The organism is Acinetobacter soli (assembly GCF_018139125.1).
Taxonomy (GTDB): domain Bacteria; phylum Pseudomonadota; class Gammaproteobacteria; order Pseudomonadales; family Moraxellaceae; genus Acinetobacter; species Acinetobacter soli.
In genome coordinates, this window is record NZ_CP073241.1 from 1,038,087 (window position 1) to 1,095,757 (window position 57,671).

Genomic DNA, 57,671 nt, shown 5'->3' on the forward strand with positions numbered 1-57,671 from the left:
ACTTTGATCTTCAGCAGCTTATTTTAAAACGTGCCAAAGTGACGGGTTCAACCATGCGTGCACGCACCGATGAAGAAAAATACACCATCGCCAAAGCCTTAAAGGAAAAAGTCTGGCCATTGATTGAGCAAGGTCAATGCCGACCGATCATTTATAAAACATTTACATTTGATCAAATAGCGCAGGCACATACCGCGATGGAGAAAAGCGAACATATTGGAAAAATCGTGATTTCGATGAGTAAAACTTAAATAGAGTATTGCTTAATTGCTTTCATTTCTCCATTTTAGGCTGCTTTGATTCAGCTTTGTTTAATAGCTTAGAATGGAGAAAGTGAAAGATTATGAACGGTTTTGAGAATAATCTAAGCCAGCATGAATGGCGCCCAGCGCCACAACATGCGCTGCATTTTTTATCCGGTTCAGCTCGCATGCTTGCCATAACATAGGCAAGGTATTTTCTTGTGCTGATTGTAAAGCAGCCTCCCAATAACCGGGCAATTGCAAGGTGCCACCTCCTAAACTCAATTTTGATGGATTAAACAGGTGGATTACACTGGCCAGCCCCAACCCCAATGCAGCTCCTGCTGTTTGAATCATGTCTAAAACTTGGCGATCGTTTGCATGTGCTCTTAAAGCCAGATCTTTTGGTTGCAAGCCAGATGCTTTGACCAGTGCTGCACCACTTGCCAAATCGTCTAATCTTCGAATCTGATCATGCTGTGCAATCGGCAAATAACCCAATTCCCCTGCCCATCCACATGTACCAGTGAGCGGTCGCCCTTGCACCATTAAAGCAGCGCCTATAGCGGTACCCACCATTACAACACCAGCGGTTACGTCTTTCGAAGCGTGCGAAAATTCTTTTATAAGTGCCGCTTTGATATCATTTAGCACAGCTATTGTGTTACACCAAGCCTGTAACGCTTGAGCCGCTTGCCAGCCATTGAATGCTGGCAACACATCAGATAACACTATATCACCCGAAGCACTGACCAACCCAGGAACTGCAAGACCAATACTGCTCGGCGTGAGTTCGTTTTGCGTAATAAAATTATCAAGATGAGCCAAAAGTTGATCTGGTGTAAACCCAATACCAGTACTATAAATTGCCTCGGCATGTTCACAGAGTAATAATAATTTTGTACCGCCCAGATCTATCCCAATAGCACTGCTTCGCATATTTTTCCTAAAAAATATAGTCTCTTGCTCTATTTATAAAATGAAAAGAGTTGAAATACAGTTGAAGTTTGTCTGTTCCTCTTTAATGTTATGTGCTTTGAATGATTTATTTGACTAGAAGTAATCTCGATTATTAAACAAAGAGATATCATTTATGGCAAAAAAGTGACTGAGTGACACCAAATTAATTGTTATACTATAACATCAGATTTAATCATGAACAAAAATGAAGCATTTTTACGTTTTAACCGTTTTCACTTTTTTTGGGCTAACTTTAAGCGCTTGTACATCTATACAACATCCACCAAAATCGGCTAAACAGATTCAATCTATACGTCCAAATGCAATACAATCCTCTGCTCTCGCCAAACCAGCACCTGTCTCTTATATTGTATGGTTAGAACGTAATCCCAATCAGAAGCGTGTTTCTGACTATAAAAACTATTTAATAAGTCAAGGCGTTAATCTGGTTGCACCAGATTTTGAGTTATTCCGATCTGCGCGTGGCTGGCAAGCATGTCAGTACGATCAATACGATGTTCCTGATTCATCTGTATGGAATAATGCTGTACCGACACTCAAGTTACTCGCCTATTTGGTAAATTCCAATATCATTTCAGATATCGAACTGACTTCTGCTTATCGTTCACCAATGCTTAACGCTTGCGTAGGTGGCGCAAAAGAGTCTTCTCATATGCAAAACTCGGCGATAGATTTTCGCATTGGGCCAGAATTTCCATCAGATTCAGATCAGCTGCGCATCGCCAGCAGCAAACGCAAATTATGTAAATTTTGGCAAACTGAAGGTCAGCGCTACAACATGGGCTTAGGCGTTTATAGTTCTGGTCAAATTCATATCGACACCAAGGGCTTTCGAACATGGGGACCAGACCATACTTGGCATAGCTCAATTTGTGGTGAAAAAATTGAATAAATAAGCCATTTAAGCAGCTAAAGTAGCCCAAGAAAGATAAACACATAAAATCTGATTGATTATTTGTTATATTATAACATAACATTATGAGATTAAATCACTACTTTTGGCAATCCATCGCAGTGATATCGGTGTGTTTTCTTTAAAAAGGACATAGCAAATGGTCAGCTCCTTAGCCAATCCGTCACATAAACTCCCAGTTACCGTACTTTCAGGCTTTTTGGGCGCCGGAAAAACCACATTACTGAATCATATTTTAAACAACCGTGAAGGTCGCCGTGTGGCTGTCATTGTCAATGATATGTCAGAAGTCAATATCGACGCTGCGCTGGTCAAAAATGGTGGCGCAGAACTATCTCGAACCGATGAGAAACTGGTCGAAATGAGCAATGGCTGCATCTGCTGCACTTTAAGGGAAGATTTACTGATTGAAGTTAAACGCTTGGCAGAAGAAAATAAGTTTGATCAATTGGTGATTGAATCTACAGGTATTTCAGAGCCTCTCCCTGTGGCTGAAACCTTCACTTTTGCAGATGAAGACGGTATTTCTCTTAACCAGTTTGCACAATTAGATACCATGGTGACTGTAGTCGATGGATTTAATTTTCTTCGAGATTACAGCTCTTATGATCAGTTAAATGATCGTGGGGAATCTTTAGGTGAAGATGACCAGCGTAGCGTAGTCGATTTATTGATCGATCAAATTGAATTTTGTGATGTGATTATCCTTAATAAAATTGATTTAATTAATAGCGAAGAAAAAGAACGTCTGATTGCTATTTTGAACAAGCTTAATCCACGCGCAAAAATCGAAATTTCTGAATTTGGACGCGTATCACTAGATACTGTGTTAAACACTGGATTATTTGATTTCGATCAAGCATCTCAGGCACCGGGTTGGTTAAAAGAACTACGTGGAGAGCATGTTTCAGAAACTGAAGAGTACGGTATTAGCAGTTTTGTTTATCGTGCACGCCGTCCATTTCATCCTGAGCGCTTTTATGCCTTTATTAATTCTGAATGGCCAGGGGTTGTCAGGTCAAAAGGTTTTTTCTGGTTGGCATGTGAGCCAACACTTGCATGCTCATGGTCGCAAGCAGGTGCAATGGCACGCCATGGCGTAGCGGGTAGTTGGTGGGCGGCAACTGAGCCTGAAAACTGGCCTCAAGATGATCAATCGCTGGCGGCAATTGAAAAAAACTGGGATGAAAAAGTGGGTGATGCTCGTCAAGAGATTGTCATGATTGGCATGGAGATGAATGAGCAAGATCTGATCATGCAATTCGATCAGTGCTTACTCACAGACACCGAAATGGCACTTGGTCCACAGCAATGGATCAAATTTTCAAATCCATTTAACTGGCCTTCACTCAATTAACCGATGTATAAACTTTTATGAACTCATCACTTCCAGACGTTTGCGTTTCACAATTACCAAATAATTTGATCGCACTGAAATGGGTTGGTATGGAAGGCATTGACCTTCCCCTTTCTATTCAACAATTTTATTATCCATTAAGTGCCAAAGTTGATATATATGTCAATCTGCCAAAAAGTGATATTAAAGGCATTCATATGTCGCGTCTGTATCGCTTACTCAATGAATTACATGACTTAGATGCTTCGGCCATTCATTCACTTTTGCAAGACATCATTTCTAGCCATCAAGATTGTGGTAGTGATGCTGCAAAGATTGTGCTGAAATTTGATTTGATGCTAAGCAGATCTGCACTGGTCAGCGCAGATCTGAATGGATGGAAAAGCTATCCTGTTTGCATCGAAGCAGAGCTGATCAATCATAAATTTCAGATAAATTATGCAGTTGATGTCTCGTACTCATCGACCTGCCCCTGCTCAGCGGCATTATCGCGCCAATTGATTGCACAGGCATTTGAACTACAATTTAAAGACACGTACACATTGCCAAAATCAGACATAAAGCAATGGCTTGAAGAACATGCAACTTATGCAACGCCTCATAGCCAACGTAGTATTGCGCAGATTAAGATTGAAACAGATGATGCCAAGCAATTGATAAATTTAACTGAATTGATTGATAAAGTTGAGCAAGCCTTAAAGACACCGACTCAAACTGCGGTAAAACGAGCTGATGAACAAGCTTTTGCGCAGTTAAACGGACAAAATTTAATGTTTGTTGAAGATGCAGCCAGACGTTTATCGAGTGAACTTGATAAAACATCATTAAAATGGTCAATTAAAGTGATTCATCAAGAAAGTTTGCACGCACATGATGCAGTCGCAATTTCGATGTCATCTTGACTCGTAATTTTTTAAAGGTAAGTTTACGATCTTTTATAAATTTATCTGCTTTGCTTAGGCTATTTTGATACATAGTATCAAAATAGCTCAATTTAAATAAAATATCGGATGAATCTTTGAGATAGAAATACAATTGATTAGAAAAAGATCATTCTTTCGTGTCTAGGAAATCACTGAAATTGCTTGTTTTTATCTTTTGCCAATACGATCTAAATCGTTAATGGCTTTTTATATCATTTTTGATCAGTCAAAATGATCAAAAAAGTCATTTAGCATTGTCTTGTAATATGAACTACAGCCAGTTCATGACTTTAAAGGCCATTTACTTAAGCCAGATCATGAAAAAAAATTGAAGCATATAACTTCAAAGAGTCATTGAGTTTTCTGACTAAAAAACAATATGTTAGTTAAATTTAAAAAGGATTTTAAATAGATTGAATTTTTACGCTTCATAATAATTTTTATTTTTTTCAATAGTTTATAAATATAAAAAGCTATTTTCTCTTAATAATTCTCCTAATTTTTTAACTTCACTTGAATTGATTATGCATTCTTTGGCAACAAAAAAAGACCTGTGAAATTCAGAATTGAGCACACTTTTTAATCCCTTTTCCACATTTCGAATCTAAAGCTTTCTCATTTTGGATGTTATATTTCGATTCGCTACATCTTAATTACTGTCCATTCAGCGAGATGTTTTAGTCAATTCTGTTTAAATTGTGTGACAAACAAACAGACTCGAATTTTGTCATTTTTTAACATTGCGCATTTCTCGCAAAGTTTACAATATATGCTATGAAATTTGGCATATAGTCTTTGCTCAATTACTAACAAAATTGATAATCAAAAGCAGAAATATATGCCTGAAAGAGCAAATTTTGCATAGATTTTGCAAGTATGGTTTGCACATTGATAAATTGGAGCAAGTTGAATGAGTTCAACCATTTTGGTAATTCATGGACCGAATTTGAACCTCTTAGGAACAAGAGAGCCAGAGGTGTACGGTCATCTGACACTTGATGATATCAATCAGCAACTCAAAACCCAAGCAGAATCTCAAGGTATCGGATTAGAAACTTTTCAAAGTAACTGGGAAGGTGCCATTGTTGATCGTATTCATCAAGCCAGACTTGACGGAATTTCACTGATTATTATTAACCCAGCAGCACTCACACATACATCGGTTGCGCTGCGGGATGCACTGTTAGGTGTAGATATCCCCTTTCTTGAAGTTCATTTATCGAACGTTCATGCTCGAGAAGCTTTCAGACATCATTCCTATTTGTCCGATAAAGCGGTTGGCGTAATTTGCGGTTTGGGAGCCAAAGGTTATGCCTTTGCTCTTGATTTCGCCATCCAGAAAATTCAACCATCTATTTAATCCAACACGATTTAGGAACATTCACCTATGGATATTCGCAAAATTAAGAAACTCATCGATTTGATGATTGAATCTGACTTACAAGCGATTGAGGTTAAAGAAGGTGATCAATCTATCGCTCTTACTCGCCCAACACCAGTAATTGCAGCAGGTGCAATTGCAGCTGCGCCGGCGGCAGCGCCAGCGGCTCCAGCGCCTAAAACCCCTCGTGGTGCGGTAGAGACTTCTCCAATGGTCGGCGTATTTTATGCTGCTCCAAGCCCAGGTGAAGCTCCATTTGTAAAAGTTGGTCAAACGGTTTCTGCTGGTGAAACTTTGGGTATCATCGAAGCAATGAAAATCATGAACCCGATCGAAGCAACTCAAAGTGGCGTGGTTGAAGAAATTTTGGTAAAAAATGGTGATGTAATCCAGTTTGGTCAACCATTATTCCGCTTCCGCGCATAATCTCACGGGGATAGCTATGTTGCAAAAAGTATTAATTGCAAACCGTGGTGAAATCGCGTTACGAATTACCCGGGCTTGCAAATCATTAGGCATTAAGACTGTGGGTATCTATTCAGATGCCGACAAAGACTTGATGCACTTACGTTTTGTTGATGAAGCGGTATGTATTGGACCGGGTGCGAGTAGTGATAGCTATTTAAACATCCCAGCAATTATTACTGCAGCAGAAATTACAGGTGCAGATGCCATCCACCCTGGCTACGGTTTTCTTTCTGAAAATGCAGAGTTTGCAGAAATTGTAGAATCTTCTGGTTTTATTTTCATTGGTCCACGTCCTGAACATATTCGCCTGATGGGTAATAAAGTTTCGGCGATTATTGCCATGAAAAAAGCAGGCGTACCGACCGTACCAGGATGTGATCATGCCGTCACTATTCACAATGCCTTGGCAGAAGCAAAAGAAATCGGTTTTCCGCTGATTGTAAAAGCTGCTTCTGGTGGTGGTGGTCGTGGTATGCGTATTGTTGAGCGTGTAGATACGTTGCTTGAATCTGTTCAGGCTGCTCAGCGTGACGCAGAAATGTGGTTTGGCGACGATACGGTCTATATGGAGCGTTTCTTGCAGAAGCCACGTCATGTGGAAGTTCAGGTTTTGGGCGATGGTAATGGCCATGCAGTTCACCTGTACGATCGTGACTGCTCGCTTCAGCGCCGTCACCAAAAAGTGCTAGAAGAAGCACCTGCTCCTGGTTTACCTGAGCAAGCACGTGCCGATATTTTAGAAGCTTGTGTGAATGCATGTAAACTCATGCAATACCGCGGTGCTGGTACGTTTGAATTCTTGTTTGAAGACGGCGAATTCTTCTTTATCGAAATGAACACACGTGTTCAGGTTGAGCATCCTGTAACTGAAATGGTGACAGGTATCGATATTATTGAACAACAATTACGTATTGCTGCTGGTTTAGGTTTAGAACTGCAACAAGAAGAAATTGAAGTTCATGGCCATGCCATCGAATGTCGTATCAACGCAGAAGATCCAACCACTTTCTTACCTTCTCCAGGCAAGATCGATAGCTTCTACGCACCAGGTGGTGCAGGCATCCGTCTAGATTCGCATATTTATTCGGGCTACAGCATTCCGCCTTACTATGATTCAATGATTGCAAAACTCATTGCACATGGTAAAGATCGCGAAACATCTATGGCTCGTATGCGTCAAGCATTAGACGAGATGATTCTGACAGGTGTAAAAACCAATATTCCATTGCATAAAGACTTGATCTTACAAGATCCCGAGTTTTTAAAACAAGCCATGGATATTCATTATCTTGAAAAGCACTTGTTAAAACAGCTTGAAGCTGAAAAGCCTGCTGCAGCTGCAACACAAGAAAATGCTACAACTGAAAAGGCGTAATCGTCATTTCATAAAAAAACCTCTCATGGATTCATGAGAGGTTTTTTTATTCGTGCTCTTGCTTAAGGTAAGACTCTGCGCAGCGTTGCAAAACATTGCTGACCTTTTTCATTGGCACAGAAGTTAATGGTATCTGCATTTTTCCAGTGTACAAAATACTGCGACACCTCACCTGACTGATCGACTTTTTGACCAGAACAATCAGTTTCGTTGTTGTCGTACTTGATTTGCATAATCAAGCCAGCCAACTGCTCATTTTTATCTGGTGATGGTTGATAATCATAAATACCGTAAGACCACTCTTGACCACTTTTTACAATCACTTCGTTGGCATTTCGAAAGTTATAATATTCAGTACATTTTTTATTATTAGGAATTTCCATTCCCCACAAGCCCATAATTTCAGGACGAGTCACAATTTTAATGGTACTCGGATTTAAATCCATAGTTTGCGGTTGTTCAGAAGCCTCAGGTGCTTTTAAAGGCGCCTCAGCCATGGCCCATGTAGAACAGAAGCACAATAAACCAACAATATAGATATTTTTCATAGATTTATTAACGACTAAATGCATACACTTAAATTAGCATATTTTTAATTGCTTTCATCTAATCATAACCATATATGAACAATTTAAATCGGCATCAACCCGATTATATGCCGGATTCATGCCGATAAAAGATATTACCTAGCGAATATGTGTGCCAACAGTCTCGTAGCTCACATCGTAATCGCGTAAGTTCAAATGCGCTAAACGCTGTCTTAATGTTTTCAACGACCACGGCCATGCAGCAAAATTACGGCCATTGGCATCTAAATAGTAACTTTTACAGCCACCAGCATTAAAAACCGTGGTTTGAAGGTGTTGTTGAACCTGCTCATTGTGGTATTTAAGGACTTGCGGTTTGACGGTCAGTTTACTAATTTTATGTTTTTTGATTTTTTGCAAACCATCTACAATGTAATTAAGTTGCGCCTCTGCCAAGCCAATAAAAGAATCATAGACCAGTACATTCGGACCAAGAACCAAAAATGCATTGGGTACATTTTCAATATTAGTGCCTAAATATGCTTCCGGTGATGTGCTTTTCCACAAATCGTGTAAACACTGACCTTTTTCGTTATAAACACGTCGTCCAATCGGAGGATGTGAAACTTCAAAACCCGTACCCCAAATAATGACATCGACCTCATGTTTTTCACCGTTGGCTGCAATCACGGTATTACCCTCAACTTTGACCAAGCCATGAGGAATCAAATGAGTATTTTCTGCCTGCAATGCTGGATAATAGTTGTTTGCAAACAATAGACGCTTACAACCAATGGTAAAGTCTGGTGTAACTTTTTTACGTAGTTCAGGATCTTTGATTTGCGTTTTAAGTACTTGCTTAAATATTTCGCCCACTGGCTTCAACACAGCAGGATTACGTAAACCGAAATTGATTGCGTTAAGTGACTGCGCCACGGCCTGACGCCACGTGGCCTGAATAATAGGAAAGCGCTCAATCAGTGATTTACTTACATTACCCAATTCCATATCAGGTTTTGGAATAACCCATGGTGCAGTACGCTGAAATACATACAGCTCTTTGGCTAAAGGCTGAATTTGCGGCACAAACTGAATGGCAGAAGCGCCGGTACCAATGACCGCAATCCGTTTTCCAGTTAAATCATAATCATGATTCCACTTTGCAGAATGAAACATTTCACCTTTAAATGTATCTAAACCGTCTAACTTGGGAATTTGTGCTTCGGTAATCGGGCCTGTTGCAAAAATAACTGTACGTGACAAATAGGTTCCTTTTGAAGTTTCCAGTACCCAAAGATTTTGTTCGGTGTTCCAGCTGGCTTTAATGAGCTCAGTTCCAAATTCAATTTTTTGATCAATATGAAAGGTTTGGCTTACTTCTTCCAAGTAACTCAAAATTTCAGGCTGGCGTGCAAATAAATGGCTCCATTTACTACTGGGCGCAAAAGAGTACGAATACAAGGCAGATGGCACATCACAACCACAGCCAGGATAAGTATTTTCTCGCCATGTCCCGCCAACACGAGTGGCTTTCTCTATAATTTTATAATTCTCATAGCCTACATCATCTAAACGTTTTGCAGCAGCAAGGCCTGAAATACCTGCGCCTACAATAAAAGTATCATAAATATGTTGCGGCATTTTTGATGCATTTTCAGCAGTTGTCACTTCTTTTAATTTTGCTGTCATGGTGGTTTACCTTCAAATCAAATTTACTTAAATAAACTGTACGATAGACCTAAAAATTTGGTGTAAAGCACAGGTGACGTCCGTTTCATCAGCCAGAAAAGTTTGGCATCAAGTTGTGGAATGGTATAAAGCTCACCCGCATCCAGACGATTGAGTGTTAAACGTGCTACTGCATCACTGGTGGTCAAGGCAAAATTCATCAGGGCATGATCTGCAAGTTTTGAATAGCGCCCCGGTATACGGCCGTTTTTGATGATGTTGGTGGGTACTAAAGTTGGGCACAATACATTCACCTTTACGTTAAACTTACCAAGCTCTGCGTACAAAGTTTCAGACAACGCACGAACACCAGCTTTGGTGACATTATAGGCTGTCATTTCAGGTGCCGCAGTGTACGATGCCGCAGATGCAACATTAATGATGGCACCATAACCAAGTTGTTTAAACTTAGGCACAAAGTAATGACAACCATGAATGACACCCCATAAATTGATATTGGTCACCCATTGCCAGTCGTCTAAACTGATTTCATCAAACTTTCCACCCAAGCCAACCCCAGCATTGTTGATCACCAATGTTACCGGATGCTGCATGAGATGCTCGGCTTGCTCCGCCAGAGACTTGACCTGTTCTGCTTGACTCACATCACATTGAATCGCAAACGCTTTTGCACCTAATTGCTCGATTAAGCGTACCGTTTCTTCAGCACCAGTCAGATTAATATCTGCACAGACAACTGTAGCTTTGCGTTTTGCAAGCTCCAAAGCAAAACTGCGCCCGATACCACTTCCCGCACCTGTAACCACTGCATAGGCGTTAAAACTTGGTTTTTTATTTTTCCGTCCAAATAGCATCATCGTGATGTGTCCTTTTTTCTGAGCATTGCAATTGCATCGATTTAGCTACGAAGCGCCGGTGTAAAAACTTTCACAAGATACGGCGCAATGGCACCACCTTCTTTGAGTAGTTTTTCTTTGTAATACTCAAGGTATTCACTGGTATCGTGATCATTTGGATGAAAATCGCGACGTAAATAGTCAAAGATTTGCCCCATAGTGCTACCAAAAACACCATCATTTGGACTAAAGATCAGCGCTACACCGCGTTTGGCATCTTTCCAGAATTTGCGTGTCACAAGGTCTTTTGGTTGGCGTAAAACTGGTACAAACAATGTTGAAAACGGAATCAATCCCAAAATAGTTCCAAAGGCTATAAAGAAGCCTGCTGCACGTAATGCATAGTTTCCATTGAGTAATTGATAGACATCATACGCAATATCTTTATGCTCCGACTCTTCAAGCATATGCCACATCCACATCGCACGTGTTTTGGCATCATTTGAATAGTAGAAATTTTTCTCGTGCTTCATCATGTATTCTGCAAGCACGGCGGTAAAATGCTCGATTCCGGCCATCATGGAGAGCTTAAGTGGTTGTGGAAATTTTAAGAAAATATTGTCAAAAAACTTCTCTCCCAAAAAGCGATATAGTTTTACCGGGAAATTAACGGCTTCATGTGCAATCGCGTCATTAAATTCATTATGAAGTTTAGAGTGAATCGCCTCTTGTCCGATCAGTGATGTCACACGCTGTTTCAATAGCGGATCTTTCACGAAATCACGATGATACCGTGCGGTTTCAATGACCAGATCTTCACCATACGTCAAAAACACAGAGAGCGTTGCGAAAAAAGTACTGGCAAATTGATTGTTCATGTAAAACGCAAAATCAATCTCTTTTCCATCAAATCCAACTGCAATATGACGAATTGGAATTGCAGGTTTTTGGGTATAATCTGGTAACTCAAATTTAGGCATGGGCTTGAAAGCTTGGACTGATTTTTTTACTGCGGTCGAGATCATGGCGACACCTTCTTAAAGCATTCAATGGATTAAGCTGAAAGATTGTTCAGACTTTTTACACATCTTCATGCTAATCCGATGTGTTGTTCGGATTCAATTCGGGTCTAGATCATCTGATAAACTTTAATACAGCTTAGGCTATTTATTTATACTCAAACCTTCATCTATTTTAAATTATTAATTTTTAATAAATTTATTTAACATATTGACTAAAAGTACCATTAAATTTGATGCTTTGCGCAACTGACAATCTTCGATTTTTGATGTGCTTACTGGCTGAAGTTTGTTGTGTTTTTTGCTGTTCGGATTTATGTTTTTTAAATTGTTGTATTTGGCCTAACATGATAATTTGAATTATTGTTCGGATTTAAGGAATATCCATTGAGCACTCGAAAGCCACGTCAAACACGAGCAAAAGTCACGGTAGATACGATTATTGAAGCTGGATTTATATCTGTAGCGTTGCATGGTATGAGCGGAACTACAACTCGGCATATTGCAGATATTGCAGGTGTCAGTGTTGGGTCTTTATATGAATACTTTAAAAATAAAGAAGAAATTTACGATGCGATGGCGGCATCATTTGTACAAGAAATTTTAAAAATGATTAAAGATCTTACGCCTGTCATTATGGATATGGAGCTAGAATCTGTCATTGAACTTATTTTTTATAATTTTCGAGATTTGCTCACCCGAAACAATGAACGCTATCTGATTTGTTTACGACATGCCAATGAACTGCGTTATGACAAGTATATTAATCAGATTGAGCGGGAACTGATGAATATTGTCATGAAATACATGATGCATAATCCAAAGTACTTAAAGGTGAATAATCTTGCAGTTACAGCCTATGTCAGTATTAACAGCGGCATTTTTAATATTGCACGGCATTTGATTTTGCCCAATCCTTACATCAGTTTTGACGAGTTGGTAGATGGACTGAAAACCATGATTATGAGCTATATTAATGCCGAGCTTAAGAAAGCTGAACAATAATTAAAGCTCCTCTTTTGATTGATCTAAACTAGAAAATGTACTTAAATTCTTCACCATTAATTCAAGGTTATTACGAATCAGAAAAGCCAGATTAATATCGACCCCTTGCAACATTTGCGCTTCGAGCTGCTGAACCACTTGGTTACATTGGTTTAGTTTGTCTAGTCCACTCGGTGTTACCGTAACTAGAATGCGTCGACCATGAGTTGGATCTGGTGCTTTTTCAATCCAGCCATTTGCGAGTAGATCTTGCAAAATTTTATTGGCCGATTGCGGTTTTATAAATGAACGTTCGGCAAGCTTGGCATTAGATAAATTCGGTTTGGCCGCCAGCACCGAAAGCGCAGTAAATTGCGGCAAGCTAATCTCAAGCGCACTTAGGTGTTCAGTCAAATATTTGCTAATGATACGGTCAACCCGAGCAATCATATAACTTAAGCGTGGCTCTTCTTCTCTTTTTCTATCAACTGAACTTGAACGTAGCATAATTTATCTTCATAAAAAATTAAAAAGTATGAGGCCAATCAGCCCCATACTTTTAAAAGAATGTTACTGAGCGCTTGAGCCATGCGCCAAATGTACAGGGTGTTTGGGCTTTCTGACAAGCATTAGTGCAGATATTGCAGCAATCAGGATAATCGGAATGCTTGAACCAATGACGATGGTCGAGCTCTGACCTAACGAAAGTAGGAAACCTGCAACCAACGGCCCGGCAAAAGAACCTATACGTCCAATTGCAACTGCTGCGCCCACCCCCGTGCCACGCATTTCGGTTGGATAATACATTGCCGCCAGACCATATAAAGCAGACTGCCCACCCACAATAAACAAGCCACAACCCACTGCAGAAAGTGCCAGCAATGCAACTGTTGGTGAAATCGACAGACAACACAAAGCGACCAGAATGCCCGCATAGATAAACTTAATCACACTGCTCATACGCATCTTGTCGAGCAGCATACCCATCAAAATAGAACCAAAAATTCCGCCTACATTGTATCCCATCTGTACATAGTTGGCTTCAAGTTTAGACAATCCTTGTGAACCCATAAGCAGTGGTAACCAGTTCAGCAAGAAATAGAGCACCACCAGCGTACAAAAGAAACTGATCCATAATTGAATGGTCGACATCCGTCTTTCTTTTGCAAACAGCACTTCCCAAAATGGTGTTGTACTTTGCAGGTGTGTTTTTTTCTGCAGATAGCTGTTGGATTCAGGTAAGAACTTCATTAAGAGTGGAATGAGTAATATCGGCGCAATACCACCCACATAAAAAATATGCCGCCACTCTGCATCACCTGCCATAAGCATAGCCACAACAGAGGTCAGTAGCCCTCCAAATGGAATGCCACTGTACATAATACTGACTGCGGTGGCCTTGCGGTTTTCAGCCACAGCTTCTGATGCAACCGTAATCATCATGGGTAATGCACCGCCCATACCTAAACCAGTAAAAAAACGAATCACCAGCAATAAGTTATAGTTGGTGGCAAAAGCTGTCAGTAATGACATGATCCCGAACAGCATAATACTCAAAATTAAAATCTTTTTACGGCCTACAATATCTGCCAAACGACCACCGATAATCGCGCCTGGCAGAGTTCCAATAATTGCAGCACTAAATGCCCAAGCCATTTGGGCATTATCTAACATAAATTCGGCACGCATTCGCGGTGCTGCTACACCCATCGATTGAAGATCAAAGCCTTCAAATATCGCTATAGCAAAGCACAGCAGTAACGTAAGTTTCGCCCTTCCCGATGCCTTCGATACGGTATCCATAGTCTCTTCCTTATTTTGACTAAACATCCTTTACGTTTTTATTGTCAATGTTCAAAGAACATACATAAAATATCAGTTAAGCTTATAAAAAAATCAATATTTTTTTTTATTAAATTTTCTAAAAAATATTTTTAATATTAAAAATCAAAATATTATAAAAAATTTATAAAAATCTTCAAAAAACGCTTGAATGTAAGTTTAACTGATATTAAATTAAATCCAAGACAGCATAATTTGTCATTCAAGGAGAAAACAAATGACATACGATAAACGTTGGGAAACCGTTGATGTACAAGTAGAACATGGAATTGCATGGGTCACACTTAATCGCCCTCACAAAAAAAATGCAATGAGCCCAACACTCAACCGTGAAATGATCGATGTGCTTGAAACACTCGAGCTAGATTCAGAGGCAAAAGTGCTGGTGTTAACTGGTGCCGGTGATTCTTGGACTGCAGGCATGGATTTAAAAGAATATTTCCGTGAAGTAGATGCTCAACCTGAAATTTTCCAAGAACGTATTCGACGTGATTCGTGTCGCTGGCAGTGGCAATTACTTCGTATGTACTCTAAACCAACAATTGCCATGGTTAACGGCTGGTGTTTTGGTGGTGGTTTCTCGCCACTGGTGGCCTGTGATTTAGCCATTGCAGCCGATGAAGCCACTTTCGGACTGTCAGAAATTAACTGGGGCATTCCACCGGGCAACCTCGTCAGCAAAGCGATGGCAGATACGGTTGGTCATCGTGCATCACTGTATTACATTATGACCGGTAAAACTTTTACCGGTAAAGAAGCTGAAGCAATGGGTCTGATTAATAAAAGCGTCCCGCTTGCACAGCTAAAGGCAGAAGTGACAGAACTGGCACAGTGTCTGGTCGAGAAAAACCCTGTCGTTTTACGTACAGCTAAAAATGGCTTTAAGCGCTGTCGTGAGCTGACATGGGATCAGAATGAAGATTATTTATATGCCAAACTGGATCAATGTAATCATCGAGATACTGAGGGCGGCCGCCAAGAGGGTTTAAAACAGTTCTTAGATGAAAAATCGATTAAGCCAGGTTTGCAAAGCTATAAGCGTACAGGTTAAGTTCGCAACATCAATGCTCAAGTAAGGATACACTCGATGCAACATGTACAGTTACTTATTGATGGTCAGTCTGTCGATGCTGCCAATCAAGCCACCTTTGAACGCATTAGCCCAATAGACGGTCATGTTGCAAGTGTTGCTGCTGCTGCAACACTTGAGGATGTGGATCGTGCACTTGAATCGGCTAGCCGTGCATTTCAAATCTGGTCAAAAGTTTCGCCGACTGAACGTCGTTTACGCTTGCTCAAAGCGGCAGATCTGATGGATCAAAATACCGAAAAGTTTATCGAAATTGGTATGCGTGAAACAGGTTCAACAGCCACATGGTATGGCTTTAATGTACATCTGGCAGCCAATATGCTACGTGAAGCCGCCGCGATGACCACTCAAATTGACGGAAGCTTAATTCCGTCTGATGTACCGGGCAATCTGGCAATGGGAATTCGGGTGCCATGTGGTGTTGTAGTCGGGATCGCGCCTTGGAATGCACCTGTTATTTTGCCAACCCGAGCACTTGCAATGCCTTTAGCTTGTGGCAATACGGTAGTACTCAAAGCCTCGGAAGCTTGTCCGGCAACCCATCGCTTGATAGGTGCAATTTTAAATGAAGCTGGTTTGGGTGAAGGTGTGGTTAATGTCATTACACATGCACCTCAAGATGCACCACAAGTCGTTGAGCGTCTGATTGAACACCCTGCAGTTAAACGCATTAATTTCACCGGTTCGACCAAAGTGGGTAAAATTATTGCCGAAACAGCAGCAAAGCATCTTAAACCTGTTTTATTAGAACTTGGTGGTAAGGCGCCTGTGGTGATTTTAAATGATGCCGATCTGGATGAAGCTGTGAATGCGGTTGCATTTGGTGCATTTTTCAATCAAGGCCAGATCTGTATGTCGACAGAACGCGTTTTGGTTCAAGACGGCATTGCAGATCGCTTTATTGAAAAGCTCATTCAAAAAACAGCCTCACTTAAAGCAGGTAATCCAACGCAGCAAGGCAGTATGTTGGGTGTGCTTGAAAGCCGACGCGCAGCAGAGCGAATTCAGCACTTACTTGAAGATGCACAGCAAAAAGGTGCCAACCTTCCGTTGGGTATCCAGATTCAAGATACCCTAATGCATCCGACACTCGTACTGGATATTCAACCCGAAATGTTGTTGTATCGCGAAGAATCATTTGGGCCAGTTTGTACAGTACAACGTTTTGCTAGCATTGAAGACGGTGTTCGCTTGGCAAATGACAGTGAGTTTGGTTTATCTTCGGCTGTATTTAGTCAAAACTTTGGCTTGGCGATGGATGTTGCCAAACAGATTGACTCCGGGATTTGCCACATCAATGGTGCAACCGTACACGATGAAGCACAGATGCCCTTCGGTGGCACTAAATCGAGTGGTTATGGTCGCTTTGGCAGTAAAGCATCCATTGCTGAATTTACCGAGCTTCGCTGGATTACCGTACAAACACAGCCACGCCATTACCCAATTTAACCATTGGGTATGGTTTTAAAAAATAACGATATAAAAATTGCATGATGCAAAAAAGTACAGCGATGTACAACATGGAGTGAACGAAATGCAAATGAATGCCACTCAATCACAAGACAGAGAGCGCTTTGTAAAACTTGGACAACATGCAATTGACTATTTTTATAAAGGTCCGGTTTTACATATTCAACCCAAAGAACAACTCAAGGCTTATCCGCAAAAACTGACCGATCGTTTGATTCATTTTGCTAAAGTTAAGCCCGACCATACCTTTGCCGCTAAACGCAATACACAAGGCGAATGGATCAGGCTCAGTTATGCAGAAACCTTGCAACGTGCTTGGCATATTGCACAAGCTTTGCATCAGCGCAACTTAAGCCAAGAACGACCTTTGGTAATTTTGTCGGGAAATGATCTTGAACACTTAACGCTTTCGATGGGCGCGATGTTGGCAGGTGTACCATTTTCTGCTATTTCGCCAGCCTACTCACTGGTATCTCAAGATTTTGGCAAATTAAAACATGTGTTTGATGTGCTCACCCCAGGCATGGTGTATGCAAATGATGGACAAGCTTTTGCTAAAGCCATTCAAAGCTGTACGCAAGATCATATTGAAATTGTGACCAATAAAGGCATTATAGGCGATCAAGTCTGTACATCGTTTCAGTCTTTATTAGATACCCCTGTGACCGATGTTCAAGAGCATTATGAAACGCTAGATGAGCATCAGATTGCCAAGTTTTTATTTACATCCGGTTCGACCAAGCTTCCAAAGGCTGTTCCGACCACACATTTGATGCTGTGTATCAATCAACAAATGCTACTTCAAACTTTTCCAGAGTTTGAAGACACACCGCCTGTATTGCTGGACTGGCTGTCTTGGCACCATACCTTTGGTGGAAGCCACAATGTTGGGATTGCGCTTTATAACGGCGGAACCATTTACATCGATGACGGTAAGCCCGTTCCGGGAAAATTTGATGAAACGATTCGAAATTTAAAAGAAATTTCACCGACGGTTTATCTAAATGTACCCAAAGGCTGGGAAGAACTCACCGATGCACTGGAAAAAGATGCCGAACTCAGAGATCGCTTCTTTGCCAACGTTAAAATTTTGTTTTTTGCTGGTGCTGCATTATCTGAAGCAGGCTGGAACCGACTCGATAAAATTGCACAGGCACATTGCGGTGAAAAAATCCGCATCATGAGTGGCTTGGGCATGACCGAAACGGCACCATCGTGCGCCTTTACCACAGGCCCGCGGGTAATGGCTGGTTTTATTGGCTACCCTGCTCCGGGCTGCGAAATCAAGCTCGTACCTTATGGCGATAAACTTGAATTTTGCGTGCGTGGCTTACATGTCATGAAAGGCTACTGGCGACTAAAACCCGATCAGCAAAGCACAATTTTTGATGAAGACGGCTTTTTCCATACCGGCGATGCGGTACGTCTGGTCGATCCAAACGACCCTGCACAGGGCCTGATGTACGACGGCCGTATTGCAGAAGATTTTAAACTCAACACGGGCACCTTTGTTAATGTCGGTACTTTACGCAACAAGGCACTCATTCAAGGTAATTTGTTGATTCAAGATGTTTGTATTACCGGTTCAAATCTAAATGCGATTGGCTTCTTGATTTTTCCTAAGCTTGATGCCTGTGCAGATTTTGCTGGTCTGAATATGAAAAATCATAGCGCAACAGATATCTTGCAACACCCTAAAGTACAGCAGTGGTTTCGACAGTTTTTAATTCAGTACAACAAAGATGCCACGGGCAGTTCAAATCGGGTATCAATGTTGTATTTAATGACTGAAGCACCACAGCTCGATGCAGGTGAAGTAACCGATAAAGGCAATTTAAATCAGAGTAACATCTTAAAACGTCGTGCTGCACTGGTCGAAGAACTGTATAACAAACAAACAGATAATCCATTGATTGTACGTATACCCGTTTTAAATCACTCCTAAGTTTATTTCTTGTTCTCAAGCTCATTTCGTATGGGCTTAGGCCTTGATCATGCTAAAAAAAGGTGAAATATGCAGCAAGATACTGATTTTGAATTGTTCCGCGATACTTACAAACGTTTTTTAAACGATCATGTTGCGCCCTATTACGAGCAATGGGAGCACGACGGCCTGATTCCTCGACATATCTGGAACTTACTCGGTGAAAATGGGTTCTTGTGTGTCGATGTTCCAGAAGAATACGGTGGATATGGCGCACCAGTTCACTACTCGCTCATGCTGGTGCAAGAAACTGCACGCGCAGGATTTGGCTCACTTGCGGTTGCCATTGGTGGACAAAATGAACTGGTCTCTCCTTATATCCAAAATATGGGTAATGAGGCGCAAAAGAAATACTGGTTACCCAAAATGGTATCGGGCGAAGTGGTAACAGCAATTGCCATGACCGAAGCCAATGCCGGATCAGACCTTCAAGCTATTCGCACTCAAGCGATTTTAAAAAACGAGCATTACGTCATTGATGGTTCAAAAACCTTTATCTCCAACGGACTACATGCCGATTTAATTGTTCTGGTTGCCAAAACAGACCCACAGGCACGCGCAAAAGGTATTTCTCTGTTTTTGGTCGATGCGCAACTTGAAGGTGTTGAAAAAGGACGTTCGCTTAAAAAAATTGGACTGCATGCACAAGACACTGCCGAACTCTTTTTTGATGGCGTTCATGTACCAGTAACTCAGCGCCTTGGTCAAGAAGGTCAAGGCTTTGCATATCTGATGCAAGAGCTCCCTCGTGAACGTTTAAGTATCGCGATGATGGGTATGGGATCGATTTGGGGCGCGATTGACCTAACCACCAGCTATGTACAAGAGCGTAAGGCATTTGGCCAAACACTGGCACAGCTTCAAAACACGCGCTTTGTGATTGCCAATGCACAAATCAAAGCAAAAGCAGCGCAAGCGTTTATTCATGAATGTGCCCAAATGTACCATCAGGGGGCGCTGACTGTGGGCCATGTTGCTGCATTGAAATGCTTTATTACCGATACCCAGTGCGACGTGATCGATCAACTGCTGCAATTATTTGGGGGATACGGCTATATGCAGGAATATCCGATTTCTCGTTTTTTTGTCGATTCACGTGTGCAAAAAATTTACGGTGGCACCAACGAAATCATGAAGGAAATCGTGGCGCGAGACGTACTCGGAAAATAACCAATTTTTTTAAACCTCATGGTTGGTACGACCAACCCTGTCAAAACAACAAAGATGTTTCAGGAAGAAATATGATGTCAAAATTATGGATGTACTCTGCTGTGATGCTCTCGAGTTCTGTATTTGCTTCAGACTTTATTGATAAAAGTACAGTCGAACTCACCACACGAAATTTCTATTTCGATCGCGATTATCAAGAAGTTTCTAAATATCCCGCTGCAAAAGACTGGACACAAGGCTTTATTTTTAAAGCAAATTCTGGTTATACCGAAGGAACCATTGGTTTTGGGCTCGATGTTCTGGCTACAGCAGGATTTAAGCTCGATGCCAGTGCCAAATATGCGGGTACAGGCAATTTACCTCGCGACACGGTCACCAATGAACCCGCCAGCAGCTACGGCGAAATTGGCCTGACCGGTAAAGCAAAAGTCAGTCAGACCGAATTAAAAGTAGGAACACTCAGACCGATGAATCCCGTGCTGGTGGCCTCTCCTGCACGCCTACTACCGCAAACCTACCGGGGTATTTCACTGGAATCGAAAGATATTAAGAATTTTGAGCTGCAAGGGGCATTTATAGACAAGGTGAATCAGCGCGACTCGACCAATTATGAAAATATCAAGATTTCAGCGGTGAATGGGCGTTTCAAAAGTGCTGAAACAAATGGTCTTTACTACGCAGGTGGCTATTACAATGTAAGTCCGGCTTTACGTTTAGGATTATTTTATCTGGATGTTAATAATTTATACGATCAGATGACAACTGGCTTTTTATACAAATGGGACATAAATCCGCAAACTCGTTTAAGCAGCTATCTACATTACTATCGTAGCCGCGATGAAGGCCAAGCAAAGGCTGGTTTGGTCGACAACGATTTATATCATGCGCATTTTGAGCTTAAACGCCAAAATCATAAATTTATTTTTGGTACCTTTCAGCATTTTGGTGAAACCGCTTTTCCATATTTAACGGGTGGTGAAACAGGACTGCTCATCGATACATGGCCGGGCGAATTTTTGAATCCGAAAGAAAAAGCATACAGCTTTCGTTATGAATATGACTTTAAAGATTATGTGCCGGGTTTACGCTTCATGACACGCTACACCATGGGCCGCAATATTTATGCGCCTAACTTGGGTGGAACGGATTTAAAAGAGCGCGAAACAGATTTCGATATTGGCTACACCGTACAAACTGGCTGGCTTAAAAACCTTTCCCTTCGTGCTCGCTATGCGATCTATGACAACAACATGCTGGCCACAGCCAATATCAAACCAGTGAATGAAACCCGAATTAACATCGATTACACATGGAAATTTAAATAATGACTCAAACAAGGCATTAGCATAATGCTAGCGCCTTGTTTTTTCAGGAACAATAATATGAATAAAAAAATAATAGCGCTCTGCTTTAGTCTTGCTTGTGCACACCAAACACATGCAGCACCCCAATTTGCACCACCACCGCTACATCTTCAACCATTGGCCACATTTAGTGTCGATTTAAACGCACCTGTCTGGGAACTTGGTTCAACCAGTGATGCAGGCAAGCGACGTATTATCCCCATTACAGGAGGCACTTTTGAAGGCAAAACACTCAAAGGCAAAATTTTGAATAATGGTGCAGATTGGCAAATTGTTGATGCGCAAGGTCATGCCATTATTGATACGCGCTATTTACTTCAAACCGATGATGGTGCACTGATTTACCTGCAAACCAAAGGTTATCGATATGGTCCGCCAGACGTTTTAAAACAACTGGCTCAAGGCAAAGAGGTCGACCCGAAAACTTATTATTTTAAAGTCACCATGCAGTTTGAAACCAGTTCGCCTCAATACGCGTGGTTGAACCATACCATTGGCGTGGGAAGTGCCATGCGTCTGGGAAAAGCTGTTGTATATGACGCGTATGCGCTTCAATAAGTCGTGAGGAGTGATTCATGATGCTGCCAGATCTATCTGTTCCTGCACACTTACCCCCCATTCATCATTTACTAGGTGGCCATAGCATTCAATGGAACCCAGATCAACTTGAACTTGAAGTCAGTTATCAGGCACTTGAGAGCTTTACCAACCCGCGAGGCACCATTGAAGGTGGAATGCTTTGCGCCATGCTGGACGATGTCATGGGGCTCTTTGCCTACTATGCCAATCAGCAGCAAGCAGCCACGACTATTAATCTGACCACAGATTTTTTAAGGCCGTGTCTGGTGGGGATTGTGGTGACGAAATGTCGATTTATCAAACAAGGAAAATCCATTTTAAACATCGAAAGTGAAGCGTGGCAAAACCATAAACTTGTGGCGCGTAGTACCGCAAATTTCATGGTCTTGGCACATGCATAAATTTCAGGCATAAGGATATTGCAATGAAAAAACTTCAACATCTTTTTAAACATGCTGCATTGCTCGGCGTCTGCATCAGTGTAGCTGCATGTAATGACAATAACGATCATGATACGGCACAGTCGAGCCAAAGTATTCCACAATTGAGCCCAGCAGTAGGTGCTCAGCTCAAAGGCAGTTGTACAGATCTAAGCGGTTTCAAATTTGATACCACCGTAGTTGAAAGTGCAACTTTACAAAATGCAGGCGCTCTGACTGTTGCAGGAAAAAATATTCCGGCGCATTGTTTGGTCAAAGGTTATATGGAGCAACGTATTAGCCCAATCGATGGTCAAACCTATCAGATTGGCTTTGAAATGCGACTTCCAGTAAGCTGGAACGGGCGTTTTCTATATCAAGGAAATGGCGGTACCGACGGCAACATCGCCACAGCGACCGGACAAGTGGGCAGCGGCGGGATGTTAAGCAATGCTTTAAACGACGGATTCGCAGTAATTTCATCCGATGCCGGACATTCATCTGCACAAAATCCGCTTTTTGGTTTAGATCCGCAAGCTCGTATCAACTATGGCTACGGTGCTATTACAAAGTTAACGCCTATGGCCAAAGATCTGATTAAAACAGCTTACGGTAAATTGCCAGATCGATCTTATGCAGGAGGTACGTCTAACGGCGGTCGACATGCCATGATGGCTGCAACACGCTTAGGCGATCAGTACGATGGCATCTTGGCCAGTACACCTGGATTTCATCTACCACGTGCAGCAGCGGCACAGCTATACACGGCGCAGCAATTGCGTCGTGTTGCTACCGATGAAAATGATTTAAGCACTGCCCTCACCTATGCAGAACGTAACGTACTTGCCAATGCGATTTTAACACGCTGTGATGCACTCGATGGTGTAGCAGATGGTATGGTACAAGACGTTGAAGCCTGCCGAACCGCCTTTGATATTCATAAAGATGTGCCTGTCTGCTCGGGTTCACGTGATGGAAGCTGTTTAAGTAAAGACCAGATCGATGTCGTGGCTAATATTTACCGCGGCCCTGTCAATTCATCTGGCGAAGCATTGTATGCGACCCAGCCTTACGATCCGGGATTACTTGGCAGCAATTGGGCAAGCTGGAAATTTGTTTCTTCTGTGGGTACGGCACGCGACCCAGTAGCGGTAGGCATTATATTTCAGGTACCACCAGATCCAACAATTGTGCAAAATTCACGACAATTTGCCTTTAACTATAATTTTGATACCGATTACCCAAAACTTTCTGCAACCAATTCGACCCATTCAGAAAGCGCGATGTCATTTATGATCCCGCCAGATGAGCTCAATCTGGATAAATTACGCTTGCATGGCGGTAAAATGATTGTGGTGCAAGGCACAGCAGATGGCGTATTTTCGGTAGATGACACACAAAACTGGTACGATAAGCTGATGGCAAAATACAAGAGCAGCAGTTTGGGTGATGCACAAAGTTTTGCTCGTTTTTATCGCGTTCCGGGAATGAATCATTCGCGTGGTGGGCTTGCGACCGACCAGTTTGATGCACTTACTGCTTTGGTGAACTGGGTAGAATATGGTCAAGCACCAGATCAAATTGTCGCTTCTGCACGCGGTGTCGGTAATGCAAGTGGCGAAATCAATAGCGAGTTACCATCGAGCTGGTCGGCCAATCGAACTCGACCACTGTGTCCATATCCAAAAATCGCACGTTATAACAGTACAGGTGACAGTGAAAAAGCCGAGAATTTCACTTGTAAATAAACATAACCGAGATAAAAAAGAGAGCGACTAATCGCTCTCTTTTTGTTTTAGCTGGCATGTTTTAAATGGTCAAGAGGTTTGATTTCATAGGGTAAGCCCACATAGTTTTCAGCGAGTGTGGTCTGACCTGCCGTAGAACCTAAAATATAGCTCAATTCTGCTTGTTTAATTTTATGATCAAACTCGCTTTCGGTTTCAAAGCGATGTAACAAATGGGTCATCCACCATGAAAAACGCTCTGCTTTCCATACACGTTGCAAGCATTTTTCTGAGTATTGATCTATACCTTGCTCAGACCCTTGCGTGTAAAATTCAATGAGCGCACTCGACAAATATGCAATATCAGAAGCTGCAAGATTCAATCCTTTGGCACCCGTTGGTGGAACAATATGTGCGGCATCACCAGCTAAGAATAATTTTCCAAATCGCATCGGTTCTGTGACAAAGCTCCGCAAGGGTGCAATGCTTTTCTCAATTGAAGGGCCTGTAACGAGTTTTTCACGGCTTTCAGAGTCGAGGCGATTCTTAAGCTCCTCCCAAAATTGATCATCCGACCAGTTTTCTACGTGATCGGTTAAAGGAACTTGAATGTAATAACGGCTTCTCGTTTCTGAACGCATACTACACAGTGCAAAACCACGCTCTGATTGAACATAAATTAACTCGTCTGCCACAGGCGGCACATCGGCAAGTACACCTAACCAACCAAATGGGTAGACCTTTTCGAAGGTTTTAATTTTATCTTGAGGCACGCTAGCACGGCACACGCCATGATAACCATCACATCCTGCAATGAAATCACATTCGATTTGATAGTGAGTTCCATTGGATTCAAAAGTCACTTTTGGCGCATTATAAAAATCATGAATTTGAACATCATTCGATTCATAAAATGAGCAAAGACCAGCCTGCTCACGTGCTTGCATTAAATCTTTAGTAACTTCGGTCTGCCCATATACAGTGACTTGTTTGCCTTGAGTCAATGCCGATAAATCGACACGGAATTTTTGGCCATTGGTCAGAATTTCAATGCCCGAATGTGGCAATCCTTTTTCTTTGAGGTTCTGGTCAACTCCAGCTTGCTCGAGTAAATCGACCGATACTTGCTCTAAAATTCCTGCACGAATGCGTGATGCAACGTAATCGGCATTTCGTTGCTCCACAATAACGTGTTCAATTCCAGCTTTATAAAGCAGTTGACCGAGTAGTAATCCTGCTGGGCCAGAACCAATAATTGCAACTTTGGTTTTCATAGTTTGCATAACATCATCCTTGCTATTTTCTATTTTTAAAGTACCGCCTCATTGAAAAGACATCTATACTTAAGGCTCAAAATTATCCGATTAGCATTACAACTGTCCGATGATCGGACAAAACCATTTTGGATTTGAATGTTATGGAACAACATCACCAATACCTTGCGCACCCTCATTCAAGTGAAGAAATACGCACGGAAGATTACATTGCAGGCTTGGCCAAAGGTTTAGCGCTTTTAGAAGCATTTGGAATTGACAGACAACGACTGAACGTGACACAGGTTGCAGAGCGTACTGGCATAAGCAGAACAGCTGCACGGCGTTATTTAAAAACACTTAAATTTTTGGGTTATTTAGATACTGATGAGCACTATTTTTGGCTTACACATCGTGTTTTACGTTTTTCTAGTTCTTATTTAAGCTCGGCACATTTACCCAAAGTGGCACAGTCATTTTTAAATCTTCTGTGTGCTCAAACCAGTCTCACCTTTTCAATTGTGGTGCTCGATGAGCATGAAGTTGTACCTGTTGCGCGTAGTTATTTACCCCAGCAAGATAATCTTCGCGTGAGTCCCTATGGGATGCATTTGGGTAATCGTTTGCCTGCCCACGCCACCTCCACCGGTAAAGTATTACTTTCTGTTCTGGATCGTGAAGTACAAATTGAATGGATTGAAAAATATGGTCTGAAGCGCCTCACGCCTTATACCATTACAGATGAGTACACTTTTTTAGAAACATTAGATGCTGTTCGGCAATCGGACTACTGTTTGTCTACTGAGGAACATGAACTGGGTGTGATTGCGATTGCGGTACCCGTTTTAAACGCACAGGGGCTTACCATTGCAGCACTTAATTGTATGTCACAAACCAATCGGGTGCAGCCACAGTATCTTATCGATCAAGTTTTACCTTTATTACGCAATACTGCGAATGAGCTGCGTAATTTGGTATAATTTTAATCATAGATATTTGTTATCTTATTAAAAAACTTTAAAAGAGTTGAGATTCAATGTTAGATTTTTAATAAGAAAGAAAATATCTAGATATGTAATCAATCAACTTGTAAAAAATAAAGCAACTTATTAGTAAATTATTTTATAAAAATTTTAAGAGAAATATATGGGTACCAATATATCTGGAATGATTTTTAAATGTTCTAGCGACCAAGATGATATTGAAAATTTAGTTCATAAATGGATAAAAGATGAAGATTCATTTTTTGATCAACAATCAACTATACGTATCGAATTTTTAAATAATAATTTAATTCTTATTCATAATCATGAAATTTTTGAGTCTGCAAAAAATAATCCTAAATTATGGGAAAAACTACTACTCAATTTAAAGGAATCGGAGTGGACAGTTTTCTTTAAATGTGTCGATAGCTTTGAATCATTTAGTTATATCATATATCAAAATCGTAAAGAAATACGTAAAGTAATCCAATATCAGGGATCAAATCTTTATCAAACTGGCCAACCTTTGAATTGCGAAAAATCTTGGCTGAATTTCACTATTTTTTATGAGCGAGAAAGTTACACTGATGGTTCTTATAAAACTGAAAGATATGAGATTCCAGATCTAAATGATGAGAGCAATCCAGATATTCAATATCACAAGTACTATTATATTATAGAAAAAAGCTTATCTTTTTATCATCATTACCTTGCTCGTGCACTTTTAGTAGAAGTGCTTCAATATCACTTAGGTTTTGATATTATTGATAGCGACTACAATACATCTCAATCTTTAATTATCAACTGTGAAGATATTCCAAACTTTAAACGAACATTAAAACAAGCTCAAGAAGGATGTATCAAGGCTCAAAATCAATTAGCATCTATGTATCTAAATGGTTTAGATGTTACTCAAAATATGTCTTTAGCGCTTTTTTGGTATGAAAAAACGGCGTCTCAAAATGATCCTGAAGGAGAACTAAATCTAGGTAAACTCTATTTGAACGGCCTAGGGATAGAAAAAAATTATGAGTTAGGATTAACTTGGATTAAAAAATCAGTAAAGCAGAATTATCCAGATGCCTATTTTACTTTGGGAGAGTTGTATGAAAAAGGTCATATTGTTCAAAAAGATATTCAACAAGCTTTAATATTTTATAAAAAGGCTGCAAATCTTAGACATGCAACTTCCGCTTATAGATTAGGCCAAATATTTGAATTAGGTCAAGGAGTTACCCTAGATTTAAAATTAGCTAAAAGGTTTTATCATCAAGCAGCAAGTAACTTTAGCTCAGAGGCCAAAAATCGTTTAGATATTTTAGATCAGTTGGCAAATAAGTAGAAAAATTATTTAGAAAATATATAGCAAGAATAAAAGGGACTCCTGAGAGTCCCTTTTTTTTAAAGATTGAATTATTTTTCAAGAGCATATGCAATCACGTAGTCACCATGATCTGGAGACTGACGTGCACCACCTGCTGAAATCACAACGTATTGTTTTCCAGTTTTCGGTGACACATAACTCATAGGCGTACCTTGGCTACCCACTGGTAAACGCGCTTTCCACAACTCTTTACCTGTTGATGTATCAAATGCACGTAGATAGTAATCTTGCGTTGCAGCAAAGAATACCAAACCACCCTGAGTTGCCATTGGACCACCAATGGTTGGCATACCAATTGGCGCTTTTAGGCCCATTTTAATGCCCATCGGGCCGGTATCTTCAACTGTACCCAATGGTACTTGCCATGCAATTTGACGTGTTTTCATGTCAATCGCTGTCATCGTACCAAATGGTGGTTTCTGACACGGAATGCTCAGTGCAGACCAGAAACGGTTTTTGTTCACTTTGTACGGTGTACCTTTCATCGGCACTGCGCCCATACCCGTGTTAACTTTCTCACCTCCATTGGCTTGAACTGCTAAGTCTTCTGGGGTTTGTTTGATCAACTGAATCCATAGACCTAGACGCATATCATTCACAAACATGTAACGATGCGATGGATCAAATGCGATGGATCCCCAGTTCATTCCACCCAAAGAACCTGGGAAGCTCAATGAAACATCGGTACCCGGAGCGGTATAAAGCCCTTCATAACGCATCGATTTAAAGCTGATACGACACATCAACTGATCAAATGGCGTTGCACCCCACATATCAGACTCAGTTAAAGTCTGGTTTCCGATTTGTGGCATTTCTACAGAACGCGGCTGCGTTTTGCTGTACTGCTCACCCGGAATATCGGCAGTTTTTACTTCTTGCTCAATCACTTTGGTTAACGGTTTACCCGTTACACGATCAAGTACATAAAACTGACCAGATTTTGTACCAATCACAACCGCAGGTTTAGTGCTGCCATCTTTCATTGGGAAGTCTACCAAGCTTGGTTGCATTGGTAAGTCAAAATCCCATAGATCATTGTGAACAGTTTGATACACCCACTTTTCTTTACCAGTCGTTGCATCTAGCGCTAAAACAGACGTATTGTACTTATGATCTAGTGGCTGGCGGTTTGCACCCCATAAATCGACAGATGAACTGCCCATAGGTAAGAATACGGTGTTCATTTGTGGATCATACGACATCGCTGCCCATGAGTTTGCAGAGCTACGCTTGTAAATTTCACCCGGCTTCAACACATAGTTTGGATCTGGATTACGTGGGTCGAACGCCCAGCGCAATTTACCTGTAATGACATCATATGCACGAATGACTCCACCCGGCATATCAGCACCTACGTTATCGGCAATACGGCTACCCACAACAATAGAAGTGCCTGCGATAGTCGGTGCAGAAGTGACTTCAAAGCGTGGTGCTTTGGTGCCATCCCCCAAACCTTCTAACAAATCAACCGTACCATTTACACCAAAATCTTTACAACGCTCACCTGTATCTGCATTCACTGCAATCAGACGACCATCTGGTGTATTGGTGTACACACGACGTGGGCACTGGGTATTGGTTGCGACCGCTGTAACAGGAGTTGCACCAGCCAATGTCGGTTGAGTCAACGCTTTGGTCGAATCAAAGTAAGCGACGCCACGGCAACGCTCCCATGCATCTGCTTTAGAATTCACTTCTGCTTTCCAGAGCTGCTTACCAGAATCTGCGTCTAACGCAAAAATATTGTTGTGCGGTGTACACAAGAATACTTTATTGCCAACTTGCAAAGGTGTCATCTGGTCTTCTGCGCCGTTGCCTGTACCAGTGGTAAAATCACCCGTACGGAAACGCCAAGCTTCTTTCAACTTAGATACGTTGTTACGGTTAATCTGATCTAGCGCAACAAAACGGCTTCCGCCTGCATCATTACCATAATGGTCCCAATCCACCTGTTTTTTTGCAGGATCAACCGGAATCAAAGGTAACTCTTCACCAGATGCTTTTACTGTTGCATGCGGAATAAACATGCCATATAAACCACCGATCATACCAAGCACGGTCAGTGCACCAACGGCATACGCTGGAGCACCAATTGGTGTTTGATATTGGTATTTGCGAATTGAAGGTAAAGTAAATATTACCGCAGCAAATAGACCTGCCGGGAACATCAAACGTGAATGCAATGGCCAAAATTCAAAACCAGCATCAATTAACGCCCAAATAACAGTACCGATGAAGGCCAAAGCATATAACCACACCCCTGTTGCCTTTTTCTTGAAAATAAAAAAAGCTGAGGCAGTAATAATTAAACCAGCAATCAGGAAGTACCATGAACCACCCAGGCTAATCAGTTTTCCACCACCAATGATATAAAATACACCAGTAATGAGTAACGCCAGCCCAAGAATAAAACACCATATTTTAAATATGATGTGAGACTTCGCTTGAGGGTCAGACATACATCTTTCTCCACTTATCATGATTGCCATTCTTTGATGTTTTCAAAGTAAGGCGCTCATGTATAAACACATTCAGCTAAAGTGGGATAAGCCACTTTAGCTGTTCGAATTAAGTTTAAAAACCAGCAACGATATTGACTATATTTTAGACATTTTTATTCTTCATTTTGTGTCATTGCTAGAAATTTAAACGCATAGTTAATCCAGCGACCCATGCATCATCCACTTCCTTTACACCAGCAGGCTGATGAATATATTGAATATTTGGACGAAGCATGACTGCTGGGGACCATTGATAGGTGTAATTCAGTTCGATATTCAGCTCATCGTGCTGAACAGGAATATAGTTCGATGCCAACGCATCGTATTGGTCATAACCACGACTTTCATCAATTGCAATTTGACGATCTCGTGCGCGCTCGTTTACCACATAATTGGCCAAACCAAAACCAATCGAATCATTTGGACGGCTATCGAAAGCACCTTTGTACCAAAGTGCAAGTTGCTGGGTACTTTGAACCGTTGTCGTGGCTTTGTCGTTTAGCACACCGTTAAAGCTGATATACAAACCCCGCTTTGGATCATTGCCTTGTTGCGTAAGTTGCTGCTGTGTATTGATCCAGAAACTGTGCTTACCATCATGTACTTTACTTGGATTGGCAACATCTGTTGCTTCTGCTGTGGAATATAGCGCACCGATTTTATATTCGCCCGGCAGCCCACCAAAGTAAGCAAGTTTAGGTTTCCATGCCAACTCCACCGGAATGGTCGCGCCTTTAACGTTGTTCATATCTAGGTTAAAGCCGTCACTGTTCGACTGTGTTTTGACATTATCTGGATTGACTTCATATACCCCAAGGCCCAATGTCCATTCAGGTGCAAACTGATACTTCACATTTGCCCCCCACAATCCTACAGGCCAGTTATACCAGATCGATCCGATCGACTTACCGAGCTGACCACCACAAAGCAATAGATTTTGAAACTCACATTGCGAGCTGTTGAAATCGTCTGACATGCCCATACGACCAATCTTGACTTGTACCGTATTGTCGTCAAAACCTTTTTTGATCCAAGCCTGCGTCAAACGCCAGATTTTTCCACGCCCATAGATCTCTTGTGAATTGCCGAGTGTCGATGATCGTGGATCTTTGATACGTTCCAAAGTGATTGCGTTTCCATCACGTTTGGTGATCATGATGGCTGCGCTTGTATCTTTCCAACCTGCAATTTTACTCAAGTCAAAATTTGCGCCCAGCGTCAGTTGTCCCGCATTTTCAACAGTTGTATTGTCATTAAAGCCACCAGAGATATTACTTGCCGCCTGGCTCATGATCGAAGCCGTGAATTTGTATCCCTGTTGTTCAAGTTGCTGGCGATTTCCACCCCAATCGCCCAAAAGCCACTGACGATCTTGAGAATAAAATTCATTTGCCGAAGCAAACTGACAACTGAGCAAAGCAGCAGAAATTAAGCCCAATTTAAAAAAATCTTGCATTGAAAATTCCCTTTTTATTCAAGGTGTTTCCAATTTCTGGAAACACCGTATACTACAAACATTATTTCATCATCACCGCTGAACTGAGCTCTGAAGTCGCACCCAAGTGATCAGTCACATTTGCCGTGATCGATGGCATAACAACTTTTGGTGTCCAGTTGGCTTTTGCAACGCCCTGAGCATCTGTAACAACAACTACAGAATCTAGATACTGCTCAGCTTCTTTAGAGGAAGCCGAACGGTTACCAAAGAATTCAACGTTATAACGTTGATTTGGCATACCTTTTACTTCTACCGTAATTTGTTTTTTAGATACAGTGAGCTTCGGCGCCTGAATACCTTGGTTTGGTACAGCGTTACAGTTTTGCTGATTCGGCTGAGTACAGGTTTTTTGCAGCTTTGCAGGCTCAATGACAACACCACCACCACGAGAGCCAACAAAACCTTCATGCTCGAGCGCAGGCACACCAAACACGATTGCGCCTAAACGCTGATTCGGCACACATGAACCACCCGCTTCGCAGCGCTTAATGTCTTTGCCATTATTCCAAATTTGGTTTTTGGTCAATGTGATACGAGCATTGGCATCTTTTTCAGAACGAATCGCCACCCCAATACGGTTACCATGCACTTTGTTACTGTCAAAAATATTGCCATCGCCTGTTAAATTGAATCCCAACGAGTTGTTGGTTAACTCATTGTAGGCGATGTAATTACGCTTACCCCAGTTGATTTGCAAACCGTCTGAGTAGTTCTCAAACTTGTTACCGACCACGGCATTGTCGTTGCCCCACAAAATTTCAATGCCTTGTGATGGTTCAGGATTCGCTTTTGTTGAAGTAAACAAGTTATTGGCAACTAAGTTAAATGCTGCACCGCGAGTTAACTCAAGACCATCGCCGTTATCGATAAACAGATTGTCTAACACCTTATTGTTATTGGTGGTTGTCGATGTCGGGTTGCCTTTACCATCATCCCCTGTGATCATCACACCCGCACCACCGTAGTTATTACTAATGCGGTTATGTTGAATCAAGTTGTTACTTGAGCGATTGACCAAAACACCAATACAAAAGCGATGTACATCTAAGCCTTTTAACGTTACGCCGTTTACATCTTGCAAGACCAAGCCCGGTAAAGTCATGGTACGGACGTTTGTGCCGTATTGCTCTGGGTTTGCTCCTGGGCAAGCTTTAGCACCTTCACCTTTAATATAGTTTGAACCATCAATCGCGATGTATTCACCAGTTTTATCCCACTGAGTCCCAATAATCTTGACTGCTGATTTAATAGATGGAAGTGGCTTGTCGACTTTAATCACATACGGTGCTTTGCCAACCGCTTGAATTAAAATTTGATTTTCTTGAGCCGTATTGGCGTTTGATTGCTCAATTGCCCAACGTAAAGAGCCTTTGTCGTTATCATCCTGATAACGATCAACGATATAAGTTTCCGCAGACGCAAAGCCTGAAGAGATTAAGCCCAAAGCAAATGCTGATAAACGCAAAGAATTCAATTTCATGACAGTTTCCTTGTCAGGATTATGGTGTTTGAGTTGGTTGAACTGTTTTTAAGATTTGTTTAAGCGCAGTGACATCGATTTGACCCGGTGCCGAAGCCTCGCCGATCATACCAAAACTTAAACTTCCGCCCATATTGGCGGTTGAAACACGCGATACCGTACCTAAGCGCCCCATCGACATCGTAAGTAACGGTTTTTTCGACTGTTCACTTACTTTTAGTGTCGCATTCATTAGCGTAAAGACATCCTGCTTCGACTTTGGCATTACCGCAATTTTTAAGATATCTGCGCCCATTTGATCTTGTTTGAGTAAGCGATTTACGATGTCCTGCTCACTTGGGGTTTTATCAAAATCATGGTTAGACATCACCACTAACACATTTTTCTTGTGTGCCAAGCTGGTCAGCTTTTCAACTGCTGCCTGATCTCTAAACATTTCGATATCAAGTAACTGCATAAATGGCTTTTTTAAATAATCGCTGTAAATTTTTGCATACTGTTCATCGGTTACATTGAGTTTGCCACCTTCATTTGAAGTACGAATCGTTGCGAGCAACGGTTTGTCTTTTAAAATCTGGTTCAGTTCTTGACCAAGTGCAATCACTTGTTTGGTGTCGCTTGCAAATTCCAGCAAATCTATACGAAATTCAGCAATATCCGCATCTTTATTCGCTGCAATCACTTTTGCCTGAGCAATCGCTTGCTCTTTGGTTTTTGCCGTAATCGGGACAATAGTCTTGACAGGCAAATCACCAATATTGAGATTTTTAACAACATATGTTGCCTTGTTCATCGCAGCATTTTCAGCCGCATGCGTAAGAGACAGCATAGGTAGGGAGAGACTTAAAGCCGTGCTAATCAGCAACTGCTTAACTAACTTTTTTGAACTGTTCATTTTACGTTCCCTTGTAAAAAAATTGAAGTTGCACATCAAGCATGACATACAACTTTGGTCCCAAAAACCTTAGATATCAAAGAATACCGTTTCATCTTCGCCCTGAATGCGAATATCGAAACGATAAACTGTTTCACCGTCACGCTCTTCACGTTTTGCGATAAGCGTTTGACGACGTGTTACCCACTCAATACTGTTAAGTACTGGATCTTTGGCGTTTGCTTCAACTTCATCCTCAAAATAAACACGAGTATGTAACCCGATGTTGATTCCGCGAGCGAAAAGAATCACTGAAATATGAGGGGCTTGCGTTGTTCCCTTACGTCCCGGTACTGCGCCAGGCTTAATGGTATTGAAGCTCCAAAAACCTGTCTTAAAATCTGCACCCGTACGTCCCCAACCATGAAAATGCGGATCTGCTGCTTTACCTTGAGTATCTGCTTCACTTGGATAGACACCATTAGCATCTGCTTGCCAGATCTCAACCAAAACATCACGTAATGGCAAACCTAATCCGTCAAATACCTGACCTTCCAAGCGAATACGCTCACCTTGTGTTTGATCTTGAACCAGCATATTGCCGTAGTTATGTTCAAACACTTCAATGTTGGCCTGTTTTGGAAGCAAGCCAATATGCACGTAAGGACCACCTGTTTGAGATGGGGTTTCTTTGAGTTCTTGAAAATTCCAACCGTTCATTATTTTCACTCCATCCATTAAGTTAAGTCATTTTCGAAGTAAGTCGCGCGACGACCACGAAGCGTAATGTCAAAACGATAACAACGGCTGTCAGCTTCAATAAAGTTGCTTTTGTCTTCAAGTGCGATCAAAGCGCGACGTTGATCATCTGAAGGCACAGTTTTTAAGATTGGACACGAATCAATTAAAGTGTCACCTTCAAAATAAAACTGTGAAATCAAACGCTGAGCCCAGCCGTCTGCAATCAATGAAAAATGGATATGCGCCGGACGCCATTCATTAATACGGTTACGCCATGGATATGGACCTGGCTTAATGGTTCGAAAAACGTAATATCCATTGCTGTCTGTGAGCATACGTCCACATCCACCAAAGTTCGGATCCATCGCACCTATATATTGGTCATTCGGATGACGATAACGACCCGATGCGTTTGCCTGCCAGACTTCAACCAAGGCATTTTTTACAGGACGACCAAACTGATCACGAACATAACCATGAATAATCACACGTTCACCAATTGGCAAACCGTCTTTGGCATAGTTCAAAATTAAGTCATTGTCTTTTGGACCAAACTGATCTGCACTAAAATGTGGTGCAGTCACTTCCGACAATGTTTCTGCAATCGAGATCAGTGCATTTTTTGGCGAGCGTAATACACTGGTTTTATAACCTGGTGCATAGGCTGGCGGATGATCCTCTGTATTACGTTGAGCGTAAGCGCCCCAGTTAAAATGAGACATATTTTTCTCCCTCTAAATCTGCTGATCCATTATTTTTTGTTCAGTTTTTCTGGTGCGATACCAAGCTCTTCAAACACCTGTTCAGCCATATGCATGGCAGCATTTGATGCTGGTAGGCCCGCATACAGTGAACAATGCAGGATCAATTCTTTGAGCTCGTCTTTGGTCACGCCATTGTTGAAACATGCACGTAAATGCATACGCAACTCATCTTCACGACCTAGCGCCAATAAAACCGCGATTGTCACTAGACTGCGTGTATGGCGAGGTAAGCCCGGACGAGACCACACCTCACCCCAAGCAAATCGACTAATAAAATTCTGAAAGTCCTCATTGAAATCGTTCAGATTCTCAATCGAACGGTTGACGTGTTTTTCGCCGAGGACTGCTGTACGGACTTCAATGCCCTGTTTGTAACGATCATCATCATTCATTAGAGAACTCTCACCTTAAGTTGCATCAGTATGTGCAACGATAGACTTAACAAAAATTGCAATCGCGGCAGCTGCGGCAGGAATGAACAACATGCTTAAAATCATGGTGAACGACCAGTTATTACCCAGCAGAACTGCTCCAATCCATGCACCGAACACGGCCCCAAAACGGCCAATGCCCGACATCCATGCAACACCAGTTGCACGGCACTGCGTTGGATAAAACCGTGCACTTAAAACCGGCATAGACGACTGCGCGCCATTTACCGCAATACCCGCGCACAAGATAAACAGTGCAAGTAAAGTTGGATTTGAAAGACTTTGACCAACAATTACCGCAAAGATACCGGCAGCCAGATAAAAACCCGCAATAATTCGATTCGGATTAAAACGGTCCATCGCCCAGCCAATAAATAGCGCACTGAGCACACCACCAAACTGAAATAATCCACCCAAGAATGCTGCACGCTCTAACGATGCCCCGGTTTCACGCATCAAGGTTGGTAACCAGCTGGTCAACAAATAAATTACGACCAGACCCATGAAGTAAGTTACCCAAAGCAAAACCGTTCCTTTGGCGTATTTGCCAGAAAACAGCATGCCAAAGACACCTTTTTTACTTGAAGCATCTGTCTTTTCTTCAGGGACGTGGAATTCGGTTACACCTTGAACCTTATGTGGTGCAATACGCGTTAAGATCTGACGCACCTTCTCGGTATTTCTTCCTTTTACAATCAGGAAACGATAGGATTCTGGTAAAAACACCATCACCACAAGCATCAAAATCAAGGGGGCCCAACCGCCCAACAAAAACAGGCTGTGCCAACCATAAGCCGGAATTAACCAGCTGCTGATAAAGCCACCCATTGCCATGCCCAAGTTGTAACCACAAAACATACATGTCACGAGCAAAGAACGAATTCGTGCCGGGCAGTATTCTGAAAAAAGTGTGGTCGCGTTTGGCATTGCAGCGCCTAGACCAATCCCGGTTAAAAATCGGAAAATCACCAAACTGTCTAATGTTGTGGAATATGCACAGGCAAGTGTAAAACCACCAAAAATCAACATCGCAACAGATAACACAATCTTGCGACCAAAACGATCGGCTGTCGGGCCTGAAACCAGCGCACCAATAATCATACCGCCTAAGGCTGCACTCATTACAGGACCCAACTGCGATCGATCCACACCCCAATCTTGAGCAAGCGCAGGCGCAATAAATCCCATTGCTGCGGTATCTATACCATCCACAAAGACAATCAAGAAACACACAATCGCAATCAACCACTGATACTTACTTAGTGGCGCATCATTGATTAATGCCTGTGCATCCAGACTTGTGTTTTGTGCAGCGTAATCCTGAGACGCCATATCTGCCTCCTAAGGCCTAAATCCTTTTAAATCAGTTTATTAAACGATTGATCTAATAAACTGGCCAAAAACTTGCGTGAATGCTTCAGGCTGTTCAATATTTGACAGATGTGAAGCGTCCAATGTCTTCAACTGGCTGTTTTGGATATATTGATGTAAAAACTCAGCATCGCTGACCGTAGTGACCGGATCTGCTTCTCCAGCAATGATCAGTGTCGGAATTGAAATCTTTGCAATCGATTCACGCAGATCTGCGCCTGCAAGTGCACGGCAGGCATTGGCATATCCTTGTGCTGGAGTATTGGCTAGACTTCGAATCGTGTTTCGAGCAAGCACACTGGCTTGATGATCAAATTTTTCGCTAAACCAGCGAGTATGTGTGGTACTGACCAAATCACTCAAACCCGTTGCTTCTACGGAAGCAGCGCGTGCATTCCAGCCTTCTGCTGTCCAGATTTTTGCAGCAGAATTGGCAACCGTGATGCTATAAAAACGTTCAGGGCGATGAATACCTAACCAAAGTGCCGTCATACCGCCCATTGAAATACCACAAAAGTGCGCTTGATCAATATTTAAGGCATCCAAAATATCAATGACATCTTCACCCAGATGCTGCAATTCGGTTTGATCAATAACAGCACTTTGGCCGTGTCCACGTGTATCGTAAGTTACAATTTTAAAATCGGCTTTGAGCGCTTCGATTTGTGGCATCCACATGGTATTGTCGGTACCAAGCGAGTTCGAAAATACAATCGCAGGAGCATCTTGTGGCCCCTGAACCTGTACCGCAAGCGGTTGGCCCTGACGATTGTTAATCATAGTGATATGAATATTGCTCACTTTGCCTCTCCTTTTGCTTCTTGCAAAACAGCATCAATCTGATCTTGAATATTGCCGAGGTAAGATTCTGGTTTGAATATTGCCTCAAGCTGCTTTGCATCGAACAATGCAGTGACTTCCGCAGTCTCTGCCATGATGTCTTTTAAATGTTTGTGTTCAGCAACGGCTTTTTTACAAGCTGCTTCCACCACGTGATGTGCATTTAGACGTCCCAGATGCGGTGCCAACGCCATCATGACTGCTTCAGCCATAATCAGGCCTTGCGTACACTCGATATTGGCGCGCATGTTTTCTGCATTGACATCCATACCTTTCAAGACATCTAAAGTACGCTCTAGAGCACCCGCGGTGAGTTGAAAGATTTCCGGTAAGGCAAGCCATTCAGCATGCCAGCTACCCAAGCTACGTTCATGCTCTTGCACCATGCTTTGATACATGCTCGACATTAACGCAGGAACACGATTGGCCGCAGCCAATACCGACGCCGCAGCAACTGGATTACGCTTATGTGGCATGGTTGAAGATCCGCCACGCCCTTGGGCTGTCGGTTCAAATACTTCTGCAACTTCTGTTTGCATCATCAGTGACCAGTCGCGCGCCATCTTGCCTGCGTTGCCCGTAATCAAGCCGAGTACACTTGCAATTTCGACAATACGATCTCTTTCGCCATGCCACGTACATGCGGCATGTGTCAGATTTAAGGTTTTTGCAAATGCTTGTGTAACGGAGGTTCCCTGATTTTGCAAAGATGCCAGCGAGCCAACTGCGCCACCTAATTGTGCAGTCAACACACGTGACTTCATAAGTTGTAAGCGGTCTAAATCGCGCTTAAACGCAGAAGCCCAACGTGCAAGCTTATGTCCCAAGGTGATCGGTAAAGCTTGCTGTAACCATGTGCGCCCCATCATCACCTGATGGCGATATCGTTGCGCTTGTTGTAAAGCAGCCTGATAGCACTGATTTAAAAGCAGTTCTACAATAACAAGTGCATCACGCGATTGCAGTACACATGCTGTGTCTAGAATATCTTGGCTGGTCGCACCCCAATGCACATAACGCGATGCTTCTTCATCGACTTGCTTCACAATTGAAGTCAGTTGTTTGACAAAAGGAATAGCGATATTTCCAGCCAGTCCAGTGGCAATGGCTAAACTTTGAAAATCAATTTTTTCAACCGCATCTTGAGTGGCAAACGTAATGATATCGGCAGCAGACTGGGGAATTACCCCAACTGCTGCTTGCGCTTGCGCCAGTGCAACCTCTGTCTCAATCATATATTTGACCAACGCACGATCACTGAAAATTTCAGTTACGTCTTGTTGATAAAAAAGAGAAGCATATAACTGGCTCATCATGATCTCCGTTTAAGCAACCCGCTCAATAATGAGCGCAATCCCCTGACCCACGCCGATACACATCGAACACAGCGCATACTTACCGCCCGACTGTTCCAGCTGGTTTAAAGCCGTCGTCACCAGACGCGCACCAGATGCACCCAATGGATGACCCAGTGCAATTGCACCGCCATTCGGATTCACCCGTGCATCGTCATCTGCCAGTCCTAAGTCTCGGGTACAGGCCAGTGCCTGTGCAGCAAAGGCTTCGTTCAGCTCAATCACATCCATCTGATCAAGCGTCAGATTGGCCTGTTTGAGTAGCTTTTTGATCGCCGGTGCCGGTGCGAAGCCCATGATGCGCGGCTCGATACCCACCGTGGTGGAGGCAATGATCTTGGCACGTGCTTTAAGCTGGTATTGTGCAATCGCTTCGTCTGATGCAATTAAAACTGCCGCTGCACCGTCGTTGATGCCTGACGCATTGCCCGCTGTCACGCTACCTTCCGGCTTGACCACGCCTTTTAGCTTGGCCAGTCCCTCTAGTGTAGTTGAGGCACGTGGATGCTCATCGGTGTCGATCACCACCGGCTCTCCTTTGCGCTGTGGAATCGTGACAGGCACGATTTCTTTTGCAAAGTAGCCTTTGGCCTGTGCCGTCGCGGTGCGTTGCTGGCTGGTGTAGGCAAACTGGTCTTGGTCTTCACGCTGGATGCCAAACTGCTCGGCCACATTTTCTGCGGTTTGCGGCATGGTATCCACACCATACATGGCTTTAAGCTTCGGATTGATGAAGCGCCATCCCATGGTGGTGTCTTCTATCTTCTGGGTGCGTCCAAACGCCCCTTCTGATTTCCCCATCACATACGGTGCGCGGCTCATGCTTTCGACACCCCCTGCAATGATCAGATGGGCTTCGCCTGCTTTGATCGCACGTGCTGCCATGGCGATTGCATCCAGAGATGAGCCACACAGGCGGTTGACCGTCGTTGCTGGTACTTCGACCGGCAGGCCTGCCAGCAGTGCCGACATACGGCCAACGTTACGGTTGTCTTCTCCTGCCTGATTGGCACAGCCGTAGATCACGTCATCGACCTGTGCCCAGTTTACGCTTGGGTTGCGTTCGATCAGGGCGGCAATCGGGATTGCACCGAGGTCATCCGCACGTACTGGTGCCAATCCGCCTGCATAGCGGCCAAACGGGGTACGGATCGCATCGACGATGTATGCATGTTTCATATTCGGTTATCCTTGGCCCTGTGTCGCATCGATCAGTGTTGCACCGGTCAGGCGTTGTAGTTCTTCAAAGCTTAAGCCTTCGACTTTCTCGATCACTTTCAGTCCTTCTGGCACCACATCGATGATGCACAGGTCGGTGTAGATCCGGTCGACACATTTCTGGCCCGTGGCTGGGTACGTCAGTTCAGCGACAATCTTCGGCTCACCTTTTTTGGTGACATGATCGGTGGTTACAAAGACTTTTTTTGCCCCAACCGCAAGATCCATAGCACCACCGACCGACGGTATGGCATCCGGTGCACCAGTGTGCCAATTCGCCAGGTCTCCATTGGCTGCGATCTGGAATGCGCCTAGTACGCAGATATCCAGATGTCCACCGCGCATCATGGCGAAGGAGTCGCCATGGTGAAAGAAGCAACCGCCTTCAAGCATGGTCACGTATTCTTTGCCTGCGTTGATCAGTTCCGGGTCTTCTTCGCCGGCCGCTGGTGGTGGGCCAAAGGCCAGCAGTCCGTTTTCTGAATGTAGAAATACGTCTTTGTCGGCAGGCAGATAGCTGGCAATCTTGGTCGGCAGGCCAATCCCTAGATTGACATAAGAGCCTTCCGGAATATCTTGGGCAACGCGCTGGGCGATCTGGTCACGGGTCAGTTTGTGATAACTCATCTCGATCTCCTTATGGTGCAGCGCTTGCTGGGATAGATTGGACTGGTACAACGTGTTGAACAAAGATGCCTGGGGTCACCACGTTTTCCGGATCGAGTTCTCCTAGTGCCACCACTTCGCTCACTTGTGCGATGGTCACGTTGGCGGCCATGGCCATGATCGGGCCGAAGTTTCGTGCTGATTTGCGATAGACCAGATTGCCCCAGCGGTCGCCCTTGTAGGCTTTGATCAGGGCAAAGTCGGCCTTGATCGGGTTTTCCAGTACGTAGTCTTTACCATCAAAGTTCAGGGTGGGTTTACCTTCTGCGAGTAAAGTGCCAAAACCGGTTGGGGTGTAGATCGGCCCCAGCCCCATGCCGGCAGCCTGTATGCGGCAGGCCAGATTGCCCTGCGGCACGATTTCGAGTTCAATTTTGCCCGCACGGTATAGCTCGTCAAATACGTAGGAGTCGGCCTGACGTGGGAAGGAACAGATGATCTTTTTGACGGCGCCAGTTTTTAGCAGCTTGGCCAGTCCATAGTCTCCATTGCCGGCATTGTTGCTGACGATGGTCAGGTTCTTGCGACCTAGTTGAATCAGTCCGTCAATCAGCTCGGCGGGTTGGCCGGCTGTTCCAAAACCACCAATCAGGATGGTGGCACCGTCGTGGATCTGGGAGAGCGCTTCCGTTAGGGTCGCTGCACTTTTATCTATCATTAGATAACTCCAATGTGCATCTAGCAAATTTGAAAGGAAGGAAAACAGACATGAAGAAGGAGATGAATGAGAGATACAAATCACTATTCCTTAGTCATTTAGTAGGATTCCCTTGTTTGATCATTTTTTATAATTTTATGGTTGAGCGCTAGAGCAACCCACAAGGTTTTGTTCGATTTATAAAAATTATGTTCGATGTTCGAACAAAACATCGTTTAATTGATCCGTTTTCAGAGTATAGTAAGCATGCAATATGAACTGTATTGTAACGAACATATTTTGAGTGCGTCATGGATAGAAATTCAGTCAGAGAAGAAAATATTCTTCAAAATCCTGCCAATAAAAAAACGATTCGTCATGAAGACTTTGTTGCAGGTATTAGCAAAGGTCTGGCAATACTTGATAGCTTTGGCACAGATCGTCATCGCCTTAATATTACCATGGCAGCCGAACGCACCGGCATGACGCGCGCAGCAGCACGTCGGCATCTACTCACGCTGGAGTATCTTGGTTATCTAGATTCAGATGGTCATTACTTTTATTTAACACCAAAAATTTTAAAATTTTCAGGCTCTTATTTGGGCGGTGCCCAGCTTCCAAAAATTTCGCAACCCCTGCTCAACTTACTGACCACACAAACTTCCTTAATCTACTCCGTGATGGTATTAGATGGATATGAAGCCATTACCATTGCACGTAGCGCAGCGCATCAACAGACAGATCGTGTAAATCCTTACGGATTACATTTGGGCAATCGACTTCCTGCACATGCCACCTCAGCTGGAAAAATTCTGTTGGCCTATCTAGATGATCTCGCACAACAAGAATGGCTAAATCAGTACCCTTTACAGCGTTTAACCAAGTATACCCATACCGATAATGTGATTTTTTTAGATCTGTTATCCGAAATTAAAGAACAGGGTTGGTGTTATTCAAGTGAAGAACATGAACTCGGTGTACATGCACTGGCTGTTCCTATTTATGGGCAGCAATCACGTGTGGTGGCCGCCCTCAATATTGTGTCGCCCACGATGCGAACCACAAAAGAATATCTGATTCAGCATATCTTGCCACTATTGCAAGAAACAGCACGTGAGTTACGCAATATTTTATAATTCATTTTCCATACATCTTGTTCGATGATCGTATCTGATCATTTTATAAAGAAATACTCAGCCTCATCATGGGCTGAGTATAATAACAGTGAAAATGTCGCGCTTAAAATGTATATCAATAGAATCTAATGCCTTCAAGCATCATTTGTTTTTTTAAAAAGCAAAGTCCTCTTCACTCAATGCCATTACAGAGGAAGCGCCTGATTTAATTGAAGCGGCATGGCTTTGTGTTCTGGTCAGCAGCTTATCGAAGAAGAAATTCGCAGTCTTAATTTTAGCCGCATAAAAACGAGTATCCTGTGCTGTGTTTCGTTGTTTTTCATAGGCAACTTGTGCCATTTTTGCCCACAGATAAGCAAATACTACATAACCAGAATAATATAAGTAATCAACACTGGCAGCGCCAATTTCTTCAGGGTTTTGCTTTGCAACCGTTGTAATCTCTTGAGTAAGATTCAACCACTCTCCTTTTAACGCAATGAGCTTTTCAATATATAGACGCAAGGCTGGATCTGCATGATGCTCTGCAATAAATGTATCGATCAAATCAAGCATATTGTTCAGAAGTTTACCCTTAGACTTTAATACTTTACGCGCAAGTAAGTCGATCGACTGGATTTCAGTGGTTCCCTCATAAAGCGTAGAAATTCTGGCATCGCGTACAATTTGCTCCATACCATGTTCTACAATAAATCCATGACCACCAAATATTTGAATACCATGTTTAGCCGACTCATTGCCTGTTTCGGTCAAAAATGCCTTGGCAATTGGAGTTAAAAAGGCCAGCAGTTCATCGGAGCGTTGAATTTGGGCAGGATCGTTTGATTTTTCGATAATATCTGCATGCTGTGCTAAAAAATACACAAGTGCACGGCCGCCTTCTGCAAAAGCTTTTTGCGTCATGAGCATATTACGAACAGCGGGATGGACAATAATCGGATCGGCATTTTTTTCGGGATAATGTGCACCTGTAAGTCCACGCATAGCCAAACGATCTTTGGCATAAGCCAAAGCCCCTTGAAAGGCAATTTGTGATGCTGCAAGTCCTTGTACAGCCGTTCCAATACGTGCAGTATTCATAAAGGTAAACATACAATTGAGCCCACGATGTGGCGGACCAATTAAGTAGCCTATTGCTCGATCAAAATGGAGTGCGCAGGTCGCGTTCCCATGAATCCCCATCTTATGCTCGATTGATGTACACAGCACTGCATTTCGATCTGCAATATTTCCCGCCTCATCAAGATTAAATTTTGGCACAATAAAAAGCGAAATGCCTTTGGTTCCAGCAGGTGCATCAGGCAAACGTGCCAGCACAATATGTACAATATTTTCGGTTAAATCGTGCTCTCCGGCAGAAATAAAGATTTTCTCACCAGAAATTGCATAACTCCCGTCTGCATTGGGTTCTGCTTTTGTACGTATCAAGCCTAAATCTGATCCGGCATGTGATTCGGTGAGGCACATGGTGCCCGTCCATTCGCCTGTAATCAGTTTACTCAGAAATTTTTGTTTTTGTTCAGGTGTACCATGATGCTCAAGCGTACGCATTGCACCATGTGAAAGCCCTTGATACATGGCCCAAGACCAATTCGAGCCACACAACATTTCAGAAATTGCGATTCGAAGCAAGGTTGGCATCCCTTGCCCGCCATATTCGGGATCTGCTGTCAAGGATGGAAAACCCAGCTCGGCATATTTTTGATGCGCTGCTTTAAAGCCTTGTGGCGTGGTCACAACACCTTCATGTAATCGACACCCGTGCTGATCACCAGATTGGTTGAGCAGTGCAATTTCATTTTCACAAAAATCTGCGGCTGCCTCTAAATACTGATTAATCACCTCTGTGCTGAGCATATCCTTATAATCATGAAATTGCTGATATGTAGTTTCAACCTCTAGAAGCTCATGTAAAACAAATTGCATATCACGAAGTGGCGCTTGATAAACCGGCATCTCTGTAATCCCTTGCTGTATTTTAAGTGATGGATAGACACATCCAATCTTGTAATTCTATGAGTCAAAAATAACCAATTTAATTTCATAATGCAAAATTAATTTCTGCAAAATAACATAAATTCAAGGCTAACTATGCAAACATATAGATTAGAGGAACTTTTATTTTAAAAATAAATGAACAATTACAATATCTTAATAACTTATCAACGTATTAATAAAAATATTAAATAAAAACTGAAAATAAATTTAATTTTTGTTATGCAAAATTATATTTTGAATAATTTGTTTTTATAGTATGTTTAATTCTGTTTTATTCTACCATTTAACAAGGATGTCATATGCAAACGGGTCTTGAGTTTTTAACCGCTTTAAAACAAGGAGAAGTAGATGCCTCCCCAATGGCACACACCTTGCCAATGGAATTGATTGAAGCATCTGAAGGAAAAGTGGTGTATAGAGTGATTCCCAATAAGAGCCACTTAAATGTACAAGGTGGCGTACACGGCGGTTTTTGTGCCACTGCTTTAGATACATCTACGGGTGGCGCAGCACATTCGGTACTCGGCCCAAATACGGGCTACGGCACCATTGATTTAAATGTAAAGATGATCCGTCCTATGCAAATAGATACCGCCTATTATGCGCATGGGGAGCTGATTAATGCGGGACGGAATATCATTACCACCGAGGGTAAAATTGTTGATGATCAAGGTAAGATTTATGCCTTTGCCTCAGCAACCTTTATGATTATCCGACGCTAAGCCAGCGCGATGAAACGCTTTGTTTAGTCGCACTCAGCCGAGCGTTTCATGACATAAAAGTCATAACGATCAATTATAAAACTGAGTATCGCCATACCTAAGCCTATACTTGTACAGGCGGTCCAGCCCCAATGTTTCCAAGCATAGACCGCCATGAGTGAGCCCAGTGCAGCACCTGCAAAATACAATGTCATGTAAATCGAGTTAATTCTTGATCTTGCCTGAAGTGAAATTCGATAGACCAGATTTTGATTCAATACGTGTAATGCAGATAATCCAAAATAGGCCAAAATTACACCTGAAGCATAAAGAATCAATGATTTTTGGGCAAAAAACAATGGAAACCATGCTGCTATAAGTAAGATCAAACTGAGCAATGCGGTTAAATTTTCTTGTTTTTTTGCAATTTTCTTACCCGCCCAATGTGTCGCAAATACACCAGCCAGCCCTACCACACCAAATACGCCAATTTGAAAATCATTAAAATAGTAAGGTGCATTGGCCAGTAAAAAAGTCATGGTGGTAAAGATGAGCGCTAAAATTCCAAACCCGATACCGCCTACAATACCTCGCCGAATCAAATGTGGCTCATGGGTGGCAAGCGTAAAAAGTGATACATAGATTTGCCAAAGTTTGATCTGCCCGCTTCGATGTGCTTCAGGTAAACGGAACCAAACCACAATTGCAAAAATCAAGATTAATCCACCACTGAGTAAATAGACCGCGTGCCACGACCACAATGTAGAGATCAAGCCTGCAACAGATCGGGCCAATAAAATCCCCATAAACAGGCCACTCATGAGCGTACCCACAATGCGGGGGCTTTGCTGTGTAGAGACCAGCCCAGCAGCAAAAGGAACCAGCACTTGTGTCGATACCGAAAAAAATGTCGACATGAATGTTAAAACATACAATGCACTCAGGTTTGGACTAAATGAAATGCCGATTTGTGAAAATCCAGTGCATAACATTAACAGAACGATATAGCGTCTTTTTTCAAAAAAGTCGCCCAGCGGCACCAGTAAAAACAGCCCCACCGCATATGAGAGCTGCCCAATCACAATCACTAGCGCCGCTTGATCTGGACTGACTCCTAATGCGTGCGCGATAGAATAGATCAACGGCTGATTATAATAGTTTGAGCCTGCACAAATGCCGCATGTCATGGCCAAGATAAATACCAAACCTCGTGACATGTTCAAGGGTTGAGCAGCAGACTGCATGACATTTTGCATTGTATTTAGATCATCCCAAACTAGAATTTGTACATAGAGACAACATTGATTCGTGATACATCAGCGGTACGACCATCAAACACTTTTCGCTGCCCCTGATGATATTCAATACCGAAATCGAGTTGAGTATTCGGACTATAAAATAAGTTTGCTACGTAATCGACAAGCTGCTTATTGGCATCGGGATTTAGTTTTGCATAGGTGGTACGATCGTCATACTTAAATAACGATGCCGACCAGTTGGTGCGCCAATACGGACTAAACTTATAGGTATATCCTAAATTAAAGGCATGCAACTTATTCATGACCAATGCCGTTTTATCCTGATTTAAAGAAAAGTCTCCAGCAGCATTGAGCGTAGATGCATTGGCCAGCCCACTTTGCGCGGTATAAGGCATAAATTTTTGATCACCCACGATATATTGATAATTGGCTTGAATCGATTGCATAGGTGTAAAGGCATATTTTAAGCCACCACCAGCGCCCCAACTGATTTTTTTAATATTCTCTGTTGCAACATCGACCGATTTTTCATTGACAAAACCTTGTGCCAAAACCAAGAGTGGGCCCTGTTTATAACTATAACGTGTGGTGAAAGACGGCAACGCCGATACGCGTGAACCGGTGTATTCCAGTGCTAATTTCAAGTCCTGCTGAGCATCTATTTTCCAGTCATATCGTACTTGTGGCAGGCGGGTGTATGAGGTACCTAAGAACTGCGTATAATCGACAGACTCCGTTCGAGTTTCCATATTCGACATCAAGGACCATGTTTGACCAAAAGTCCAATCTTTATAAGTGAAAAATGCATGTCGGATACGGAATTTACCATCGCCTGTACCCATGGTCGAGCTGTCAAAAAAGTCTGCTTCGACATTACCTAAAATTGTTTTATCGGGATTATTAAAATACACGCCGATTCGACTGGCATTAATACTGGCATCCGAACGTGCGTGATTGGCTCTGGTGCTACTTTCAAAAGGTGTACGATATAGACTACTCGTAGTACGTCCGCCACTGTCTGGTGAAGACTGTAAATCTACAGCGGCATCAAGACGTGCAATTCCATACACCTTCACTTGATCCGTCCAATTGACCCAAGACGGTGGAATTACTTTATCTTTTGGGGCTATATTTTGAGGTGTACTCACTTGCTGTGCTTGAACACTTTCAACCGATTGATTTTGTTGTTTTTGCTGAGCCAAATCGGCCTTTAAGCGCGCTAACTCCATCTCTAATGTCTGAATTCGTTGTTCTGTAGTACCCGAATTTGCAAAAAGCGCTCCTGAGGCCGTGGTACAAGCCACAGCCAGTAATAGTTTTTTCATCTTTTATCCTTAAAGATTTTATTTTGATTTCAACCTGAGAGATCACACTGCTGTACTGATCACATCATCATGCAGCGGCTCTTGCATCAGTTAATTTACATCCGGTCACAGCCTGCAATGCTTCAAATGTTAGTCCGTCGACCATTTCAATGACATGCGCCTGACCTGCTTTTAATTCAATCACACATAGATCGGTGTAAATTCGATCCACACATTGCTGCCCAGTAATCGGATAATGTAGTGTTTCCACAATTTTGGGTTCACCTTTTTTGGTGATGTGTTCCATATATACAAAAATGCTTTTTGCACCAACTGCCAGATCCATTGCGCCGCCCACCGCAGGTAAGTCATCGGCTCGCCCTGTGTGCCAATTGGCCAGATCTCCATTGACTGCCACCTGAAACGCTCCAATCACACAGATATCCAGATGGCCGCCACGCATAATGTCAAACGAATCACCGTGATGCATAAAACATCCACCATCAAGGAGCGTCACCAACTCTTTTCCTGCATTGACCAGATCGGGATCTTCTGCACCTGCCATAGGTGGTGGACCAAATGCCAAGACACCATTTTCCGAGTGCAAGAAAATCTCTTTGTCCTTTGGCAAATATTTTGCCACATGCGTAGGAAGGCCAATTCCTAAATTTACGTAGGCACCATCAGGGATATCCTGTGCAATGAGCGCAGCAATTTCTTCGCGATTTCTTTTTTGAACATGCATTAAATGTCTCCTACTGCAACGACATGTTGAACAAAAATCCCGGGGGTAATGATACATTCAGGATCGAGTGTTCCCAGTTCAACGATTTGGTTCACTTGTACAATGGTCTGTTTTGCAGCTTTGGCCATAATAGGACCAAAGTTTCGGGCAGCTTTTCGGTAAGTCAGATTTCCCCATCGATCCGCTTTATCTGCATAAATCAGGGCATAGTCCGCTTCTAATGGATATTCAAGTACATAGTTTTTACCATTGATATGACGTGTCTCTTTTCCTTCGGCAATTTTGGTTCCATAGCCGGTTGGGGTAAAAATTGCACCCAGACCAGCGCCAGCAGCTTGAATTCGACAGGCCAAATTACCTTGAGGCACCAGTTCTAGTTCAATTTTCCCTGCACGATATAAATCTGCAAACACTGTCGAGCTGATGGATTTAGGATAGGAACTGATTAACTTTTTCACTCGACCGGCCAAAAATAGCTTGGTGAGCCCTCCCGGCCCAGAAGATGCATTATTGTTAATAATGGTCAGATCTTTGGTGCCAATGTCAATGAGCGCTTCAATTAAGGCTTCGGGCTGCCCTGTCGTACCAAAGCCACTGGTCATAATGGTTGCACCATCTGGAATCGATTTTAAGACCGACTCTATATTTGTCGTGATTTTATTCACCATAATCATCTATTCCTTGAATGGTTTCGATAAACAAACCGGATTCAATCCGCACGTTGCGGATCGTATAAACGATCCTTAATCAGTAATGTCGGGATGAGGCCACACATAAAATAAGCCACGCCCATGAGTAACAATCCGGCACCGATGGAGTTGTGCATGGCAAGATATCCAATCGCGATCGGTGCAAAAATAGCCCCAATACGTCCGATGTTGAAGGCACCACCCACTGCTGTACCACGAATCGAGGTTGGAAAACTTTCAGTTAAATAGGTCGCATTGATGGCATACGGAATCCCGTAGAGAAAACCAAAGATCAGCATCAGCCAGCCAATGTTCTGAGCGGTATGAAAGTAGACCACAACCGGTATAAACAGGGCTGTTCCAAAGGTGCCAAAAGCAAACACAATGCGTCGACCAATACGATCCGCTACAAAACCGGCCACCACTTTTGCAAACATCATGGTAATGAAAGTACCAATCATGTATACCGCCATCTCTTTAAACTTGATGCCGAGTTCAGCCTCAAGATAAGCAGGCAGCCAGTTACTGACTCCAAAGTAACCAAACAGTAAAAATCCAGAACTAAACGACCAGAGCATCAGCATTCTGCCGTGCTGTTTATCTTTAAAAAGAGCGATATACGGGTTTTTCGATTGAGCATGATTTGTGGGTGCAGCATGTAACTTTAACTCGCGTGCACGTTGCCAAGAGGCAGGTTCTGGTACCAGCATCCACATCAAAATAGCCAGTACAATTGGAATGATGCTGATGAAATACAGCATTCGCCAGCCAAACTCTGGAATAATCCAACCCGATAAACCGGTAATAACTAACGAGCCCAAGGTATATCCCGTCATGAGTGTGGCCAGAACTGTGGTGCGATATTTGGTTGGCACCAATTCCGACATTAGGGTATTACAGGCGATATACAAGCACCCCAGCCCCATGCAGGTAATCGTTCTTAAAATTGCGATTTGAGTATAAGACTGCGCAAAACCCGTACATGCAGATAAAATTGCAAATGCGGCAGTGGCAATCACAATAATCCGGACGCGACCAAAACGATCACTGGCCCAACCACCCGCCAATCCGCCAATGGCCATGCCTAAAATTGACCAGCTTCCCAGCGCTCCTGCTTGAACACTGGTCAAGCCAAACTCCGCCTTTAAGCTGGTCAATGTAAATGCCAAAATTCCGATGTCGGCACCGTCGCACAATAAAACAAAAAAACAAAAAATAAATGCAGTCATCCAGATGCGTTTAGGCGTTTGAACCACGTCATTTTGTATCGAATCTAAAACTTCCATTTTCATTGATACACCTTTTTTAATTGATCCATTGTTCTCATTATTGTTGCTAAAATCATTTGAAATCTTTTCTACGCATTTAAAATTACGTAGAGTTAATCTGCTTTTTGTGGATTAAACAAACGATCTTTAATAAATAACAAAGGAATGACACCACAAATAAAGTACGCCGCAGCCATCACGAGTAGCCCTAAACCAATAGAACCTTGCTGTGATAAATAACCAATGGTAAGTGGAGAAAAAATAGAGAGCACTTTGCCTACGTTATAGGCACCCCCGACGGCAGAGCCACGCATTGAGGTTGGAAAGCTTTCGGTCATGTATGTGGCATTAATTGCATACGGAATGCCATATAAAAACCCAAACATCAACATGAGCCATAAGATATTCATAGGCGTGTTTAAATAAACAATCACCGGAATAAACAGTGCGGTACCAATCGTACCAAAGGCAAAAACAGCGCGTCTGCCCAAACGGTCGGCAATCATACCAGCAATAATTTTGGCAAAGATCATGATCATAAAGGTACCGACCATATACATGGCCATCTCTTTAAATTTAATACCAAGATCAGATTCTAAATAGGCAGGTAACCAGTTACTCACACCATAATAACCAAACTGTAAGGCGCCTGTACTCACCACCCAAAGTAAGAACATGACGCCATGACGACGCTCTTTAAAGATTTCCCGATATGGATTTGTAGATTTTACAGCTGGTTGCTGGGCATGCACACGAGCACGTCGTTCGAATGATATTTTCCATGATGCTGGCTCAGGCACCATAAAATGCATAAAAAATGATAATACAATAGGTGTAATCGATAACCAGTACAAATAGCGCCAGCCATGATCGGGAATAATATGTCCCGCGAGTAAGGTTGCAAGCAATGAGCCTAAAGTATAGCCGGTCATGAGTGTTGCCAAAACGGTGGTGCGGTGTTTGGTAGGCACCATTTCAGACATCAACACATTACACGCGATATACAGCGCACCAAGCCCCATTGCTCCAAGCACACGTATACATGCAAATTGCATATAAGATTGAGTAAATCCGAGCGCACAGGTGAGAATCGACGAGTAAGCAACAAAAAAAACAATAATTCTGACTCGTCCAAAACGGTCACATGCCCAACCACCAAACAAGCCGCCTATGGCCGATCCAAGTAAAGTCAAACTGCCTAAAGTACCAGCCTGTACTCCCGTGAGGTGAAACTCTGCCTTTAAGCTAGTTAAGCTTAATGCCAGAAATCCAAGGTCTGCGCCATCGCACAATAGCGCTAAAAAAGCAAAAACAAACGCGGTAATCCAAATCTTTTTGGGTGTTTCAATCACTGCAACAGGACGATCTTGTGTAATTGTATCCGTTGTCATGTCTATTTCCTCAGACAATTAAATGATGAGGCATCCTCTGCCTCATATACTTTTGTTTAATGTGTAATATCCTTAATCATGTTTTTGGCAATAATGAGCTGTTGAACCTGAGTTGTGCCTTCGTATAAACGGAACAAACGAACATCTCGATAAAAACGTTCGATTGAATATTCGCTGATATATCCAGCGCCGCCGTGTATCTGTACGCAGCGATCTGCCACACGGCCACACATTTCAGTAGCAAACATCTTGGCACACGAGGCTTCTGTACTGATATTTTGACCATCATCACGACGTCGGGCCGCATCAAGCACCATGCATTTTGCTGCATAAATCTCAGCCTTTGAATCGGCCAGCATGGCTTGAATCAATTGAAAACTGGCAATCGGTTGACCAAATTGTTTGCGTTCTACCGCATAACGCAGTGCATCATCGAGCATGCGCTCGGCAATTCCGACACTATACGCACCAATATGTAAGCGCCCTTTATCGAGTACTTTCATCGCGGTTTTAAAACCAACGCCCTCTACGCCTCCAATGAGTGCTGAAGCCGGAACACGACAATTTTCAAAAATAACATCACAGGTATGTGAGCCTTTCTGGCCCATTTTCTTGTCAATTTTTCCTAACGATATTCCTGGTGTATTGGCCTCAACCAAAAATGCTGAAATTCCTCCTGCCCCCTTGATCTCTGGATTGGTTCGCGCCATCACGGTAAAGGTTGCAGCATGTGGTGCATTGGTGATGTAGCGTTTGGTTCCATTGATCACATAAAAGTCACCGTCTTTCACTGCTGTCGTTTTTAAGGATGCTGCATCAGATCCTGCTTCTGGTTCAGTGAGGCAAAACGAACCAATAATCTCACCGCTGGCATATTTGGGCAGGTATTTCTGCTTTTGTTCATCTGTACCATCAATAATTAAGCCACTCGAGCCAATGCCATTATTTGTTCCAATCAGTGAACGAAACGCTGGCGATGTATGTCCCAATTCAAATGCAACATTGACCTCTTCTTCCATGGTAATACCAAGGCCGCCATATTCTTCTGGAATGGTTAATCCGAATAGGCCCATTTCACGCATTTGCTGCACGATATCCTGTGGAATACGATCATTTTCATCTACTTCGTGCTCTCTGGGAATCAATTCATTGCGGACAAAGTCTCGAATGGTTGAAAGTAACTGCTGCAACATTCCATCATCGCGGATCATGTGTGTTCTCCCTGTCCACCAAATTCTCATATCTAAATTAATTTGAACTAATTTCATACTACGAGAACTAAAACCAAATTTACAATACTTTTTAAAAATAAATTTCGTTAAACGAAATTTTTTATCGTAATTTTGAATTTTTGATGCTTTATTTTGTTTATCTTTTAAAAATGATACGCAATTAAGGAAAAAGTGCTTGAAAAAAAATCACAAATACGCATGATATGAGGAACAGTGTTTTGATGTGCGAAATTAAGGATAATAAAATGACAAATCTTCAACAGGAATGTTTCGTAGAAGTCGATTATTCAGTTAAAAACATAGCCGTTGTGAAAATTAATCGACCAGAAGCAAAAAATGCGCTCAATACGCAAATCCGTAAAGATTTGGCTCGAGCATTTAACGATTTAAGCTTTAATGATGATATTCATGCGATTGTACTCACTGGTGGAGACTCGGTATTTGCTGCGGGTGCAGATTTAAAAGAAATGGCAAATGCTACCTCTACAGAGATGTTGCTCAGACACACCGAACGTTACTGGAATGCCATTGCGCAGTGTCCAAAACCAATTATTGCAGCAGTGAACGGCTTTGCCTTGGGTGGTGGCTGTGAGCTTGCCATGCATAGTGACATTATCATTGCCGGAAAAAGTGCCAATTTTGGCCAGCCAGAAATTAAAGTGGGACTTATGCCGGGTGCAGGTGGAACGCAGCGCCTGTTTCGTGCGGTCGGTAAATTTCACGCCATGCGCATGATCATGACTGGTGTATTGGTACCTGCCGATGAAGCCTATCGTATTGGGCTGGTATCTCAAGTGACCGAAGATGCAGACACGATTCCAACTGCCATCAAAATGGCGCAAAACCTTGCCGCAATGCCGCCTATCGCGCTACAGCAGATTAAAGAAGTGGCGCTACACAGTGAAGATGTACCTCTCAATGCAGGACTGACATTAGAACGGAAGTCTTTTCAACTGCTTTTTTCAACACAAGATAAATCTGAAGGTATTCAGTCCTTTATGGAAAAACGCAAACCCATTTATCAAGGCAAATGATTTTTAAACTTGTGCAACGTTTAAGAGAATAATCAAATACCCGAGGAACGACGGTATGACACAGCAAATACAACATATAGGGATTATTGGGGTCGGCATTATGGGCAGTGGAATTGCCCAGATTGCAGCTCAATCAGGACATACCACCTATTTGTATGACACTAAAGAAGGCGCAGCCTTACAAGCCAAAGATAAACTGGCTGAAACCCTCAATACACTGGTCGAAAAAAATAAAATCACGTCTGAACAGGCTCAAAAGGCCATCGACTGCCTGATCGTGACCGAAAGCCTAACTGATCTGAAAGTATGTGATCTGATTATTGAGGCAATTATTGAGCGGCTAGACATCAAACAGGCCTTAATGCAGCAGCTTGAAGAGATTGTGCCAGACACCACGATTTTAGCTTCTAACACCTCATCCCTATCTGTGACTGCGATTGCGGCGCAGTGTCGTATTCCAGAACGTGTAATTGGTTATCATTTTTTTAACCCTGTTCCACTTATGAAAGTGGTCGAAGTCATACAAGGTTTAAAAACCGATGCAAAACATGTAGAGACTATGAGGCAACTGGCTCATGCATTTGGACATCGAGCAGTTGTGGCAAAAGACACACCGGGCTTTATCGTAAACCATGCCGGCCGTGGCTATGGCACTGAAGCACTGAAAATACTCAATGAATCGGTTACAACGTTCAGCGAAATTGACCGGATATTAAGAGAGGGTGTTGGCTTTAAAATGGGGCCATTTGAGCTAATCGATCTGACCGGATTAGATGTATCACATCCTGTCATGGAGTCTATTTATCAGCAATATTATCAAGAGCCACGCTATCGTCCAAACCCGCTTACCCAACAACTTCTAGCGGGTAAACAGCTTGGACGTAAGACCGGTCAGGGCTTTTATCGTTACGAAGCTGGTAAAAAAACCAATGAAGCCGCCCCCTCACATGTCGCTCGGCTTGAGCAATATCCAGCGGTCTGGGTTGCTGCAGATTACACGGCAGATCATGATGCCCTGATCCATTATTTAAAACAACAGCAGATCACAATGGATAACGGCGCAACACCGCAGCCAGACAGCTTATGTTTATTGGCCTGCTACGGCGAAGATACAACACATGCCGCAAAGCGATTAGGACTCAATGCCAAACAATGCGTTGCGATTGATCTACTGTATGGGCTTGAGCGCCATCGAACCTTGATGCCTTCACTAATAACACGACCAGAACTTTGCCAAGCTGCACATTCTATTTTCAACCTTGACGGCGTTGGTGCAAGCACGATTGCAGAAAGTGTTGGCTTTGTTGCGCAGCGCGTACTGGCCATGGTGATTAACTTGGGCTGTGACATGGCTCAGCAAAGTATTGCAACCGTAGATGACATCAATGCAGCAGTACGTTTGGGCTTAGGCTATCCACACGGCCCTATTGAGTGGGGCGAAGTACTGGGCGCCGATAAGATTTTACTGATTCTAACGCGCATCTCGGCACTTACTCTAGATCCACGTTATCGACCTAGTCCATGGCTGCAACGTAGAGTGACATTACAATTACCCCTTACCTATAGCGCATCATAATTCAGGATTTCAGACATGTTAAATGCATATATTTACGACGGATTACGTACACCATTTGGTCGCCATGCAGGTGAATTGGCCTCGATTCGACCAGATGATTTGGCCGCATTGGTCATTCAACGACTCATTGAAAAAACCGGCGTACCGGGTGCAGACATTGAAGATGTTATTTTAGGGGATACCAATCAAGCGGGTGAAGACAGTCGCAATATTGCGCGGCATGCTGCATTACTCGCAGGCTTACCCGTAACGGTACCGGGTCAGACGATCAATCGTCTCTGTGCGAGCGGCCTTGGGGCAGTCATCGATTCGGCACGTGCAATTACCTGTGGTGAAGGCGATTTATACATTGCGGGTGGAGTAGAAAGCATGTCTAGAGCGCCATTTGTGATGGGCAAGGCAGAAAGTGCGTTTAGCCGCGAAGCAAAAATTTATGACACCACCATTGGTACCCGCTTCCCAAATAAAAAAATTACCGCGCAGTTTGGTGGGCACTCTATGCCCGAAACAGGCGACAATGTCGCGGTGGAATATGGTATAGACCGTGCACAGGCCGATCAGTTTGCAGCAGATTCACAGGCAAAATACCAGCAAGCCAAACAAGATGGTTTTTTTACTGACGAAATCACGCCTGTTGAAGTGCCTCAGGGTAAGAAACTGCCACCTAAACTCATCTGCGAAGATGAACACCCTCGCCCAAGCTCAACCGTCGATGCCTTGAGTAAACTTAAGCCTCTTTTTGAAGGTGGTGTAGTGACAGCAGGTAATGCATCAGGGATTAATGATGGAGCAGCAGCGCTGCTGATCGGTTCTGAACAGGCAGGTCAAAAATATGGATTAAAGCCTATGGCTAAAATACTTTCTGCGGCAGCAGCAGGTATTGAACCTCGAATTATGGGTGCTGGCCCAATTGAAGCCATCAAAAAAGCAGTACAGCGTGCAGGACTTACGCTAGATGATTTAGATATTATCGAAATTAATGAAGCCTTTGCCTCACAAGTA

Annotated in this window: 52 protein-coding genes (2 of these 52 cut by a window edge); 23 read left to right on the forward strand and 29 right to left on the reverse strand. The window is 42.8% G+C overall.

Annotated elements, in window-relative coordinates:
• Window positions 1-251: the 3' end of an NAD(P)H-quinone oxidoreductase gene (locus KCV09_RS04685; protein WP_151747038.1), read on the forward strand. 754 nt of this gene lie to the left of the window's left edge; 251 of the gene's 1,005 nt are visible here — the last part of the coding sequence; its start codon lies off the left edge, out of view; its stop codon occupies window positions 249-251.
• A 90-nt stretch (window positions 252-341) separates the two neighbouring features.
• Here KCV09_RS04685 and KCV09_RS04690 read toward each other — a convergent pair whose 3' ends face one another.
• Entirely contained in the window at window positions 342-1,181 is an 840-nt protein-coding gene (locus tag KCV09_RS04690; RefSeq protein WP_212515613.1) for an ROK family protein, read from the reverse strand.
• Between the two features lie 226 nt (window positions 1,182-1,407).
• Between KCV09_RS04690 and KCV09_RS04695 the strand changes: the two genes are divergently transcribed.
• The 6 genes from KCV09_RS04695 (at window position 1,408) to accC (ending at window position 7,640) form a co-directional block, all read left to right on the forward strand.
• On the forward strand, window positions 1,408-2,115 hold the full coding sequence (locus tag KCV09_RS04695) for a YcbK family protein (protein WP_212515614.1): 708 nt from the start codon (window positions 1,408-1,410) through the stop codon (window positions 2,113-2,115).
• A gap of 160 nt (window positions 2,116-2,275) precedes the next feature.
• Window positions 2,276-3,493, forward strand: coding sequence for a zinc metallochaperone GTPase ZigA (zigA, locus tag KCV09_RS04700; RefSeq protein ID WP_004937716.1), 1,218 nt, complete (start codon window positions 2,276-2,278; stop codon window positions 3,491-3,493).
• A 17-nt stretch (window positions 3,494-3,510) separates the two neighbouring features.
• Window positions 3,511-4,395, forward strand: a complete 885-nt coding sequence (folE2, locus tag KCV09_RS04705) for a GTP cyclohydrolase FolE2 (RefSeq protein ID WP_025096072.1) — start codon at window positions 3,511-3,513, stop codon at window positions 4,393-4,395.
• Between the two features lie 931 nt (window positions 4,396-5,326).
• On the forward strand, window positions 5,327-5,776 hold the full coding sequence (gene aroQ, locus KCV09_RS04710; RefSeq protein WP_025096073.1) for a type II 3-dehydroquinate dehydratase: 450 nt from the start codon (window positions 5,327-5,329) through the stop codon (window positions 5,774-5,776).
• 27 nt (window positions 5,777-5,803) lie between these two features.
• Window positions 5,804-6,223 carry an acetyl-CoA carboxylase biotin carboxyl carrier protein gene (accB, locus tag KCV09_RS04715; protein ID WP_004937725.1) on the forward strand — a complete coding sequence of 140 codons (420 nt, stop codon included), beginning with the start codon at window positions 5,804-5,806 and terminating at the stop codon, window positions 6,221-6,223.
• Window positions 6,224-6,239: 16 nt separating this feature from the next.
• Complete coding sequence (gene accC / locus KCV09_RS04720) at window positions 6,240-7,640, forward strand: acetyl-CoA carboxylase biotin carboxylase subunit (RefSeq protein WP_004937728.1); 1,401 nt, start codon at window positions 6,240-6,242, stop codon at window positions 7,638-7,640.
• Between the two features lie 62 nt (window positions 7,641-7,702).
• Here the strand turns inward: accC and KCV09_RS04725 are convergent, their stop codons facing one another.
• The 4 genes from KCV09_RS04725 to KCV09_RS04740 form a co-directional block, all read right to left on the reverse strand.
• Complete coding sequence (locus tag KCV09_RS04725) at window positions 7,703-8,212, reverse strand: hypothetical protein (protein WP_004937731.1); 510 nt, start codon at window positions 8,210-8,212, stop codon at window positions 7,703-7,705.
• Between the two features lie 114 nt (window positions 8,213-8,326).
• Window positions 8,327-9,856: a flavin-containing monooxygenase gene (locus KCV09_RS04730; RefSeq protein ID WP_151815757.1), complete on the reverse strand. Its 1,530-nt coding sequence runs from the start codon at window positions 9,854-9,856 to the stop codon at window positions 8,327-8,329.
• Window positions 9,857-9,879: 23 nt separating this feature from the next.
• Window positions 9,880-10,713, reverse strand: a complete 834-nt coding sequence (locus tag KCV09_RS04735; RefSeq protein WP_004937737.1) for an SDR family NAD(P)-dependent oxidoreductase — start codon at window positions 10,711-10,713, stop codon at window positions 9,880-9,882.
• 41 nt (window positions 10,714-10,754) lie between these two features.
• The gene (locus tag KCV09_RS04740) at window positions 10,755-11,717 is read right to left on the reverse strand and encodes a metal-dependent hydrolase (protein ID WP_076032438.1); all 963 of its coding nucleotides are present in this window, start codon (window positions 11,715-11,717) and stop codon (window positions 10,755-10,757) included.
• A 381-nt stretch (window positions 11,718-12,098) separates the two neighbouring features.
• Here KCV09_RS04740 and KCV09_RS04745 point away from each other — a divergent pair, with 381 nt between their 5' ends.
• The gene (locus KCV09_RS04745) at window positions 12,099-12,716 is read left to right on the forward strand and encodes a TetR/AcrR family transcriptional regulator (RefSeq protein ID WP_004937745.1); all 618 of its coding nucleotides are present in this window, start codon (window positions 12,099-12,101) and stop codon (window positions 12,714-12,716) included.
• Here KCV09_RS04745 and KCV09_RS04750 read toward each other — a convergent pair whose 3' ends face one another.
• Both KCV09_RS04750 and mhpT read right to left on the reverse strand, forming a co-directional pair.
• Window positions 12,717-13,202 carry a MarR family winged helix-turn-helix transcriptional regulator gene (locus KCV09_RS04750; RefSeq protein ID WP_004937747.1) on the reverse strand — a complete coding sequence of 162 codons (486 nt, stop codon included), beginning with the start codon at window positions 13,200-13,202 and terminating at the stop codon, window positions 12,717-12,719. It lies immediately after the preceding gene.
• Between the two features lie 63 nt (window positions 13,203-13,265).
• Window positions 13,266-14,498: a 3-(3-hydroxy-phenyl)propionate transporter MhpT gene (mhpT, locus tag KCV09_RS04755; RefSeq protein ID WP_212515615.1), complete on the reverse strand. Its 1,233-nt coding sequence runs from the start codon at window positions 14,496-14,498 to the stop codon at window positions 13,266-13,268.
• A 256-nt stretch (window positions 14,499-14,754) separates the two neighbouring features.
• On the opposite strand from mhpT, the gene KCV09_RS04760 reads away from it, so the two are divergent.
• The 8 genes from KCV09_RS04760 to KCV09_RS04795 all read left to right on the forward strand — a co-directional run bounded on the left by KCV09_RS04760 (window position 14,755) and on the right by KCV09_RS04795 (window position 24,361).
• Entirely contained in the window at window positions 14,755-15,588 is an 834-nt protein-coding gene (locus tag KCV09_RS04760) for a p-hydroxycinnamoyl CoA hydratase/lyase (RefSeq protein WP_004926700.1), read from the forward strand.
• A gap of 36 nt (window positions 15,589-15,624) precedes the next feature.
• A complete protein-coding gene (locus tag KCV09_RS04765; RefSeq protein ID WP_151815754.1) occupies window positions 15,625-17,076 on the forward strand; it encodes an aldehyde dehydrogenase in 1,452 nt (483 codons plus the stop codon).
• Window positions 17,077-17,152: 76 nt separating this feature from the next.
• On the forward strand, window positions 17,153-19,042 hold the full coding sequence (locus KCV09_RS04770; protein ID WP_208477345.1) for a feruloyl-CoA synthase: 1,890 nt from the start codon (window positions 17,153-17,155) through the stop codon (window positions 19,040-19,042).
• A gap of 69 nt (window positions 19,043-19,111) precedes the next feature.
• Window positions 19,112-20,251, forward strand: a complete 1,140-nt coding sequence (locus KCV09_RS04775) for an acyl-CoA dehydrogenase family protein (protein ID WP_212515616.1) — start codon at window positions 19,112-19,114, stop codon at window positions 20,249-20,251.
• Between the two features lie 74 nt (window positions 20,252-20,325).
• Window positions 20,326-21,576: an OprD family porin gene (locus tag KCV09_RS04780; protein WP_212515751.1), complete on the forward strand. Its 1,251-nt coding sequence runs from the start codon at window positions 20,326-20,328 to the stop codon at window positions 21,574-21,576.
• Window positions 21,577-21,633: 57 nt separating this feature from the next.
• Window positions 21,634-22,173 carry a DUF3237 domain-containing protein gene (locus tag KCV09_RS04785; protein ID WP_076032432.1) on the forward strand — a complete coding sequence of 180 codons (540 nt, stop codon included), beginning with the start codon at window positions 21,634-21,636 and terminating at the stop codon, window positions 22,171-22,173.
• A gap of 17 nt (window positions 22,174-22,190) precedes the next feature.
• Entirely contained in the window at window positions 22,191-22,595 is a 405-nt protein-coding gene (locus tag KCV09_RS04790; RefSeq protein WP_025096081.1) for a PaaI family thioesterase, read from the forward strand.
• A 23-nt stretch (window positions 22,596-22,618) separates the two neighbouring features.
• Window positions 22,619-24,361: a tannase/feruloyl esterase family alpha/beta hydrolase gene (locus KCV09_RS04795; RefSeq protein ID WP_212515617.1), complete on the forward strand. Its 1,743-nt coding sequence runs from the start codon at window positions 22,619-22,621 to the stop codon at window positions 24,359-24,361.
• 47 nt (window positions 24,362-24,408) lie between these two features.
• Here KCV09_RS04795 and pobA read toward each other — a convergent pair whose 3' ends face one another.
• Window positions 24,409-25,623, reverse strand: coding sequence for a 4-hydroxybenzoate 3-monooxygenase (pobA, locus tag KCV09_RS04800; protein ID WP_151815751.1), 1,215 nt, complete (start codon window positions 25,621-25,623; stop codon window positions 24,409-24,411).
• Between the two features lie 134 nt (window positions 25,624-25,757).
• On the opposite strand from pobA, the gene KCV09_RS04805 reads away from it, so the two are divergent.
• Both KCV09_RS04805 and KCV09_RS04810 read left to right on the forward strand, forming a co-directional pair.
• Window positions 25,758-26,573, forward strand: coding sequence for an IclR family transcriptional regulator (locus KCV09_RS04805; RefSeq protein WP_119026441.1), 816 nt, complete (start codon window positions 25,758-25,760; stop codon window positions 26,571-26,573).
• A 166-nt stretch (window positions 26,574-26,739) separates the two neighbouring features.
• Window positions 26,740-27,918, forward strand: coding sequence for a tetratricopeptide repeat protein (locus KCV09_RS04810; RefSeq protein WP_119026576.1), 1,179 nt, complete (start codon window positions 26,740-26,742; stop codon window positions 27,916-27,918).
• 71 nt (window positions 27,919-27,989) lie between these two features.
• On the opposite strand, the gene KCV09_RS04815 is transcribed toward KCV09_RS04810, so the two are convergent.
• The 13 genes from KCV09_RS04815 to KCV09_RS04875 form a co-directional block, all read right to left on the reverse strand.
• Window positions 27,990-30,419: a glucose/quinate/shikimate family membrane-bound PQQ-dependent dehydrogenase gene (locus KCV09_RS04815; RefSeq protein ID WP_104125046.1), complete on the reverse strand. Its 2,430-nt coding sequence runs from the start codon at window positions 30,417-30,419 to the stop codon at window positions 27,990-27,992.
• 178 nt (window positions 30,420-30,597) lie between these two features.
• Window positions 30,598-31,917 carry a carbohydrate porin gene (locus tag KCV09_RS04820; RefSeq protein ID WP_025094433.1) on the reverse strand — a complete coding sequence of 440 codons (1,320 nt, stop codon included), beginning with the start codon at window positions 31,915-31,917 and terminating at the stop codon, window positions 30,598-30,600.
• Window positions 31,918-31,978: 61 nt separating this feature from the next.
• Window positions 31,979-33,433, reverse strand: coding sequence for a NosD domain-containing protein (locus tag KCV09_RS04825; RefSeq protein ID WP_212515752.1), 1,455 nt, complete (start codon window positions 33,431-33,433; stop codon window positions 31,979-31,981).
• Between the two features lie 25 nt (window positions 33,434-33,458).
• A complete protein-coding gene (gene aroD / locus KCV09_RS04830; RefSeq protein ID WP_212515618.1) occupies window positions 33,459-34,334 on the reverse strand; it encodes a type I 3-dehydroquinate dehydratase in 876 nt (291 codons plus the stop codon).
• A 69-nt stretch (window positions 34,335-34,403) separates the two neighbouring features.
• The gene (gene pcaG / locus KCV09_RS04835; protein ID WP_212515619.1) at window positions 34,404-35,033 is read right to left on the reverse strand and encodes a protocatechuate 3,4-dioxygenase subunit alpha; all 630 of its coding nucleotides are present in this window, start codon (window positions 35,031-35,033) and stop codon (window positions 34,404-34,406) included.
• A 17-nt stretch (window positions 35,034-35,050) separates the two neighbouring features.
• Window positions 35,051-35,776: a protocatechuate 3,4-dioxygenase subunit beta gene (gene pcaH / locus KCV09_RS04840; RefSeq protein WP_212515620.1), complete on the reverse strand. Its 726-nt coding sequence runs from the start codon at window positions 35,774-35,776 to the stop codon at window positions 35,051-35,053.
• Window positions 35,777-35,805: 29 nt separating this feature from the next.
• Window positions 35,806-36,210, reverse strand: a complete 405-nt coding sequence (pcaC, locus tag KCV09_RS04845) for a 4-carboxymuconolactone decarboxylase (RefSeq protein ID WP_004937808.1) — start codon at window positions 36,208-36,210, stop codon at window positions 35,806-35,808.
• Between the two features lie 15 nt (window positions 36,211-36,225).
• Window positions 36,226-37,581: an MFS transporter gene (locus tag KCV09_RS04850; protein WP_212515621.1), complete on the reverse strand. Its 1,356-nt coding sequence runs from the start codon at window positions 37,579-37,581 to the stop codon at window positions 36,226-36,228.
• A gap of 39 nt (window positions 37,582-37,620) precedes the next feature.
• Entirely contained in the window at window positions 37,621-38,400 is a 780-nt protein-coding gene (gene pcaD, locus KCV09_RS04855; RefSeq protein WP_029952156.1) for a 3-oxoadipate enol-lactonase, read from the reverse strand.
• 17 nt (window positions 38,401-38,417) lie between these two features.
• Window positions 38,418-39,773, reverse strand: coding sequence for a 3-carboxy-cis,cis-muconate cycloisomerase (locus tag KCV09_RS04860; RefSeq protein ID WP_119026577.1), 1,356 nt, complete (start codon window positions 39,771-39,773; stop codon window positions 38,418-38,420).
• Window positions 39,774-39,785: 12 nt separating this feature from the next.
• On the reverse strand, window positions 39,786-40,994 hold the full coding sequence (gene pcaF, locus KCV09_RS04865) for a 3-oxoadipyl-CoA thiolase (RefSeq protein ID WP_212515622.1): 1,209 nt from the start codon (window positions 40,992-40,994) through the stop codon (window positions 39,786-39,788).
• Between the two features lie 6 nt (window positions 40,995-41,000).
• Window positions 41,001-41,660 (reverse strand): 3-oxoadipate CoA-transferase subunit B CatJ, encoded by a 660-nt coding sequence (gene catJ / locus KCV09_RS04870; protein ID WP_025096269.1) that lies wholly within the window; start codon window positions 41,658-41,660, stop codon window positions 41,001-41,003.
• Between the two features lie 10 nt (window positions 41,661-41,670).
• Complete coding sequence (locus KCV09_RS04875) at window positions 41,671-42,357, reverse strand: 3-oxoacid CoA-transferase subunit A (RefSeq protein WP_212515623.1); 687 nt, start codon at window positions 42,355-42,357, stop codon at window positions 41,671-41,673.
• Between the two features lie 290 nt (window positions 42,358-42,647).
• On the opposite strand from KCV09_RS04875, the gene pcaU reads away from it, so the two are divergent.
• The gene (pcaU, locus tag KCV09_RS04880) at window positions 42,648-43,472 is read left to right on the forward strand and encodes an IclR family transcriptional regulator PcaU (protein ID WP_004947557.1); all 825 of its coding nucleotides are present in this window, start codon (window positions 42,648-42,650) and stop codon (window positions 43,470-43,472) included.
• A 153-nt stretch (window positions 43,473-43,625) separates the two neighbouring features.
• Here pcaU and KCV09_RS04885 read toward each other — a convergent pair whose 3' ends face one another.
• Window positions 43,626-45,428 (reverse strand): acyl-CoA dehydrogenase C-terminal domain-containing protein, encoded by a 1,803-nt coding sequence (locus KCV09_RS04885; RefSeq protein WP_212515624.1) that lies wholly within the window; start codon window positions 45,426-45,428, stop codon window positions 43,626-43,628.
• A 341-nt stretch (window positions 45,429-45,769) separates the two neighbouring features.
• Between KCV09_RS04885 and KCV09_RS04890 the strand changes: the two genes are divergently transcribed.
• On the forward strand, window positions 45,770-46,192 hold the full coding sequence (locus tag KCV09_RS04890; protein WP_004937821.1) for a PaaI family thioesterase: 423 nt from the start codon (window positions 45,770-45,772) through the stop codon (window positions 46,190-46,192).
• 23 nt (window positions 46,193-46,215) lie between these two features.
• Here the strand turns inward: KCV09_RS04890 and KCV09_RS04895 are convergent, their stop codons facing one another.
• From KCV09_RS04895 to KCV09_RS04925, 7 genes are all read right to left on the reverse strand, one after another.
• Window positions 46,216-47,427 (reverse strand): MFS transporter, encoded by a 1,212-nt coding sequence (locus KCV09_RS04895; RefSeq protein WP_212515625.1) that lies wholly within the window; start codon window positions 47,425-47,427, stop codon window positions 46,216-46,218.
• 20 nt (window positions 47,428-47,447) lie between these two features.
• The gene (gene dcaP / locus KCV09_RS04900) at window positions 47,448-48,755 is read right to left on the reverse strand and encodes an outer membrane trimeric porin-like protein DcaP (RefSeq protein ID WP_212515626.1); all 1,308 of its coding nucleotides are present in this window, start codon (window positions 48,753-48,755) and stop codon (window positions 47,448-47,450) included.
• A 67-nt stretch (window positions 48,756-48,822) separates the two neighbouring features.
• Window positions 48,823-49,479 carry a 3-oxoacid CoA-transferase subunit B gene (locus KCV09_RS04905; RefSeq protein WP_004937824.1) on the reverse strand — a complete coding sequence of 219 codons (657 nt, stop codon included), beginning with the start codon at window positions 49,477-49,479 and terminating at the stop codon, window positions 48,823-48,825.
• Window positions 49,479-50,147: a 3-oxoacid CoA-transferase subunit A gene (locus KCV09_RS04910; protein ID WP_212515627.1), complete on the reverse strand. Its 669-nt coding sequence runs from the start codon at window positions 50,145-50,147 to the stop codon at window positions 49,479-49,481. Before KCV09_RS04910 ends, KCV09_RS04905 begins: the two co-directional genes overlap by 1 nt.
• 41 nt (window positions 50,148-50,188) lie before the next feature.
• The gene (locus KCV09_RS04915) at window positions 50,189-51,460 is read right to left on the reverse strand and encodes an MFS transporter (RefSeq protein ID WP_212515628.1); all 1,272 of its coding nucleotides are present in this window, start codon (window positions 51,458-51,460) and stop codon (window positions 50,189-50,191) included.
• 89 nt (window positions 51,461-51,549) lie between these two features.
• Window positions 51,550-52,827, reverse strand: coding sequence for an MFS transporter (locus KCV09_RS04920; protein WP_004937829.1), 1,278 nt, complete (start codon window positions 52,825-52,827; stop codon window positions 51,550-51,552).
• 56 nt (window positions 52,828-52,883) lie between these two features.
• Window positions 52,884-54,038: an acyl-CoA dehydrogenase family protein gene (locus tag KCV09_RS04925; RefSeq protein ID WP_004937831.1), complete on the reverse strand. Its 1,155-nt coding sequence runs from the start codon at window positions 54,036-54,038 to the stop codon at window positions 52,884-52,886.
• Window positions 54,039-54,304: 266 nt separating this feature from the next.
• Between KCV09_RS04925 and KCV09_RS04930 the strand changes: the two genes are divergently transcribed.
• The 3 genes in view from KCV09_RS04930 to KCV09_RS04940 are tightly spaced (at most 55 nt apart) and all read left to right on the forward strand, a layout consistent with a single transcriptional unit that may run on beyond the window.
• Window positions 54,305-55,093, forward strand: a complete 789-nt coding sequence (locus KCV09_RS04930) for an enoyl-CoA hydratase (protein WP_212515629.1) — start codon at window positions 54,305-54,307, stop codon at window positions 55,091-55,093.
• Between the two features lie 55 nt (window positions 55,094-55,148).
• Entirely contained in the window at window positions 55,149-56,669 is a 1,521-nt protein-coding gene (locus tag KCV09_RS04935) for a 3-hydroxyacyl-CoA dehydrogenase (RefSeq protein WP_212515630.1), read from the forward strand.
• Window positions 56,670-56,684: 15 nt separating this feature from the next.
• Window positions 56,685-57,671 carry the 5' portion of a 3-oxoadipyl-CoA thiolase gene (locus KCV09_RS04940; protein ID WP_151809458.1) on the forward strand. Its footprint extends 222 nt past the window's final position, so the window shows 987 of its 1,209 coding nt (coding positions 1-987); it begins with the start codon at window positions 56,685-56,687; the stop codon falls past the right edge of the window.

Coding starts and splice junctions, on each gene's coding strand:
- KCV09_RS04920 (WP_004937829.1), bottom strand. CDS start 52,827: ATGACAACGGATACAATTACACAAGATCGTCCTGTTGCAGTGATTGAA.
- KCV09_RS04780 (WP_212515751.1), top strand. CDS start 20,326: ATGTCAAAATTATGGATGTACTCTGCTGTGATGCTCTCGAGTTCTGTA.
- KCV09_RS04735 (WP_004937737.1), bottom strand. CDS start 10,713: ATGATGCTATTTGGACGGAAAAATAAAAAACCAAGTTTTAACGCCTAT.
- pcaH (WP_212515620.1), bottom strand. CDS start 35,776: ATGTCTCATTTTAACTGGGGCGCTTACGCTCAACGTAATACAGAGGAT.
- KCV09_RS04915 (WP_212515628.1), bottom strand. CDS start 51,460: ATGAAAATGGAAGTTTTAGATTCGATACAAAATGACGTGGTTCAAACG.
- zigA (WP_004937716.1), top strand. CDS start 2,276: ATGGTCAGCTCCTTAGCCAATCCGTCACATAAACTCCCAGTTACCGTA.
- KCV09_RS04935 (WP_212515630.1), top strand. CDS start 55,149: ATGACACAGCAAATACAACATATAGGGATTATTGGGGTCGGCATTATG.
- KCV09_RS04815 (WP_104125046.1), bottom strand. CDS start 30,419: ATGTCTGACCCTCAAGCGAAGTCTCACATCATATTTAAAATATGGTGT.
- aroQ (WP_025096073.1), top strand. CDS start 5,327: ATGAGTTCAACCATTTTGGTAATTCATGGACCGAATTTGAACCTCTTA.
- KCV09_RS04895 (WP_212515625.1), bottom strand. CDS start 47,427: ATGCAAAATGTCATGCAGTCTGCTGCTCAACCCTTGAACATGTCACGA.
- KCV09_RS04860 (WP_119026577.1), bottom strand. CDS start 39,773: ATGAGCCAGTTATATGCTTCTCTTTTTTATCAACAAGACGTAACTGAA.
- pcaC (WP_004937808.1), bottom strand. CDS start 36,210: ATGAATGATGATGATCGTTACAAACAGGGCATTGAAGTCCGTACAGCA.
- KCV09_RS04910 (WP_212515627.1), bottom strand. CDS start 50,147: ATGGTGAATAAAATCACGACAAATATAGAGTCGGTCTTAAAATCGATT.
- KCV09_RS04885 (WP_212515624.1), bottom strand. CDS start 45,428: ATGCCGGTTTATCAAGCGCCACTTCGTGATATGCAATTTGTTTTACAT.
- mhpT (WP_212515615.1), bottom strand. CDS start 14,498: ATGGATACCGTATCGAAGGCATCGGGAAGGGCGAAACTTACGTTACTG.
- pcaF (WP_212515622.1), bottom strand. CDS start 40,994: ATGAAACATGCATACATCGTCGATGCGATCCGTACCCCGTTTGGCCGC.
- KCV09_RS04695 (WP_212515614.1), top strand. CDS start 1,408: ATGAAGCATTTTTACGTTTTAACCGTTTTCACTTTTTTTGGGCTAACT.
- KCV09_RS04925 (WP_004937831.1), bottom strand. CDS start 54,038: ATGATCCGCGATGATGGAATGTTGCAGCAGTTACTTTCAACCATTCGA.
- KCV09_RS04820 (WP_025094433.1), bottom strand. CDS start 31,917: ATGCAAGATTTTTTTAAATTGGGCTTAATTTCTGCTGCTTTGCTCAGT.
- accC (WP_004937728.1), top strand. CDS start 6,240: ATGTTGCAAAAAGTATTAATTGCAAACCGTGGTGAAATCGCGTTACGA.
- KCV09_RS04690 (WP_212515613.1), bottom strand. CDS start 1,181: ATGCGAAGCAGTGCTATTGGGATAGATCTGGGCGGTACAAAATTATTA.
- dcaP (WP_212515626.1), bottom strand. CDS start 48,755: ATGAAAAAACTATTACTGGCTGTGGCTTGTACCACGGCCTCAGGAGCG.
- KCV09_RS04805 (WP_119026441.1), top strand. CDS start 25,758: ATGGAACAACATCACCAATACCTTGCGCACCCTCATTCAAGTGAAGAA.
- pcaU (WP_004947557.1), top strand. CDS start 42,648: ATGGATAGAAATTCAGTCAGAGAAGAAAATATTCTTCAAAATCCTGCC.
- KCV09_RS04795 (WP_212515617.1), top strand. CDS start 22,619: ATGAAAAAACTTCAACATCTTTTTAAACATGCTGCATTGCTCGGCGTC.
- KCV09_RS04930 (WP_212515629.1), top strand. CDS start 54,305: ATGACAAATCTTCAACAGGAATGTTTCGTAGAAGTCGATTATTCAGTT.
- KCV09_RS04890 (WP_004937821.1), top strand. CDS start 45,770: ATGCAAACGGGTCTTGAGTTTTTAACCGCTTTAAAACAAGGAGAAGTA.
- KCV09_RS04730 (WP_151815757.1), bottom strand. CDS start 9,856: ATGACAGCAAAATTAAAAGAAGTGACAACTGCTGAAAATGCATCAAAA.
- KCV09_RS04810 (WP_119026576.1), top strand. CDS start 26,740: ATGGGTACCAATATATCTGGAATGATTTTTAAATGTTCTAGCGACCAA.
- KCV09_RS04850 (WP_212515621.1), bottom strand. CDS start 37,581: ATGGCGTCTCAGGATTACGCTGCACAAAACACAAGTCTGGATGCACAG.
- pcaG (WP_212515619.1), bottom strand. CDS start 35,033: ATGAACGGTTGGAATTTTCAAGAACTCAAAGAAACCCCATCTCAAACA.
- catJ (WP_025096269.1), bottom strand. CDS start 41,660: ATGAGTTATCACAAACTGACCCGTGACCAGATCGCCCAGCGCGTTGCC.
- KCV09_RS04760 (WP_004926700.1), top strand. CDS start 14,755: ATGACATACGATAAACGTTGGGAAACCGTTGATGTACAAGTAGAACAT.
- aroD (WP_212515618.1), bottom strand. CDS start 34,334: ATGAACAGTTCAAAAAAGTTAGTTAAGCAGTTGCTGATTAGCACGGCT.
- KCV09_RS04750 (WP_004937747.1), bottom strand. CDS start 13,202: ATGCTACGTTCAAGTTCAGTTGATAGAAAAAGAGAAGAAGAGCCACGC.
- KCV09_RS04905 (WP_004937824.1), bottom strand. CDS start 49,479: ATGCATGTTCAAAAAAGAAATCGCGAAGAAATTGCTGCGCTCATTGCA.
- KCV09_RS04740 (WP_076032438.1), bottom strand. CDS start 11,717: ATGATCTCGACCGCAGTAAAAAAATCAGTCCAAGCTTTCAAGCCCATG.
- KCV09_RS04790 (WP_025096081.1), top strand. CDS start 22,191: ATGATGCTGCCAGATCTATCTGTTCCTGCACACTTACCCCCCATTCAT.
- pcaD (WP_029952156.1), bottom strand. CDS start 38,400: ATGATTAACAATCGTCAGGGCCAACCGCTTGCGGTACAGGTTCAGGGG.
- KCV09_RS04775 (WP_212515616.1), top strand. CDS start 19,112: ATGCAGCAAGATACTGATTTTGAATTGTTCCGCGATACTTACAAACGT.
- accB (WP_004937725.1), top strand. CDS start 5,804: ATGGATATTCGCAAAATTAAGAAACTCATCGATTTGATGATTGAATCT.
- KCV09_RS04765 (WP_151815754.1), top strand. CDS start 15,625: ATGCAACATGTACAGTTACTTATTGATGGTCAGTCTGTCGATGCTGCC.
- pobA (WP_151815751.1), bottom strand. CDS start 25,623: ATGCAAACTATGAAAACCAAAGTTGCAATTATTGGTTCTGGCCCAGCA.
- KCV09_RS04785 (WP_076032432.1), top strand. CDS start 21,634: ATGAATAAAAAAATAATAGCGCTCTGCTTTAGTCTTGCTTGTGCACAC.
- KCV09_RS04725 (WP_004937731.1), bottom strand. CDS start 8,212: ATGCATTTAGTCGTTAATAAATCTATGAAAAATATCTATATTGTTGGT.
- KCV09_RS04875 (WP_212515623.1), bottom strand. CDS start 42,357: ATGATAGATAAAAGTGCAGCGACCCTAACGGAAGCGCTCTCCCAGATC.
- folE2 (WP_025096072.1), top strand. CDS start 3,511: ATGAACTCATCACTTCCAGACGTTTGCGTTTCACAATTACCAAATAAT.